This window comes from Acidobacteriota bacterium, from assembly GCA_026707545.1.
Taxonomy (GTDB): Bacteria; Acidobacteriota; Thermoanaerobaculia; order Multivoradales; family Multivoraceae; genus Multivorans.
Genome location: JAPOWR010000005.1, coordinates 56,786 through 114,456 on the forward strand (window position 1 = coordinate 56,786; position 57,671 = coordinate 114,456).

General features: G+C 69.2%; 48 protein-coding genes and 2 tRNA genes (2 of these 50 running past the window's edge). 35 read left to right on the forward strand and 15 right to left on the reverse strand.

All coding sequences use genetic code 11. The annotated features are described in order from the left end of the window. The 3 genes in view from OXG83_16320 to OXG83_16330 are tightly spaced (each overlapping or abutting the next) and all read left to right on the forward strand, a layout consistent with a single transcriptional unit that may run on beyond the window. On the forward strand, positions 1 to 813 hold the 3' portion of the coding sequence (locus OXG83_16320; GenBank protein MCY3966592.1) for a dipeptidase. 588 nt of this gene lie to the left of the window's left edge; only the last 813 of its 1,401 coding nucleotides appear in the window; the start codon falls outside the window, past its left edge; it ends in the stop codon at positions 811 to 813. After that, the gene (locus tag OXG83_16325; protein ID MCY3966593.1) at positions 810 to 1,385 is read left to right on the forward strand and encodes a class IV adenylate cyclase; all 576 of its coding nucleotides are present in this window, start codon (positions 810 to 812) and stop codon (positions 1,383 to 1,385) included. The genes OXG83_16320 and OXG83_16325 overlap by 4 nt, the downstream gene beginning before the upstream one ends. Next, positions 1,382 to 2,428, forward strand: a complete 1,047-nt coding sequence (locus OXG83_16330) for an NDP-sugar synthase (GenBank protein MCY3966594.1) — start codon at positions 1,382 to 1,384, stop codon at positions 2,426 to 2,428. The genes OXG83_16325 and OXG83_16330 overlap by 4 nt, the downstream gene beginning before the upstream one ends. Before the next feature lie 14 nt (positions 2,429 to 2,442). Here OXG83_16330 and thrC read toward each other — a convergent pair whose 3' ends face one another. Genes thrC through thrA form a run of 4 tightly spaced genes read right to left on the reverse strand, consistent with a single transcriptional unit; the run spans position 2,443 to position 8,441 of the window. Next, positions 2,443 to 3,762 (reverse strand): threonine synthase, encoded by a 1,320-nt coding sequence (gene thrC / locus OXG83_16335; GenBank protein MCY3966595.1) that lies wholly within the window; start codon positions 3,760 to 3,762, stop codon positions 2,443 to 2,445. Positions 3,763 to 3,764: 2 nt separating this feature from the next. Further along, entirely contained in the window at positions 3,765 to 4,760 is a 996-nt protein-coding gene (locus tag OXG83_16340) for a homoserine kinase (GenBank protein ID MCY3966596.1), read from the reverse strand. Positions 4,761 to 4,768: 8 nt separating this feature from the next. Continuing rightward, positions 4,769 to 5,854 (reverse strand): aspartate-semialdehyde dehydrogenase, encoded by a 1,086-nt coding sequence (gene asd, locus OXG83_16345; GenBank protein ID MCY3966597.1) that lies wholly within the window; start codon positions 5,852 to 5,854, stop codon positions 4,769 to 4,771. Between the two features lie 43 nt (positions 5,855 to 5,897). After that, complete coding sequence (gene thrA / locus OXG83_16350) at positions 5,898 to 8,441, reverse strand: bifunctional aspartate kinase/homoserine dehydrogenase I (protein MCY3966598.1); 2,544 nt, start codon at positions 8,439 to 8,441, stop codon at positions 5,898 to 5,900. A gap of 474 nt (positions 8,442 to 8,915) precedes the next feature. On the opposite strand from thrA, the gene ruvB reads away from it, so the two are divergent. After that, positions 8,916 to 9,947, forward strand: a complete 1,032-nt coding sequence (gene ruvB, locus OXG83_16355) for a Holliday junction branch migration DNA helicase RuvB (GenBank protein MCY3966599.1) — start codon at positions 8,916 to 8,918, stop codon at positions 9,945 to 9,947. A gap of 374 nt (positions 9,948 to 10,321) precedes the next feature. Here the strand turns inward: ruvB and ruvA are convergent, their stop codons facing one another. Together ruvA and OXG83_16365 are read right to left on the reverse strand one after the other, a co-directional pair. Further along, complete coding sequence (gene ruvA, locus OXG83_16360; GenBank protein ID MCY3966600.1) at positions 10,322 to 10,939, reverse strand: Holliday junction branch migration protein RuvA; 618 nt, start codon at positions 10,937 to 10,939, stop codon at positions 10,322 to 10,324. Between the two features lie 25 nt (positions 10,940 to 10,964). Continuing rightward, positions 10,965 to 12,917 (reverse strand): SurA N-terminal domain-containing protein, encoded by a 1,953-nt coding sequence (locus OXG83_16365; GenBank protein MCY3966601.1) that lies wholly within the window; start codon positions 12,915 to 12,917, stop codon positions 10,965 to 10,967. Positions 12,918 to 12,980: 63 nt separating this feature from the next. Between OXG83_16365 and OXG83_16370 the strand changes: the two genes are divergently transcribed. From OXG83_16370 to OXG83_16415, 10 genes are read left to right on the forward strand one after another with little or no spacing between them, the layout of a single operon-like run. Further along, on the forward strand, positions 12,981 to 13,997 hold the full coding sequence (locus tag OXG83_16370; protein ID MCY3966602.1) for a rod shape-determining protein: 1,017 nt from the start codon (positions 12,981 to 12,983) through the stop codon (positions 13,995 to 13,997). Positions 13,998 to 14,035: 38 nt separating this feature from the next. Next, the gene (locus OXG83_16375; protein MCY3966603.1) at positions 14,036 to 14,878 is read left to right on the forward strand and encodes a rod shape-determining protein MreC; all 843 of its coding nucleotides are present in this window, start codon (positions 14,036 to 14,038) and stop codon (positions 14,876 to 14,878) included. Then, complete coding sequence (mreD, locus tag OXG83_16380; GenBank protein ID MCY3966604.1) at positions 14,862 to 15,380, forward strand: rod shape-determining protein MreD; 519 nt, start codon at positions 14,862 to 14,864, stop codon at positions 15,378 to 15,380. The genes OXG83_16375 and mreD overlap by 17 nt, the downstream gene beginning before the upstream one ends. Positions 15,381 to 15,393: 13 nt before the next feature. Next, positions 15,394 to 17,196 (forward strand): penicillin-binding protein 2, encoded by a 1,803-nt coding sequence (mrdA, locus tag OXG83_16385; GenBank protein MCY3966605.1) that lies wholly within the window; start codon positions 15,394 to 15,396, stop codon positions 17,194 to 17,196. Continuing rightward, the gene (gene rodA, locus OXG83_16390; protein MCY3966606.1) at positions 17,177 to 18,292 is read left to right on the forward strand and encodes a rod shape-determining protein RodA; all 1,116 of its coding nucleotides are present in this window, start codon (positions 17,177 to 17,179) and stop codon (positions 18,290 to 18,292) included. Before mrdA ends, rodA begins: the two co-directional genes overlap by 20 nt. 43 nt (positions 18,293 to 18,335) lie before the next feature. Beyond that, positions 18,336 to 19,754: an Rne/Rng family ribonuclease gene (locus OXG83_16395; protein MCY3966607.1), complete on the forward strand. Its 1,419-nt coding sequence runs from the start codon at positions 18,336 to 18,338 to the stop codon at positions 19,752 to 19,754. 44 nt (positions 19,755 to 19,798) lie between these two features. After that, on the forward strand, positions 19,799 to 21,973 hold the full coding sequence (locus OXG83_16400; protein MCY3966608.1) for a hypothetical protein: 2,175 nt from the start codon (positions 19,799 to 19,801) through the stop codon (positions 21,971 to 21,973). Positions 21,974 to 21,987: 14 nt separating this feature from the next. Further along, a complete protein-coding gene (locus tag OXG83_16405; GenBank protein ID MCY3966609.1) occupies positions 21,988 to 22,785 on the forward strand; it encodes an ABC transporter permease in 798 nt (265 codons plus the stop codon). Position 22,786: 1 nt separating this feature from the next. Further along, positions 22,787 to 24,166, forward strand: coding sequence for an ABC transporter ATP-binding protein (locus OXG83_16410; GenBank protein MCY3966610.1), 1,380 nt, complete (start codon positions 22,787 to 22,789; stop codon positions 24,164 to 24,166). Continuing rightward, the gene (locus OXG83_16415) at positions 24,163 to 24,477 is read left to right on the forward strand and encodes a DUF3467 domain-containing protein (GenBank protein MCY3966611.1); all 315 of its coding nucleotides are present in this window, start codon (positions 24,163 to 24,165) and stop codon (positions 24,475 to 24,477) included. Before OXG83_16410 ends, OXG83_16415 begins: the two co-directional genes overlap by 4 nt. Here OXG83_16415 and OXG83_16420 read toward each other — a convergent pair. The 4 genes from OXG83_16420 to OXG83_16435 form a co-directional block, all read right to left on the reverse strand. Beyond that, entirely contained in the window at positions 24,470 to 26,242 is a 1,773-nt protein-coding gene (locus tag OXG83_16420; protein ID MCY3966612.1) for a long-chain fatty acid--CoA ligase, read from the reverse strand. The genes OXG83_16415 and OXG83_16420 overlap by 8 nt on opposite strands. A 22-nt stretch (positions 26,243 to 26,264) precedes the next feature. Then, complete coding sequence (locus OXG83_16425; protein ID MCY3966613.1) at positions 26,265 to 26,942, reverse strand: YggS family pyridoxal phosphate-dependent enzyme; 678 nt, start codon at positions 26,940 to 26,942, stop codon at positions 26,265 to 26,267. A 41-nt stretch (positions 26,943 to 26,983) separates the two neighbouring features. Then, positions 26,984 to 27,724 carry a hypothetical protein gene (locus tag OXG83_16430; GenBank protein MCY3966614.1) on the reverse strand — a complete coding sequence of 247 codons (741 nt, stop codon included), beginning with the start codon at positions 27,722 to 27,724 and terminating at the stop codon, positions 26,984 to 26,986. 27 nt (positions 27,725 to 27,751) lie between these two features. Next, a tRNA-Ile gene (locus tag OXG83_16435) sits at positions 27,752 to 27,824 on the reverse strand. A gap of 132 nt (positions 27,825 to 27,956) precedes the next feature. Between OXG83_16435 and OXG83_16440 the strand changes: the two genes are divergently transcribed. From OXG83_16440 to OXG83_16480, 9 genes are all read left to right on the forward strand, one after another. Then, the gene (locus OXG83_16440; protein MCY3966615.1) at positions 27,957 to 28,748 is read left to right on the forward strand and encodes a hypothetical protein; all 792 of its coding nucleotides are present in this window, start codon (positions 27,957 to 27,959) and stop codon (positions 28,746 to 28,748) included. 175 nt (positions 28,749 to 28,923) lie between these two features. Further along, positions 28,924 to 29,133, forward strand: a complete 210-nt coding sequence (gene rpsU / locus OXG83_16445) for a 30S ribosomal protein S21 (GenBank protein ID MCY3966616.1) — start codon at positions 28,924 to 28,926, stop codon at positions 29,131 to 29,133. A gap of 42 nt (positions 29,134 to 29,175) precedes the next feature. Beyond that, positions 29,176 to 31,659 (forward strand): Smr/MutS family protein, encoded by a 2,484-nt coding sequence (locus OXG83_16450; protein ID MCY3966617.1) that lies wholly within the window; start codon positions 29,176 to 29,178, stop codon positions 31,657 to 31,659. A gap of 25 nt (positions 31,660 to 31,684) precedes the next feature. After that, positions 31,685 to 33,481 carry a DNA primase gene (dnaG, locus tag OXG83_16455; protein MCY3966618.1) on the forward strand — a complete coding sequence of 599 codons (1,797 nt, stop codon included), beginning with the start codon at positions 31,685 to 31,687 and terminating at the stop codon, positions 33,479 to 33,481. Positions 33,482 to 33,490: 9 nt separating this feature from the next. Further along, entirely contained in the window at positions 33,491 to 35,215 is a 1,725-nt protein-coding gene (gene rpoD / locus OXG83_16460; GenBank protein MCY3966619.1) for an RNA polymerase sigma factor RpoD, read from the forward strand. A 94-nt stretch (positions 35,216 to 35,309) separates the two neighbouring features. Then, positions 35,310 to 35,384, forward strand: a tRNA-Asn gene (locus OXG83_16465). Between the two features lie 64 nt (positions 35,385 to 35,448). Continuing rightward, entirely contained in the window at positions 35,449 to 37,038 is a 1,590-nt protein-coding gene (gene pckA / locus OXG83_16470; protein MCY3966620.1) for a phosphoenolpyruvate carboxykinase (ATP), read from the forward strand. A 10-nt stretch (positions 37,039 to 37,048) separates the two neighbouring features. Further along, the gene (gene acs / locus OXG83_16475; protein ID MCY3966621.1) at positions 37,049 to 38,992 is read left to right on the forward strand and encodes an acetate--CoA ligase; all 1,944 of its coding nucleotides are present in this window, start codon (positions 37,049 to 37,051) and stop codon (positions 38,990 to 38,992) included. A gap of 75 nt (positions 38,993 to 39,067) precedes the next feature. Then, entirely contained in the window at positions 39,068 to 40,177 is a 1,110-nt protein-coding gene (locus OXG83_16480) for an AI-2E family transporter (protein MCY3966622.1), read from the forward strand. A gap of 9 nt (positions 40,178 to 40,186) precedes the next feature. Here OXG83_16480 and OXG83_16485 read toward each other — a convergent pair whose 3' ends face one another. Next, positions 40,187 to 40,933 carry a 3-oxo-5-alpha-steroid 4-dehydrogenase gene (locus tag OXG83_16485; protein MCY3966623.1) on the reverse strand — a complete coding sequence of 249 codons (747 nt, stop codon included), beginning with the start codon at positions 40,931 to 40,933 and terminating at the stop codon, positions 40,187 to 40,189. A gap of 79 nt (positions 40,934 to 41,012) precedes the next feature. Here OXG83_16485 and OXG83_16490 point away from each other — a divergent pair, with 79 nt between their 5' ends. The 9 genes from OXG83_16490 (at position 41,013) to OXG83_16530 (ending at position 48,616) form a co-directional block, all read left to right on the forward strand. Next, complete coding sequence (locus OXG83_16490; protein MCY3966624.1) at positions 41,013 to 41,474, forward strand: SUF system Fe-S cluster assembly regulator; 462 nt, start codon at positions 41,013 to 41,015, stop codon at positions 41,472 to 41,474. Further along, the gene (gene sufB, locus OXG83_16495) at positions 41,474 to 42,922 is read left to right on the forward strand and encodes a Fe-S cluster assembly protein SufB (protein MCY3966625.1); all 1,449 of its coding nucleotides are present in this window, start codon (positions 41,474 to 41,476) and stop codon (positions 42,920 to 42,922) included. The genes OXG83_16490 and sufB overlap by 1 nt, the downstream gene beginning before the upstream one ends. A 68-nt stretch (positions 42,923 to 42,990) precedes the next feature. Further along, the gene (sufC, locus tag OXG83_16500; protein MCY3966626.1) at positions 42,991 to 43,746 is read left to right on the forward strand and encodes a Fe-S cluster assembly ATPase SufC; all 756 of its coding nucleotides are present in this window, start codon (positions 42,991 to 42,993) and stop codon (positions 43,744 to 43,746) included. A 4-nt stretch (positions 43,747 to 43,750) separates the two neighbouring features. Continuing rightward, complete coding sequence (gene sufD / locus OXG83_16505; GenBank protein ID MCY3966627.1) at positions 43,751 to 45,115, forward strand: Fe-S cluster assembly protein SufD; 1,365 nt, start codon at positions 43,751 to 43,753, stop codon at positions 45,113 to 45,115. Between the two features lie 4 nt (positions 45,116 to 45,119). Beyond that, positions 45,120 to 46,403 (forward strand): cysteine desulfurase, encoded by a 1,284-nt coding sequence (locus OXG83_16510; protein MCY3966628.1) that lies wholly within the window; start codon positions 45,120 to 45,122, stop codon positions 46,401 to 46,403. A gap of 26 nt (positions 46,404 to 46,429) precedes the next feature. Further along, positions 46,430 to 46,882 carry an SUF system NifU family Fe-S cluster assembly protein gene (locus OXG83_16515; protein MCY3966629.1) on the forward strand — a complete coding sequence of 151 codons (453 nt, stop codon included), beginning with the start codon at positions 46,430 to 46,432 and terminating at the stop codon, positions 46,880 to 46,882. A 29-nt stretch (positions 46,883 to 46,911) separates the two neighbouring features. Continuing rightward, complete coding sequence (locus OXG83_16520) at positions 46,912 to 47,253, forward strand: SUF system Fe-S cluster assembly protein (protein MCY3966630.1); 342 nt, start codon at positions 46,912 to 46,914, stop codon at positions 47,251 to 47,253. Beyond that, entirely contained in the window at positions 47,253 to 47,765 is a 513-nt protein-coding gene (locus OXG83_16525; GenBank protein MCY3966631.1) for a sulfur transferase domain-containing protein, read from the forward strand. Before OXG83_16520 ends, OXG83_16525 begins: the two co-directional genes overlap by 1 nt. A 77-nt stretch (positions 47,766 to 47,842) precedes the next feature. Next, on the forward strand, positions 47,843 to 48,616 hold the full coding sequence (locus OXG83_16530) for a hypothetical protein (GenBank protein MCY3966632.1): 774 nt from the start codon (positions 47,843 to 47,845) through the stop codon (positions 48,614 to 48,616). A gap of 23 nt (positions 48,617 to 48,639) precedes the next feature. Here the strand turns inward: OXG83_16530 and OXG83_16535 are convergent, their stop codons facing one another. Then, positions 48,640 to 49,074, reverse strand: a complete 435-nt coding sequence (locus OXG83_16535; GenBank protein MCY3966633.1) for a type II toxin-antitoxin system VapC family toxin — start codon at positions 49,072 to 49,074, stop codon at positions 48,640 to 48,642. Then, positions 49,071 to 49,304, reverse strand: a complete 234-nt coding sequence (locus OXG83_16540) for a hypothetical protein (GenBank protein MCY3966634.1) — start codon at positions 49,302 to 49,304, stop codon at positions 49,071 to 49,073. Before OXG83_16540 ends, OXG83_16535 begins: the two co-directional genes overlap by 4 nt. A 227-nt stretch (positions 49,305 to 49,531) precedes the next feature. Here OXG83_16540 and tkt point away from each other — a divergent pair, with 227 nt between their 5' ends. Continuing rightward, positions 49,532 to 51,574 carry a transketolase gene (gene tkt / locus OXG83_16545; protein ID MCY3966635.1) on the forward strand — a complete coding sequence of 681 codons (2,043 nt, stop codon included), beginning with the start codon at positions 49,532 to 49,534 and terminating at the stop codon, positions 51,572 to 51,574. A gap of 116 nt (positions 51,575 to 51,690) precedes the next feature. Continuing rightward, positions 51,691 to 52,773 carry an alpha/beta hydrolase gene (locus OXG83_16550; protein ID MCY3966636.1) on the forward strand — a complete coding sequence of 361 codons (1,083 nt, stop codon included), beginning with the start codon at positions 51,691 to 51,693 and terminating at the stop codon, positions 52,771 to 52,773. A gap of 114 nt (positions 52,774 to 52,887) precedes the next feature. On the opposite strand, the gene OXG83_16555 is transcribed toward OXG83_16550, so the two are convergent. Then, positions 52,888 to 54,924, reverse strand: coding sequence for a PQQ-binding-like beta-propeller repeat protein (locus OXG83_16555; GenBank protein MCY3966637.1), 2,037 nt, complete (start codon positions 54,922 to 54,924; stop codon positions 52,888 to 52,890). Positions 54,925 to 55,026: 102 nt separating this feature from the next. Between OXG83_16555 and OXG83_16560 the strand changes: the two genes are divergently transcribed. After that, positions 55,027 to 56,427, forward strand: coding sequence for a sulfatase-like hydrolase/transferase (locus tag OXG83_16560; protein MCY3966638.1), 1,401 nt, complete (start codon positions 55,027 to 55,029; stop codon positions 56,425 to 56,427). Between the two features lie 41 nt (positions 56,428 to 56,468). Here the strand turns inward: OXG83_16560 and OXG83_16565 are convergent, their stop codons facing one another. After that, on the reverse strand, positions 56,469 to 57,671 hold the 3' portion of the coding sequence (locus OXG83_16565) for a serine hydrolase (GenBank protein MCY3966639.1). The gene runs 174 nt beyond the window's last position; 1,203 of the gene's 1,377 nt are visible here — the last part of the coding sequence; the start codon falls outside the window, past its right edge; the stop codon is at positions 56,469 to 56,471.

Sequence of the window (57,671 nt, forward strand, 5' to 3'; positions counted from 1 at the left end):
GTTCTCTACGGCCTGAAGGGGCTGCTCTACACCGAGGTCCGGGTCCGGGGAGCGGCCCGGGATCTCCACTCCGGCACGTTCGGCGGCGCGGTGGCGAATCCGCTCAACGCCCTGGCGACGATGCTGGCCGGGCTGCGCGACCCGGAGGACGGCCGGATTCTCATCCCCGGTTTCTACGACGACGTGCGGCCACTGGCCGCGGGCGAGCGCTCGGCGTTCGCCGCGCTGCCGTTCGACGAGACGAAGTACGGCGACGAGATCGGCGCCACCGCCTTGTGGGGCGAGGCCGGCTACACGACCCTGGAAAGGGTCTGGGCCCGGCCGACGTGCGATGTCAACGGGATCTGGGGCGGCTATCAGGGCCCGGGCGCCAAGACGGTGATCGCCAACCGCGCCGGCGCCAAGGTCTCCATGCGCCTGGTTCCCGACCAGGAACCGGATCGGATCTTCAGGGCCCTCGCCGAGCACCTGCGAGCGTCGGCTCCCCCCGGCATCGAGGTGGAGGTGGATCACCTGAACGGAGCCCCGCCGGTACTCGTCGACCTCGAAGGGCCGCTGGTCGATGCGGCTCTCGTGGGCGTGGGGGAGGCCTGGGGCCGCGCTCCGGTCCGGGTTCGGGAAGGAGGTTCGATTCCGATCGTCTCGACGCTGTCGGAGGTGCTGGCCGCGCCGGTTCTGCTGATCGGATTCGGCCTCTCCGACGACCGGCTGCACGCGCCGAACGAGAAGATGGACCTCGTCAACTTCTACCAGGGCATTCGCACGATCGTTCGCGTACTCGACCGGGTGGGTTCCGTCGATCCGGGAGCTTGAACGAGCGCGAGATCAAGATCCCCGTGAGCGACCTGGACGCTGTCCGGGAGCGGCTGGTCGCGGCGGGCGCCGCTTCTCACCGCCCGGCTTCGCTGGAAAGGAACCTGGTGTTCGATCGAGTCGACCAGCCGGTGGACCAGAGGCTGCGGTCCCGCGGCGAGTTGCTTCGTCTGCGCACCGACGGCGCCGGCAGCCGGCTGACGTTCAAGTCGGCGCCGCGCTTTGAGGGCGGCGTCAAGGAGCGACTGGAACACGAGGTCTCGGTCGATGACCCGGAGGCCGCCCGGCTCGTGCTGCAGTCCCTGGGATTCGCGGTCGCCGCCCGGTACGAGAAGGTCCGTGAGACGTGGCGGCTGCTCGGTTGCGAGGTGGCGCTCGACCGGACCCCCATGGGCGGCTTCGTCGAAGTGGAGGAGATGGCCGGCGATGTGCCGGCGGACAGGATCGAGCAGGTCTGTCGGCGCTGCGGTCTCGATGCCGGGCGGGCGGTGCCGGAGGACTACCTGGCGCTCTACCGGACCTATCGCGAGGGCCGGGGGGATCTGCCGCGGGACATGGTCTTCACGCAGTGAGGCGCGAGGGCCGGCGGGTGCGGGCGCTCGTTCTCTGCGCCGGACGGGGCGAACGGCTCCGGCCGCTGACCGGCGGGCTCGCCAAGCCGCTGCTACCGGTCGCCGGCCGAGCGGTGGCGATGCGCACGATCGAGATCCTCCACCGCGCCGGGTGCGAAACCGCGGTCAACCTGCACCACCTTTCGGAGTCCGTGCGGCGGGGACTCATCTCGGAAGCCGGCGAACGCGGAATCGACCTGACCTTCGCCCTCGAGCGGGATCTGCTGGGGACCCTGGGAGCGGTCGTCAACCTTCGGGACTTCCTGGCCGAGGGCGACGACATCGTGCTCGTGAACGGCGACTCGCTCTGCCGCTGGCCGCTACGCGAGGTGCTTGGCCGGCACCGCAGGAGCGGAGCCGACGTCACCCTGCAGATTGGCCGTGGAGCTCCTGATGAGGGCCTGGGCGGCGGAGTGGAGGTCGATCGGCGCGGCCTCGTCGTCGGGCTCCGCGACCTGCGCTTCGGCCCGGTTCGCGGACGGAGCCGGACCTTCCAGGGGCTGCACGTCCTGTCGCGCCGGGTCCTGGACGCCGTTCCGTCTCCAGCGCCCTCGAACGACATCGTCGAAGGCCTCTACCAGCCTCTCCTGTGCGCGGGGTCCCGGATCGTCGGCTTCGGCTGCCGTCGACGTTGGCACGACCTGGGCACGCCGCGTCGCTATCTGGACGGAGCCCTCGACTGGGGACGGACCGCCGGCCGCGGTCGGCGGCGCGGGCGCTTCGTTGCCCCGGGGGTCAAGGTCGGCAGGGGCGCGGCCGTGAAGCACAGCGTGGTTGAGAGCGGCTGTCGCCTGGGCGCCGGCGCGCTGGTGGAGCGGAGTCTGCTGATGCCCGGTGCCCGGATCGGCGATGGAGCCCTGCTCCGCGACACGATCGTGGCGCCGGGAGTTCAGTTGCCGCCGGGGCTCGAAGTGCACGGCCGGCTCGTCACGCCGGCCGATTGGGGCCGAACCGGGGACAGGCGATCCGAGGAGAGGGACGGGCTCGTCTACACGGCGCTCTAGCGCGGCACAAGCTCCTAGCCCAACAGCACCTCCCGCAGCGCCGCGTCCTCGGCCGGTATCTCGATGATCCGCTCGGGGAGGTTCGCGCAGCGTTCGAGCGCGGGCGGTACCGGCGGCGCCACACTGACGGCGTCCCGGATCACGTCCGCGAACTTCGCCGGGTGCGCCGTCCCCAGCACTACCCCGGTGCCGCCGCCCCGGGCTTCGAGTTCGTCCTTCAGGCCGAGGTAGCCGACCGCCGTGTGGGGGTCCAGCAGGTAGCCGCGGTCCTCGTACACCTCGCGCATCGCGGTTCGCGTGGTCCGATCGTCGAAGGAGTGGCCCGCCAGGTCGCGCCGCAGGTCCGAGAGGGGGTCGAGCCGGTCGGAGTACAGGTGCCGGATGCGGGCGAAGTTGCTGGGATCGCCGACGTCCATCGCGTTCGAGATCGTCGCCACCGAGGCGCGCGCCAGGTACTCGCCGCTGGCGAGGTACGCGGGGACGACGTCGTTCACGTTCGTCGCCGCGACGAACCGCGAGACGGGAAGACCGATGCGCTTGGCGATCAGGCCGGCGGTCAGGTTGCCGAAGTTGCCGCTCGGCGTGGAGAAGATGAGCGGGCCGTCGGCCTGGCCGGCAGGTGCCGGCGGGAGCTGCGCCCAGGCGTGGAAGTAGTAGAAGACCTGCGGCAGCAGCCGGCCGACGTTGATCGAGTTGGCGGATGCGAGAGGCCGCCGCCGTCGCAGTCCACGGTCGGCGAACGCTGCCCGGGCCATGCGCTGACAGTCGTCGAAGGTCCCCGCGACGGCCACGGCGGTCACGTTGCCGTGCAGGGTGGTGAACAGGCGCCGCTGGGCCTCGGTCACCAGACCCCGGGGGTAGAGGACGCAGACCCTGAACCCGGCAACACCGCTGAAAGCGTCCGCCACGGCGCTTCCGGTGTCCCCGCTGGTGGCCACGATCACGGTGGTGTCCGGACCCCCGGCATCGGCGAAGCGCGACATGAGCCGGGCCATGACCCGGGCCGCGATGTCCTTGAACGCCAGCGTCGGTCCGTGGAACAGCTCCAGGCAGAAGATGCCCGGTTCGATCGGGACGAGGGGGATGGGGAAGTCGAGGGCGTCTTCGAGCAGCGAGGCCAGGTCTTCCTCCGGCACTTCCGAGCCGAACAGGCGGCTGCCGAGGATGCTCGAGATGCCGGTCAGGGGCATCAGTCTCAGCAGGGCCAACTGCTCGGCCGTCAGCGGCTCCAGGTGCTCCGGAACGTACAGGCCGCCGTCCGGAGCCGGACCCTCGAGCAGGGCGCGGCCCAGGGACGCCGCCGGCGCTTGGCCGCCGGTGCTGACGAAGCGCAAGGTCAGGCTCCGTCCGTGTCGCCGTCGCCTTCGATCACGCGTGCGCCCGGGGCCGGCAGCGGCGACACGAGCCGGTCGCAGTCGACTCCCAGGGCGTGCTCGAGGGCGGACGCCATCGCCGCGGCGACCGCTCTGGCGCGGCCAGCGCCGTCGCAGAAGGCGAACACGGCGGGACCGCTGCCCGAAAGGCTGCAGCCGAGAGCTCCGGACTCCGTGGCCGCCTGCTTGGCCTCGTAGAAGCCGGGTACGTTCGGCCCCCGCACGGGCTCGGCGACCACGTCGACCAGGGATCGGGAAAGGAGCTCCAGGTCGCTGCGGTAGAGGGACGCCACCAGAGCCGCGGCGTTGCCCCACTGGGTCACCGCGCGCTCGAGCGGCAGATGGCGGTCGAGTCTCGACCGTGACTCCCGGGTGTTCACATGGGTGTGGGGCCGCGCGAGGGCGCAGGTGAGACCCTCGGGCACCGGTAACTCGACGACGTCCGGCTCCGGCTTGAGCGAACGGACCAGGACCAGGCCTCCGAACAACGCCGGAGCCAGGTTGTCCGCGTGGGCGCCGCCGCTCGCCAGGATCTCTCCGGCGAGCGCGTAGCGCAGCAGAGCCGCCGGCGGCAGGTCGAGTCCCAGCAGGGCATCGACCGCGACGACTGCCGCCACGGCGCTGGCGGCACTCGAGCCGAGGCCGCTCTCGAGCGGCATGCGTTTCTCGATCTCCAGGTCGACGGCGGCATCCGGAGCCTCCGCCTGGAGCAGCGCCTGGGCCGCTACCGCCGCGGTGTTCCTGCTCGTCTCGTGTGGCAGCCGGCCGTCGTCGCCGGTGATCGCCGTGATCCTGACCGGACCGCAAGCTCCGGCGCCGCCGTCCCGGACCCCCTCCGTCGCTGTGACCACGTCACCCGGTCCGGACGGGGAGCCGTCGGCCTCCGACTGCAGGGCGAAGCCCAGGATGTCGAAGCCGCAGGCGATGTTCGAGACCGACGCCGGGGCGAACGCCCTCACCGAACGGCTCATCCGCCGGTTTGCCGGGCGCATCGGGCGACCGCGAGTTCCGCGGCCAGCACGGCGCCGCCGGCGGCGCCCCGCAACGTGTTGTGCGACAGGGCGACGAACCGGAAGTCGAGCACGGGGCACTCGCGCAACCGGCCGATCGGGACCGTCATGCCCCGCCCCAGGTCGCGGTGAATCCGCGTTTGGGGCGGCTCGTCATCGCCAAGATAGACCGTAGGCAGTTCCGGCGCCGAGGGCAGGCCGAGCTCCTGCGGTTCACCGCGGAAACCGTGCCATGCCTCCCGCACCTCGTCCGGTTCGGGCTCGCTCTTCAGGCTGACCGAGATGCAGAGCGTGTGGCCGTCGACGACGGGTACGCGGTTGCACTGGGCCGAGACCACGATCCGGGCTGGATCGATCGCGCCTCCGTCGACACGACCGAGGATCTTCCCGGTCTCGATCTCCAGTTTCTCCTCCTCGCTGGCAATCCAGGGAATCACGTTGTCAATCATCTCGTAGCTCGAGATTCCGGGCAGTCCGGCACCTGAGACGGCCTGCAGCGTGACCACCGAGAGGCGGTCGATGCCGAACGCGTCGTGCAGCGGCTTGAGCGCCAGCACCAGGCCGATCGTCGAGCAGTTGGGGTTGGCGACGATGCCGCTCGGGAGCAGGGCGCCATCCGTGGGCGGCGCCAGCAGGTCCAGGTGGTCCGGGTTGACCTCGGGCACCAGCAGCGGGACGTCCTCGTCCATGCGGTGGGCGCTCGCGTTCGTGACCACGAGGCAGCGCCTGGCGAAGACGGGTTCGACTTGCCGGGCCACGCTGGAGTCCAGGGCGGAGAAGACCAGGTCGAAGTCGCCGCCGTCGAGCTCGTCGCAGGTCTGCACGGTCATCGCGGCGATCCGTTCGTCGACCGGCTGGGTCTGGATCCAGGTCACGGCGTCGCGATAGCTCTTCCCGGCCGAGCGCTCGGAAGCCGCCAGGGCCACGATCTCGAACCACGGGTGTCCGGCGAGCAGGGTGACGAACCGCTGGCCCACCGTGCCGGTCGCGCCCAGGACCGCCGCGCGCAGGGGTCGACTCGGGTTCAGGCCAAAAGGACTCATGACGGGCTCCCAGATTGCCGCGGGCCGCCGGAGGAGGGAGCGCTCATGGGGCGGAGCCCCTCTCGGCCCAGGCCCGGAGTATGTCAGCGAAGACACCGCCCGCGGTCAGGTCGGTGCCGGCGCCCGGACCCTGGACGACCAGGGGGCGTTCCCGGTAGCGCTGGCTGCGGAACACGAACATGTTGTCCGAAGCCGGCATGCCCGCCACCGGGTGGTCGGCCGGTACGGCTCGCAGTCCGACCCGGGCGGTGGCCGCTTCGCCGGACAGGTCGAGTTCGGCCAGGTAGGCGAGCTCCAGCCCAGCCGACGCGGCGTCGGCGAAACGGTGCTTCATCTCGCCGTCGGCTACTGCCAGCCGTTCCCACCAGGCGTCGAGCGGCAGGTCGGCCAGCTCGGGCCGGTCGAGCATGGGTTCGACCTGGATGTCGTCCAGATCGAGATCGCAGCCGCAGAGCCGCGCCAGGATGAGCAGCTTTCGGGCGACGTCCAGGCCGCCGAGATCGTCTCGCGGATCCGGTTCCGTGTAGCCCAGGCGGTGCGCCTCGCGGACCGCTTCGCTCCACACCTCACCGGCGCCCAGCTTGCCGGTCAGATAGGCGAGTGTGCCCGAGAACACGCCGGATACCGTGTCGATGCGGTCGCCCGCGCCGAGCAGCATGTCCGCGGTGTGGAGCACCGGCAGGCCCGCGCCGACGGTCGCCTCGTGGAAGACGTTCTGCGCTCCGTTCGGCCGGAAGGCGCGAAAGTCGGTGATCGGGCCCGCGAAGGGCAGCTTGTTCGCGCTGGCGACCGCGGCGCCGGCGGACAGCGCGCCGTGGTAGACGGCGGCCATGGAGCCGCTGGCGGTCACGTCGACCAGCACCGTGCGGCCGCCGCCGGCCGCCGTCTCGGCGAGGTGGTCGAGCAGGCGGTTCAGGTCGGCTGCTTCGCCGCTGCGCTCGAGCACGGACCGCCAACCTTCGGGATCGCTCGCGGCGCCGGCGTCGAGGCTCCTGCCGCGGCGGGTCTGAAGGTGCATGTAGCGAGAGCTGGCCAGGCCCCGCAACTGCAGGTCGATCCCCTGTCGGGAGAGGGACTCGCGCTCGGCCGCCAGTTGCCGCAGGAGCGCCGAGCCGACCCCGCCGACACCGAGGACGTAGACCGCGAGCCGTCCCGAAGCGGCCCGGTGGAAGAACTCCCGGTGGATCCAGCGGACCGCCCGGCCCTCGTCGGCCCTGGCCACGACCATCGAGATGTTCCGTTCGGACGACCCCTGGGCCACGGCCCTCACATTCACGCCGCGCCGGCCCAGGATGCCGAACACGCGTCCGGCAATGCCGGGCCGATCCCGCATGCCGTCGCCGACCACGGCAACGATCGACTGGTCCCGCTCGACCCTGATGGGCCGCACCGATCCGGCCGCGATCTCCGCCTGGAACTCGGCGTCTACCGCCTTCGTGGCCGCTTCGGAGACGCCGGGCTCGACCGCGAAGCAGATCGAGTGCTCGCTCGAGGCCTGGGAGATCAGGATCGCGCTGGCGCCGCTCGCCGCCAGGGCGTCGAACAGCCGCGCGGCGACTCCCGGGGTGCCGACCAGGTTATCGCCGACCAGGAGCATCAGGTGGACGTCGTCGATCGAGGAGATGCCGGTGACCGCGGTTCCCCGGGCCCTTTCCCTGGCGAGTCCGTCGTCGTCGATCAGCGTGCCGGGATGCTCGGGATCGAGGGTGTTGCGGACGAGCAGAGGAATGCCACGGCGCCGCGCCGGCGTCACGGTCGGCGGATAGACGACCCTGGCGCCGAAGTGGGAGAGTTCGAGCATCTCCTCGTAGCTCAGCCGCGGGATCGGCAACGCGTCCTCCACGCGCCGGGGGTCGGCCGTCATCACGCCTGGAACGTCGGTCCAGATCTCGATCCGCTCGGCCTCGAGCGCGGCGCCAACGAGGGCAGCGGTGAGGTCGGAGCCGCTGCGTCCCAGGGTCGTCGTCTCACCCTCCGGACTACTTCCCAGGAAACCGGTGATCACCTGCAGCGGGGCGTCGCGCCCCAGTGCGGCGAAGTGGGAGGCGATCGCCCGGAGAGTCGGTTCCAGATCGACCGTCGCCCCCTGGAACGAGCGATCGGTCAAGACCATGGGACGTGCGTCGCAGGCCTCGGCGGGCAGCCCCTCGGCGCGCAGCGCCGCGGCCAGGAGCTGGGTCGACAGGAGTTCCCCGTGGCAGACGACCCGGTCGATCAGGGCGTTGTCCGATCGGCCCTCGCCAGCACCGCTCGCCTCGCAGTCGCTCAGTGCCGATGCAAGGTCGTCGCACAGGGCTTCGACCCTGGCCGCGACCGCCGGCCGTTCGTCGTCGGCCGCCACCTCGGCCGCGATGTCCAGATGATGGACGCGAAGCGCCTCCGCCTCGCGCGCCGCCTCAGCCCGATCGCGGCCCTCGAGCCAGGCCGAGGCAAGCCCGAGCAGCCGGTCGGTGACCCCGCCCAGGGCGGACACCACCACCGCGCCGTTCGCGGCCGAGCCCTCGAGCCGCCGCCGCACGATGCGGGCCGCGACCTGCAGCCGGCCTGCATCGGCCACGGAGGAGCCGCCGAACTTGAGGACCTTCATGATGCGTCGGAGGTGGAGTCACGTCGTCGGTAGGGCGCGAAAGGCGCATTAGCGTACACGCCAACGCGAGCGGGCGCTATGGCGTGAGTTCGCCGAAGCGAGTCGTCGGACGCACCCGCCCTTGGGTCCGGAGGGGTCAGCTCCCAGGGTGACGTGAGCGCTTGAGAGGAGATGTGAGGGGATGGCGCTCACTCCGCTTCACTCGCTCCGGTTGGGCGTCGGTGCCTGTGCTGTCGTTGGCCGTCGCTCGTTCAGAGGCACCTGGGAGCCGACCCCTCCGGACCCGACCGGGCTGGACGTCGTTGCCGTGAGGCGAGGCATCGACCTGCAACGCCCGCAGCTGTGACATGTGATCCGCACGTACAGAAGCCCGCCTCACCAGGGCCGCTCTCTGGGTGCGACCCTGTGGTCCGCATCCGCCGTAGGCGGAATCCGCGCGGGCTGAGTGTGCAGGGGCCGCGATAGCATTCGACCATGGCCGGGACCGGCGCCACCGACGGTGAAGAGAGCGTTCTCTCAGCCGTCGGGGACGCGGAGGATCGCCGTCTCGAACCGTCGCTTCGGCCTCAGCGGCTGAGCGAGTATCTGGGCCAGGAGAAGATCGTCGAGCTGCTCGACATCTACATGCAGGCCGCGCGCCGGCGCGGCGAAGCTCTGGACCATGTGCTGCTGTTCGGGCCTCCCGGGCTGGGCAAGACGACCCTCGCGCACATCATCGCGAGGGAGATGGGTTCGGCGCTGCGATCCACGTCCGGTCCGGTCCTGGAGCGGGCGGGCGACCTGGCGGCAATCCTGACCAACCTCGAACCCGGAGATGTCCTCTTCATCGACGAGATCCACCGTCTCGGTCCCACCGTCGAGGAGATCCTCTACCCGGCGCTGGAGGACTTCCAACTCGATCTGGTGATCGGCTCCGGACCGATGGCCAGGACGGTACGTATCGATCTGCCCCGCTTCACGCTGGTTGGGGCCACGACCCGCGCCGGCCTGATCACGCCGCCGCTGCAAGGGAGGTTCGGCATCGTCCACCGGCTCGACTTCTACGGTCCAGACGTCCTCAGCGTGATCATCCAGCGCTCGGCCGAGCTGCTCGAGGTGCCCGTCGATCTCGGCGGCGCCGACGAGATCGCACGGCGCAGCCGCGGCACGCCAAGGATCGCGAACCGGCTGCTGCGCCGGGTGCGGGACTACGCGCAGATCGAAGCCGACGGTCGGATCGACCGCGACACCGCAAACGAGGCTCTCCTTCAGCAGGAGGTCGACGAGCAGGGCCTGGACAAGATCGACCGCAGGATCATGAAACTGCTGATCGAACAGTACGGGGGCGGCCCGGCGGGCCTGAAGGCACTCGCGGCGTCGGTCGGTGAAGACGAGGGGACGATCGAGGACTTCTACGAGCCGTACCTGGTTCAGAAGGGATTCCTCCAGCGCACCCGCCGCGGCCGCGTAGCCACCAAGCGAGCCTACGAGCACCTGGACCTGCAAGTCCGGGGCACCCTGTTCTGAAACAGACACAGCGTCCGCCGACGCGGATTCCGCCTGCGGCGGATGCGGACCAGAAGGTCCGCGCACCCAGAGATCGGTCCCGGTGGGGCGGATTTCTCTACATGCGGATCACATGAGACCGCTGCGGGCTTTGCAGGTCGGTGCCCTCGCCTCACGGCAACGACGTCCAGCCCGGTCGGGGCTGGAGGGGTCAGCTCCCAGGTGCCTCTGAACGAGCGACGGCCACCGACAGCACATGAACCGACGCCCAACCGGAGCGAGTGAAGCGGAGTGAGCGCCACCCCCTCCCATCTCCAATCGAGCGCTCACGTCACCCTGGGAGCCGACCCCTCCGGACCCAGGACGGGCGGGTGCGTCCGGCGCGTCCGAGGCGTTCAGAGCCGGGAGAGCTGGCGCAGGCTCTGGCGGAGGAGTTCCTGGAACTCGACGTCGCGGTGCTCGGTGAGGACGCGGGACACAGCCCGACGGGCTTCGTTCGGGCGGTAGCCGAGGTTGAGCAGGGCGCTGATGACCTGCTCCTGGTCGTCCTCCAGTTCCGGTTCCGTCTCGGCCGGCGGCGGCTCGGCGCCGGACTCGGCTAGCAGCAGCTTCGCCTTTTCCTTCAGTTCCAGGACCATTCGCTCGGCGGTCTTGCGGCCGATCCCCGGGATCCGGGTCAGGGCGGCGACGTTGCCGCCGGCGATGGCCGTCAGCAGGTCGGCGGTCGAACCGCCGGAGAGAACGACCTGGGCCAGCCGGGGTCCGACACCGCTGACGCCGAGGCAGTGTTCGAACAGGGTGCGCTCCGCCTCGGTCCAGAAGCCGAACAATTCGATCGCGTCGGCGCGCACGTGGGTGTGGATGTGGAGACCGAACTCGGCGTCGGCTTCCAGCTTGTCCAGCTCGAACCAGGTCGAGAGGGGGATGCGTACGGAGTACCCGACGCCGCCCACGTCGAGCACCAGGAGTTCGGGACCCAGGGACTGACGACGCCCGCGCAGGTAGCCGATCAAGCGGGAGTCGCGGGCCGTGCGGCGGTCAGGTTCCGGCCGCCTCGGTCTCTCCGAGACCGAAGTTCTCGATGAAGTCCTTCGTGTAGCTGACGCCGAGCTCTTCTCGCAGGCGTCCGAGCACGGATTGCAGCATGCTCAAGGTGCGTTCGGCCAGGAGCTCGTTCCGGGTCGACGCCGGATCGAACTGCAGCGGGTCGAAGGACTGCCGTTCCGTGACCTCGAACAGCACGCCGCCGAACGGCGTGTCGACCGGGCCGCCGAACTGGCCCGCGGAGAGACCGAAGACCTCCCGGGAGAGGTCGGGCGCGGCGCCCAGGGCTCCGATCGGCTGCCGCAGGCCGAAGCTGCCGCTCTCCTCCACCGTCGCGTCGAACTCGTTCGCCGCGTCGTCCAGGCTCAGTCCCCCGTCCAGCCGCTGCTTCGTCTCGGTGAGCGCGGCGGTCAGCAGTTCGTCCTCCTTCTGACGGCGCAGCGCGTCGCGTACGTCGACCTCGACCTCCGCGAACTCGGCATCGCGCGGTGGCAGGGCCTCCAATAGCGAGAGGAGAGCCCAACCGGCCGCGATCCGGACCGGCTGCGACCACGCGCCGGATTCCAGGCCGAACGCCTCCGAGGAGAAGTTGAAGTTGCGGCCGACGCCGGGAACGGCGTCGGCCTCGGCGAACGGCTCGGTGACCTCGAAGCTGAGACCCTCGGCGGCGGCCAGTTCACGGGCCTCCGTTTCGCCCTCGAAGGGCTGGTCCGCCAGCCTCCCGGCGAGAGCGTCGATGCGGCTCCGGCCCTCCTCCTCCGCCCTGGTGGCCAGGAGCTGGACGCGGATCAGGTTGCTCACCTCCTCCAGGGTCTGCCGCCCACCTTCCCTGCGGTCGTGAACCAGGATCAGGTGGTGTCCGGTGCGGGGTCCGAGCTGGTTCTCGATCGGACCGACCAGCTCGCCGCTGGCGGCACCGAAGGCCGCGTCCTCGAAAGCCGCTGTCATCGCGCCCCGGCCGAAGTAACCGAGGTCGCCGCCGTTCTCCCTGTTCGCCTCGTCGTCCGAGTGTTCGGCGGCCAGCGCGGCGAAGTCCTCGCCCGCCTCGATGCGCCGGCGCAGGTCGTTCAACTCCGCGCGGGCCTGCTCGCCGCTGCGACTCGCGGTCTCGAGCAGGAGGATGTGGCTGGCCCTCACCTGTTCCGGCACTTCGAACTGCGCCGTGTTGTCGTCGTAGTACCGCCGGACCTCTTCGTCCGTCACTTCGAGTTCGGCCCGGACCGTGTTCGTGTTGACCAGGAGGTAGCCGACCCGTCTGCGCTCCGGCAGCCGGAAGTCGTCCCTGTTCTCGTCGAAGAAGGCGGCGGCCTCCTCGGCGGAAGGTTCGGCATCCGCCCCATAGCGGCTGGCGGGAACCTGGATGTAGCGGATGGCCGCCCGCTCGGCGGCGTCGCGAGCCCGCCGTTCGACTTCGGCGTCGGAGACGTGGGCGACCTCGGTCAGGGCCGCCTGCAGCTTGCCCACCAGGAGGGACGTACGCAGCTCGGCCTCGAACTCGTCCACCGTGTAGCGGGCCCTGCGCAGGGCATCCTGGTACTGGCGGGCGCCGACGAAGTTGCCGGCGGCGTCGGTCAGGGCGGGTATCGAGAGGATCTCCTCCTGCAGCTCGTCGTCGCTGACCGTCAGTCCCAGCCGTTCGGCCTCCCGGGTGAGGAGGCGGTCGTTGATCAGGGCTTCGAGCGTCTGCACGGGCAACTGCAGTTGATCGGCGAGGTCCGCCGTGTACGCGTCGCCGTAGATCTCCCGGTAGCGGTTCTCGGCGTTCCGGTAGGCGCGCTCGAACTCGCTGAAGGTGATGTCCTCCCGGCCGACCTTGGCTGCGACCTGGTTGATCTGGGTGCCGTCGAGCGCCTGAAAGTCCGTGAAGACCAGCAGGACGAACACTCCGGCGAGTCCGATCGCCAGCGGGTAGAAGCTCTTGATGTTCTTTCGGATGACGTTCAGCATGGCGGTGGCTCCACTGCCGCGTGCGCAAGCGGTGACGATGGTAACAGGATAAGGTTCGCCCCGATGCGCTTCCTGCATTGGTTCTCCAGCGATCTGGCAATCGACCTGGGGACCGCGAACACGCTCGTGTTCACCCAGGCGAACGGCATCGTCGTGCGCGAGCCGTCGGTCGTGGTCGTGAACAACCAGAGCAACCGCATCGAGGCGGTCGGCGCCGAGGCCAAGGAGATGCTGGGCCGCACGCCCGGGATCCTGGTGCTCGTGCGGCCGATGAAGGACGGCGTGATCGCCGACTTCGAGATGACCGAGCAGATGCTCAAGTACTTCATTCGCAAGGCCCATCACGGCTGGCGTTTCGCCCGCCCGCGGATCGTGATCGGCGTGCCGTCCGAGATCACTCCCGTGGAGAAGCGCGCGGTGCGGGAGTCGGCCATGAGCGCCGGCGCCTCGGAGGTCTTCCTGGTCGAGCAGGCCATGATGGCCGCGATCGGCGCCGGTCTGCCGATCACCGAACCGACCGGCAACATGATCGTGGACATCGGAGGCGGCACGACCGATGTCGCCGTCATCTCGCTCGCCGGGACGGTGTACAGCCGGTCGTTGCGGGTGGCGGGCAACGCGATGGACGACGCGATCGCCCAGCACCTGAAGAAGGAGCACAATCTCCTGATCGGCGAGCGGACGGCAGAGGGAATCAAGGTCGAGATCGGCTCCGCGTTTCCCCTCCAGAAGAAGATGCACATGAACATCACGGGGCGCGACCTCGTGAAGGGCGTGCCGCGCAGTCTGAAGGTCTCCGACGGAGAGATCCGCGAAGCGCTGGCCGAGCCGGTGTCCGCGATCGTCAATTCGGTGCTTCAGGCCCTCGAACGGATGCCGCCTGAGCTTTCAGCCGACGTGATGGACAAGGGCATCGTGCTGTCCGGCGGCGGAGCTCTGCTCCACGCTCTCGACCAGCGCCTGCGCGAGGCGACGGGACTGCCGGTCTTCGCCGCCGAGGATCCGCTTGCGTCCGTCGTTCTCGGCACCGGCCGGGCACTGCGGGACATCGATCTGCTGCGAAGGGTCTCCGTTCGCTAGCGCAGGCTCCTAGGCACGAAGAGCTAAGGTCTTCCTGGATGAGCGAGCGCCGGGTCGCGATCGTGTTCGGCGGCGTCGTGGTCTTCCTGCTGGCGTTGCTCACGGCTCAGGAGCCGCAGAGGGCGGGGGACCTGGCGCTCTGGGTCGAGGGCCCGGTCAAGCAGTTCGTCGCCGCCGTTGCCGAGACCGTGGACCGCGTCCGCCGGGGTCGGGTTGCCCGGGCCGAGATGGAGCGCCAGAACGTGGAGTTGCGGGCGCGCGTCCGCGAACTCGAGGCGGCCTACGCAGCCAGCGTGGGCGCCCGTCTGGAGAGCGACCTGGTCTCGAAGCAACTGCGCTACGAGCCGCCCGCGGATGCGGATCTCCTGTTGGCGGATGTCGCTTACGTCGATCACCACTCCTTCAGGCGGACCGCGATCCTGCGCCTCCCGGCTGGCGCCAGGCGGGAGGACTGGTCGCGGAAAACCGTGACGACGGCTGAGGGCCTGCTGGGACGGGTCGTCTCGGCCGGCGGTGGCTATGCCCGGGTGCTGCTGGTCACGGACCGGGACTCCTCGGTCGGCGCCATGGTCGAGCGTACGCGTCGCCAGGGCATCGTCCGCGGTACGAGGGAGGATCCCGGCGTGCTCTCGCTCGTATTCCTGCCGCTGCAGGTCGACGTGCGCCCCGGGGACCTCGTGGTCACCGCGGGCATCGACGGCGTCTTCCCGCGCGGCATCCCGATCGGCACGATCACTTCGGTCGAGTCCGACGGCGACCTGTTCCACGCCATCAAGGTGGTTCCGAGCGTCGATCTGGGATCGCTCACGCATGCGTACATCTGGCGCCACGACCCGGTGCCCGAGGTGTACATGGACGGCGGGGATGGCGTCAGCCGGTAGGTTCGCCGGTGCTCTGGCGGCGGTCGCTCTCGTCGAGGTCCTGCTGGGTGAAGTGGTGCCGGCCGCGGCGAATGTCGTTGAACTGTTCGTGCTGCTGGTCGTCCTCACAAGCCTCAGGGGGAATTCGCTTCACGGTCTGACCGGCGGTCTCGCGGCCGGTCTGGTCCAGGACACTCTCACGGCCTCGCTCTTCGGTCTGCACAGCCTGGCCTGCTGTGTCGTCGGCTACGCGGTCGCGAGAGCGTCGCAGCGGATCCTGACGAACCAGCGCATCGTGGCGGGACTCCTGATCGCGGCGGGCGTGATGGTGCATCAGGTTCTGGTGATCGGCCTGCTCACCGTTCTCGACATTGCCGACGTCGACCCCGACTTGCTCGTCGTCCTCTCACGGGCTCTCCTGACGAGCGCGGTGGGCCTGGCGTACCTGTGGCTGGCCCGGCGACTGCGAGAGTGGGCCCTCAGGCGGCGTACACTGGCAGCGAGACGACTTCGTTCGAAGTAGCCCGGAGGCAACGGTGAACCTGGAAAGCCCTGGCCACGAACACAGTGCGGATCGCGTGCTGCTGCTGATGGCGACCCGCCTGAGGTGGCTCGTCGGGTCTCTGGCGGTCGGTTTCGCCGTCGTTCTCGGTTCGTACTGGTACTACCAGGTCGTTCGCGGGGAGCACTACGGCCGGCTGGCGGAGAACAACCGCCTGCGGATCCTGCGGCTGGACGCGCCTCGCGGGTTGATCTACGACCACTCCGGTCAAGTCCTGGTTGAGAACACACCGACTTTCCGCCTGTTGATCGTGCGGAACCGGAGCGCCGATCTGGAGGCGAGCCTGGCGTTTGCGGCCGACATTCTCGGCCACGACGACAGCAGGGAGCTGGAGCGTTCGCTCGAGCGCTACCGCGGCGTCGGTTCGGACGTCCCCGTGCTGCTGGCTGAGGAACTGGAACTGAACCAGGTCGCACGCTTCGAGGTGTCGGTCCTGGAGCATCCGGAGTTCGAGGTCTCCGCTTCGAGGCGCCGCCTCTACCGGTACAGCGACCAGACCGCGCATCTCCTCGGGTATCTCAGCGAACCCACGGCGGCCGAGCAGGATCGGGATCCCACCCTGGTCGCGGCCGACATGATCGGCCGCAGCGGCGTGGAACGCCTGCGGGACCGCGCACTGCGCGGCACGGCGGGCGAACGCACGGTGGTCGTCGACAGCCGGGGTCGGTTGGTGTCCGACGAGGATGTCGACCGGCTCGACGCGGTGGCCGGCGAGTCCGTCCAGCTGACCGTCGACCTCCGACTACAGCAGGAAGCGCAAAGCCTGCTGGTGGACAAGGTCGGCGCGATCGTGGCTCTCGATCCCAGGGACGGCGCGGTGCGGGCCATGGCCTCCTCGCCTTCCTTCGATCCGAACGGCTTCGCCGGTCGGCTCAACCAGGAGGATTGGGAGCGGATCGTCGGCGCGCCGAACAGACCTCTGCAGAATCGGGCCATCCAGAACACCTACCCGCCGGGATCGGTGTTCAAAATCGTCATGGCGGTGGCGGGTCTGGCGGAGGGCCTGATCGATGCGGAGGAACGGATCTGGTGCGGGGGCGCGACACGGATCTACGACCGCCGCTGGCGCTGCTGGCAATCGAGAGGTCACGGTCGCCTGAATCTTCGCGGCGCCCTTCAGAACTCCTGCGACATCTATTTCTACCGGCAGGGCATGAAGATAGGGATCGAGACGATCGCCCGCTACGCCCGCCGGTTGGGGCTCGGTGAGCCGACGGGTATCGAGTTGCCCGGCGAGCGGGAAGGACTGGTGCCCGATTCCGAGTGGAGCCTGACGAGCCGGGGGCTGCCCTGGTATCCCGGTGAAACGATTTCGGTGGCGATCGGCCAGGGACCGCTGCTGACCACACCGCTTCAGGTGGCGGTGATGACGGCGGCGGTCGCGAACGGGGGCTTTCTGGTGCGGCCCTTCGTGTTGGCGGGTGGAGCGCGGCGGCCGGAGCCGATCGGCCTCGATGACGAGGTCGTGGCCTTCGTCGCGGACGCGCTGGCCAATGTCGTGGAGGCGGGCACCGGCCGCAGCGCCAGGAACCCGGTCGTGACGGTCGCGGGGAAGACCGGCACCGCGCAGGTCATCGCTCAGGAGACCTGGACGCGATCCGAGGACCTGCCGTTCGAGCACGGGGACCACGCCTGGTTCACGTCCTACGCTCCGGTCGCTGCGCCGGAACTGGTCGTCGTCGTGTTCGTGGAACACGGAGGCCGGGGTTCCGAGGTCGCGGCGCCCCTGGCCAGGCGGATGCACGAGAGCTACTTCGGTGCTTCTCCCCAGACCTGATCCCTGGCTCCAGGTCCGGCGGCTGCGGGCCGTCTCGTGGCAACTCGCCGGCGCGGCGCTGGCCCTGTCGACGGTGGGTCTGGTGGTGATCTCGAGCGCCTCGGCCGAACTGCCGGCCGACTACGTCTCGCGCCAGTCGCTGTGGATCGCTCTGGGCGTGGTGGTCATGCTCGTAGCCGCCCTCGTCGACTACAACGTCCTGCTTCGGTACGCCATCTGGATCTACGTCGTGGCCGTGTTGGTGCTGGCGGCAGTGACGTTCTTCGGCCACGAAGCCGGTGGTGCGCGCAGTTGGATCGGGATCGGCGGTCTCGGCGGCCAGCCGTCGGATTTCTGCAAGATCGCGACGGTTCTGCTGCTGGCGCGGCGGCTGGCGGAATCCCAGGCTCCCGTTCCTCCCCGCGGCGGCCTGTGGGTCACGGCAGCCATCTGTGCGCTTCCGGTGCTCCTGATCGCGCGCCAGCCCGACATGGGGGGCGCCCTGATGTTCGTGCCCGCGCTCGCCGCGATGGCGGTCGTCACCGGCGTCAGTCTGCGTTCGGCGCTCGTCGCGTTCGGCGCGGCTTTGGCGCTCGTGGCCGCCCTGTGGGTGTTCGCTCTGCCGGACTACCAGAAGACGCGTGTCCTGAGTTATATGCAGCCCCAGGCGGATCCCCTGGGATCGGGTTACCAGGTGCGTCAGAGCCGGATCGCGGTCGGATCGGGGCAGGCCCTGGGCAAGGGCTATGGCGAAGGGACGCAGTCGAACCTGCGCTTCCTGCCGACGCCGCACACGGACTTCGTGTTCGCGGTGCTGGCCGAGGAATACGGATTCGCCGGCGTCACGCTCGTCATGGCGCTGTTCCTCCTCTACCTGGGTAACGGTGTCCGCATCGCGCTGTCGGCCCGGGATCCGGCAGGTCTGCTGCTGGTGGTCGGCCTTCTGGCCTTTCTCACCGGCTACGTTCTCTACAATACGGCGATGGTGGTCGGATTGCTGCCGATCACGGGCATACCGCTGCCCTTCCTGAGCTACGGCGGTTCCTTCATGCTCTTCTGCTGCGCGGCCACGGGGCTGATGATCGGCCTCGACCTGCGGCGGTTCGTCAACGTCTGATCAGTCCGGTACCCGCTGCGGACAAGTCGGTCTTCCACGTCGTATGGACACAGAGCTTCTGGTGGAGAGCGATCCGCTCCAGACGCGGGTCGCCGTCGTCGAGTCCGGCCGGTTGGCGGAACTGCTGATCGAGCGCCGCGGGCGCCGCGGTCAGGTCGGGAACCTGTACAAGGGCCGGGTGCGCCGCGTGCTCCCCGGCATGAGAGCGGCGTTCGTCGACCTGGGACTCGCTCGTGACGGCTACCTGTGGATCGAGGACTGTTTGCCGCGTCGCGGCCAGGACCTGATCGTTCAGGTCACCAAGGATGGACTCGCGGGCAAGGGAGCGCGGATCACCACCCAGATCACGCTGCCCGGCCGCTACCTGGTGCTGACGCCGACCGCGGACCGTGTCGGCGTCTCGAAGCGCATCGTCGACGACGAAGAACGGGATCGCCTGAAGCGACTGGCATCGGCCGTATGCGACGACGACAGCCCCGCGCTTGGGTGCATCGTGCGGACCGCGGCGACCGGCGCGGCCGAGGAACAGATCCGGGCGGACTACGCGGCGCTCCTGGCGGTCTGGCGGCGGCTCGAGGAGCGGGCGGCGGCCGTGCCCGCGCCGGCCCTGCTCCAGCGGGAGGACGAGCTGGACCTTCGTGTGATCCGCGACCTGTTCTCGGTCGATTTCGGGGCGCTGCTGGTCGACGGAGCCGACGCCTACCGGCGAATCGCGGAGTACCTCGAGCGGGTGCAGCCGGAGCTCGTCGACCGCGTCGAGCGGACCCGGAGAGGCCTGTTCGAGCGCTACCGGATCGACGACCAGGTAGAAGCCGCGTTGCGCGACCGCGCACCGCTTCCGTCCGGCGGCTACCTGGTGATCAACCAGACCGAGGCGCTGGTCGCGATCGACGTGAACACCGGCCGGGACGTGGGCTCCGCGGACTTCGAAGAGACGATTCTCAGGACGAACCTGGAGGCGGTCGTGGAGGCGGTGCGCCAAATCCGGCTGCGCGACCTGTCCGGCATCCTGGTGATCGATCTGATCGACATGGAGCGCGAGGACCACCGCGAGCGGGTGTTCGTCCGCCTTGAAACGGAGCTGAAGCGAGACCGCGCCAGACACAGGGTGCTCGACATCTCGGAGTTCGGCCTGGTCCAGCTGACCCGGCGGCGCAGCCACGCGAATCTGGAGACGTTGCTGACCAGGGACTGCCCCTACTGTCAGGGGGCGGGCCGGATCAAGTCGGTTGCCACGATCTGTCTGGAGTTGCGGCGGAGCTGCCTGGCCCGGGCCAGGGCCGGGGTCCGTCAGTTGGCGGTGCGGGTCCACCCCGAGGTCCTGGAGGGTCTGCGCGGCACCGAGTCGGCGGTGCTCGACGGCCTGCAGGGGGCGTTCGAAGCACCGGTCATCGTTCAGGCGGACCCGGAGTTGCATCGCGAGCACTTCGTCCTGGCCGAACTGGTGGGGGAGCGGGCCTGAACTCCGAGGCGGACGGGCCGGAACTCCGGTTCGAGTTCGACGGCGTGACCGGCGCCGTCGACCCGGGGGCCGCGGGCGACCTGGATGCCGACTTCGAAGCGGCTCTTCGCCGCCTCCTCGATCCGGCGAACGCCGGCCGCAGTCTGCACTGGGGCCGGAGCTACCTGTACGAAGGCTCGTGGCAGCGGCGCCGGGACGGGGGCGAAGTCGCCGTCGTCGTCAAGCAGTTCCGTCACGACGACCTGCGGGCGAGGCTTCGCCGACGCCGCCGGGGCAGTCGGGCGCGGCTGAGCTTCCATGCCGCGCGCCGGCTCCGGGGTCTCGGCATCCCGACGCCGGAGCCGCTGCTCTACGCGGAGTCGACGGCCGTGGAGGGTCCCGCCTGGTTCGTGTGCCGGCGGGTGCCGGAGGCCGTGGAACTGCGGTACGTGCTCAGGGCTCTGAACACCGGCGAAGGCAAGGTGCGTTTCCCCGGGATCGACGGAGCGGTCCTGCTGCGGCGGGTCGGCGCTCTGGCCGCGGAACTGCACCGGCACGGCGTTTGGTTCCGGGATCTGACCTCCGGCAACGTGCTGCTGTCGGGACCGACCACGGATGCCGAGCTGTACCTCGTGGATCTGAACCGCGCCCGCTTCCGGGGACGGCTGTCGGTGAGCCAGCGCCTGCGGGATCTCAGCAGGATGCCCGTGTTGCGCCCGGCGGATCGCGCCGAATACCTCCGCGGCTACCGCCCCGCCGGGCTGCCGCGGTTTCAGCAGCTCTGGTTCGACCTCTACCACCACGGTTTCCGTCTCAGGATCCGGTCCAAGCACGGTGCCCGGCGGGGTCTGCGCCGCGTGGCCGACCTGCTCCTGCCGCGCCGGCGCGCGCACCCTCACGTCCCCGGCGCGGACACGGCCGCGAAGGCTCAGGAACGGGCCGTGTGGGATCCGCTCACCGACCAGCCCCACCAGCACGCAACCCGCCGTCAGCGCCTCGGGATCCGTCTGCGCGACGCGGCCCATCATGCCCGTCCGCTGCTTCGCGCCGCCGGACCGCTGCTCGGATCGATCCTCGAGGCGAAGCGCGTTCGGCGCCGGGTCGATCGACTCGCGGAGAGGATCCCGTTCCATGGCCTCGGTGTGGCGGTCGGTCCTGATTCGGCGCCGGTTGGCGACCTGGTCGAGGCGATCGACGATCTCGGCGTCGACAGCGTGTTGCTGCGCTTCCATCTCTGGCGGGATCTCCACGGCGACCTGCTGGAGTTGGCGGAGATCCTCGCCCGGGCGGAAAGGAGGCCGGTCGACCTGGTGTTCCAGTTGAGCCAGGACCGGTCGCTCGTGCGGGACGGCGAACTCTGGCGACGGCGCGTGGAGGAGGCCGTCGCCGCGCTGATGCCGTTCGGGCAGAGCTTCCTCATCGGCCAGGCGCCCAACCGGAGCAAGTGGGGCGTGTGGAGACCTGATGAGTACTGGAGTCTCCTGGCTGCCGGCGCGAGAGCCGTGCGGGCAGCGGAAGGGGACGCCTGCGTTCTCGCTCCCGCGGTCATCGACTTCGAACCGCACGCGACAGCCGGACTGGCGCACTCGGGGCTGCCGGAGCACCGGTTCGACATCCTGGCGAGTCAGCTCTACGTCGACCGGCGGGGGGCGCCGGAGAACCGCCAGCTCGGCTTCGACCTCGCCGGCAAGCTGGCCCTGCTGCGAGCCCTGGCCCGCAGGGCGCCCGACTGCGCGTCGGATCGAAGCTGGGTCACCGAGTTCAACTGGCCGCTCCGGGAAGGGCCCCACGCACCGGCCGGCCGCGATGTCGCCGTCGACGAGGACACCCAGGCCAGCTACCTCGTCCGCTACTGCCTCGAGGCACTGGGAACCGGCCTTGCCGAGCGTGTCTTCTGGTGGCAGTTGGCGGCGGCCGGCTACGGGCTGATCGATCCCCGTGGCGGTGCCCTGCGCCGGCGGCCGGCTTACCTTGCCCTCCGTCAGCTCCAGGGCGCGTTCGCGGGCGCCGGGGTCGAACGTCTGAGGTTGCCGCCGGGAGTGCGCGGCTACCGGGCGCTCCGGCCCGGTCGGGAGATCCAGGCGCTGTGGACGACCGACCGCCGTGGCCGCTCCTTCCGTCCCCCCGTCCGCGTGCGCAGGGCATGGGACCGCGACGGCGAGGAGTCGGATTCCGCCGACGTTCCGCTCGGCCCGGCTCCGGTCTACTTCGAGTGCGAGCGCCGCCAAAGCCGGACGTAAGATGACTTCGGGCGATGATCGAAGTGGCTCGATGTCTGATTCGCTACCGCGGCCTGGTCTGGACGCTGGTGTTGCGGGAGCTTCGCGCGCGCTACCGGGGCAGCGTGCTGGGCTTCCTCTGGTCCCTGATCAACCCGCTGCTGCTGCTTGCCGTGTACTCGTTCGTCTTCAGCCAGATCCTGCCTCGCGACGTGGTCTCGGTGGAGCCCTACGGCGTCTTTCTGGTGACGGGCCTCTTTCCCTGGATCTGGGTGTCCACCTCCCTTCTGGAGGGCTGCTCGTCCCTGACCGGCAACAGTGCGCTGATCCGCAAGGCGGTGTTTCCGGTCGAGGTGCTGCCCGCGGTGGCGGTGGTGGCGAACCTCGTGCACTTCCTGCTCGCGCTTCCGATCGTGGCCGTGGCGCTGATCCTGAGCCGGCTGCTCGGCTATCCGGTCGCCGGCTGGACCTTCGTGCTGTTGCCGGCCGTCCTGTTGATCGAGGTGGTCGTGGTGGCGGGCCTCGTCTTCGCGCTGTCCGCGGTGAACGTCCACTTCAAGGACGTTCGGGACCTGCTCGGCAACGTCCTCGTGCTGGCCTTCTTCATGGCGCCGATCATCTACACGCTGAGCGACATCCCTCCCCGGTTGGCCCAGCTGGTGCAGTTGAACCCGTTCACGTCCTTCACGGTGGCGATCCAGGATCTTCTCTTCTTCGGGCGCCTGCCGGTGACCGGGGACTGGCTCGTCATGGCGGTGATCGCCGTCGTGTCGTGGGCCGTGGGCGCCAGCCTGTTCGCCCGCCTGAGCGACACCCTGGCCGAGGCGGTCTGAGTTGCCCGCGCCGGCAGTCGTCCTCCGCGGCGTGGGCAAACGCTACCGGCGCGAGGCCGGCGGCTACCGCCTGCGGACGCTGAAGAGCGCGCTGCTCGAAGGCAGCCTGACGAGTGGGCTGGGCGCGGCCGACGCGGTCGATGCGCTCGAAGACGTCAGCTTCGAGGTCGCTGCCGGCGAGGCGGTCGGCGTGATCGGCGGCAACGGTTCGGGCAAGTCGACGCTGATCAAGCTGGTCGCCGGCCTGTTGCGCCCGACGGCCGGCGAGCTCGCTGTGAACGGCCGGGTGGCGGCCCTGATCGAGCTCGGCGCGGGTTTTCATCCCGAGATCTCGGGTCGGGAGAACATCTTCATCAACGGCGCCCTGCTCGGGCTGAGCCGGCGCCGGCTCGAAGAGCGCTACGAGGACATCGTGGAGTTCGCGGGCCTTTCCGACTTCATCGAAGAGCCGATCAAGAACTACTCCTCGGGCATGTACGTCCGCCTCGGCTTCTCGGTCGCGATTCACACCGACCCCGAGATCCTCCTGGTCGACGAGGTGCTGGCGGTCGGCGACGAGGAGTTCGTCCACCGCTGCATCGCCCGGATCGAGGAGCACCTTGCCGGGGGCGGCACGCTGCTCTTCGTGAGCCACTCGATGGGCCTGGTCGAGGAACTCTGCGACCGGGCCGTCTGGCTGGATCAGGGGCGTCCCCGGGCGATCGGTTCGCCGCGGCGCGTGATCGACGCGTATCTCGAGGACGTGGCGAAGCGCGAGGGCGAGGCCCATGACCGTCGCCGGGCCCTCGACGTCCAGCAGGAGCAGTCGCCGCCGGAGGAAGAGGAGGCCGCCGCGACGGCGCCTGCCGCGGAGGAGGAGATCCCGCGCTGGGGCTCCGGCCAGGCGAGGATCGTTGGCGCGCGCCTGCTGGCAGGGACCTCGTCCGAGGAGCGCTATCACGTGCACTGCGGGGAGGCGGTGGCTTTCGAGCTCCAGGTGGAGCCGCGAGAAGACCTCGACGACTTCGTCTTCGGAGTCGGGGTCAAGACGCCCCGCGGTGTCGACTGCTGGGGCACGAACACGGATCTCGCCGGCTACGAACCGTTGCTGCTTCGCGGTCCGGTGCGGGTACGCCTGGTCTGCCCGGAACTGCGGCTGGCGCCTGGCGAGTACACGGTCGATCTCGCGGTTCACGCGCGCGACGGTAGAGCGTACGATTACCGTCGCGGAGCGTTCAGGTTCACGGTGGCCGAGAGTTCCGCGCTCCGAAGCATCGGTCTCTACCTGCCCGACCATGAGTGGCAGGTCGAGGCGCTCCCCGGCGGCGGCGCCGACGGGGCGGCTGCCTTACCAGCGGCGATCGACTGGCTTGCACCCAGTGACTCACGGAGGATGGAATGAGCGAGCGACCCAAGGAAGAGCAGGGCGATCTGGATTCGTCCTCGTCGATCAACGTCAAGATCGGCGACGCCGAACTGAAGGGGGCGTACTCCAACCTGCTGCGCATCACCCATACCCGCGAGGAGTTCATCCTCGACTTCATCAACGTGGTGCCGCCCCAGGGGATCGTCAGCGCCCGGATCGTGACCAGCCCGGGGCATCTCAAGCGGATCATCCGCGCCCTCGGGACGAACCTGCGGCGCTACGAGGAAGTCCACGGCGTGATCGAGGAGGCCCCCGATCCGACGGAACAGTCCGGCCGCGTCAACTGACGCGCTGGCTCTTGAGGTACATCGACGCGATCACGTCGCGGTAGCGTTCGCTGACGATCTTCCGGCGCACCTTCAGGGTGGGCGTGATCTCACCCTCCTCGATCGTCAGCTCGCGCTCCAGCAGCCGGAAGCGGCGCACCCGTTCATGGGCCGGCAGGAGTGCGTTTGCCCGGTCGAGCAACCCCTGGACGATCTCCTGCAGGCGCGGGTCCTCGCGGAGCTCGGCCGGGTCCATGCCGGCGAACGGCGCCGGCGGCTCGGCGTAGTTCGGCACGACGAGGGCGTTGAGGTACGGGTAGCCGTCGCCGACCACGACCACCTGCGCCACTGCTGGATGCGTGATCAGCATCTGCTCGATCGGCTGGGGCGCGACGTTCTTGCCGCCGCTCGTCACCAGCAGGTCCTTCTTGCGGTCGGTGATGTAGAGGTAGCCGTCGTCGTCGAGACGGCCGATGTCGCCGGTGTGGAACCACCCGTCCTGATCGATCGCCTCCGCCGTCGCGTCGGGTTTCTTCCAGTAGCCCTCCATCAGGCCTTCGGTGCGGGCCAGGATCTCGCCGTCGTCGTCGATCCTGAGTTCGACCCCGGGCGCCGCCATGCCGACCGACCCGCGGCGCGTGGCGCCGGGGTACTCGACGGCCAGCACCGGCGCGGTTTCGGTCAGGCCGTAGCCCTGGTAGAGGCGGATGCCGATCGCGTCGAAGAACGCGGCGACTTCGTCGGCGATCGCGGCGCCGCCGGAGATGGCGAACCGCAGCCGACCGCCGAAGCGTTCCTTGATCTTGCTGAACACCAGACGGTCGGCGACCAGGCCCCGGAGCCGGGCGCCGCCGCGTTCGGCCCGCCGCCGGCCGACCCCGAGCGCCCAGTCGATCAGCCGGCGCCGGAGCCGCGGCTGGCTCGCGAAGGTGCCCTGGATGCGGACGTAGGCGCTCTCGTAGAGCCTGGGCACCGAGCACAGGACGGTCGGTCGAACGACCGGCATCAGGCCGGCGACGCGCTCGATCGCCGGGGAGTAGTGGATCGACACCCCGAGGTAGAAGAACAGATAGTCGACGGTGCGCTCGAAGACGTGCGAAAGCGGCAGGAAGGAGAGGGCCTGGTCCTCTTCGCCCAGCTCGAAGAGTTTCTCGCAGGCGAGGAGGTTCGAGACGAAGTTCCAGTGCGACAGCACGACGCCCTTCGGGTCGCCGGTGGTGCCCGAGGTGTAGATGATGCTGGCCGTATCGCTCCTGTCCACCCGGCCGCGGAAGGCCTCGAGGTCCGTGTCCGCGGCCAGCGCCGGATCGCCGATCAGCGCATCGAGGGTCGTGCCGCCCTCGGCCGCCGCGTCGGCGTCCATCGCGACCAGCCGCAGGCCCTGCCGCTCCGTCCCGCCTTCGCCCTGGCCGTCGGGGGCGAGACCGGCCAGCAGGTCCCGTTTGGCCCTGTCGTCGTAGAAGACCCACTCGGCGCCGCTGTCGAGGAGGATGTAGGCGACCTGGGCCGCCGTCAGCGTCGGGTAGATCGGCACCGGCACGGCGCCCAGCAGGTGGCACGCGAAGTCGACCACGTGCCACTCCGGGCGGTTCGTCGCGAACAGTGCGATGCGATCTCCCTTGGCCACGCCGCGCGACTCGAGCGCCAGGGCCGTGCGGCGGACGCTGTCCGTGAAGTCCGCGGCGGACAGCGACTCCATCCGCCGGTGGCGGCGGATCGTGAGCAGGCCCTCGCGGTGGCCGTAGCGCTCTGCCGAGAGCAGGAGGAGATCGGAAAGGGTTTCCAAGGACGTAGACGCTAGCACTCCGCTAGCGCGGCGGGCGCGGTCCGAACAGCGCCGATCCGATCCGAACGTGGGTGGCGCCCTCGAGGACGGCCGCCTCGAAGTCCGCGCTCATCCCCATCGACAGCCATCCTTCGCGCTCTCCGAACAGACCGTCGCGGCCCAGTTCGTCGCGCAGGCGCCGCAGGGCCGCGAAGTCGCGCCGGGCATTCCCGGGGTCGCTCCGACGCGGAGGAATCGCCATCAGGCCGCGGATCAGCAGGTGGTCGAGTTGCGCTAGCCCGAGCATCGTCCCGGTGTCCTCGGGCAGGAAGCCGTGCTTGCTCGGCTCGCGCCCGATGTTGACCTCGAGGAGGCAGGTCCGAACACCGCCTTGCCGATCCCGGAGCACCCGATCGAGCCGCCGCGCCACCTTCACCCGGTCGACCGCCTCGAACACGTCGAAGACACGGCAGGCCCGCGGGGCCTTGTTCGTCTGCAGCGGTCCGATCAGGCGCCACTCCACGTCGTCGTGGCCGGCCTCGCGCAGTGCCGCGCGATGCGCTTCGCCCTCCTGGACCTGGTTCTCACCCAGGATCCGCAGGCCGGCGTCGACGGCTTCGAGGATGCGCTCCAGGGGTTGCCGCTTGCAGGCGCCGACCAGGCTGACCTCAAGCTCGCCTCGGCCGGCGCGGCGGCAGGCCTCGGCGACCCGCCCGGTCAGTGCCGCATAGCGTTCTGCCGTCGTGCTCCGCGGCGGCTTGCTCAGTCGGACTCTCCGTCGTCGAGGTAGAGGATCCGCTGGCAGGAGTCACACGGCACGATGGCCCCCTGGGTCTGGATCTGCAGCACGACCTGGGGTCTGATCCGGTAGTTGCAGAACGAGCAGTGCCGGATCGGGGCCCTGGCGCTTTCGATGACGCGGATGACGGCGAGCGGGGCGCCGCCATGGCGATCGAACAGACGCTGATACTGCTTCAGCGCCGCGGGGGGCAGGCGCTCGCGAAAGACCTCGATCCTGCCTTCCAGCACTTGAACCCGTTTCCGCATCGCGGGCTTCTGTTCCTCCCAGGCGGCCAGAGCCTCCTGGTACTGCTGGTCCAGGGACTCGAAGGCTCCCCGGAGTTCGTCGAGCCGCGCGGCCGCCACGTCCTGCTGCTCGAGCGCCAGAAGCGCCCTGTCGTCCGCTTCCCGCATCTGGGCGCGGACCGTGTCGATCTCACTCAGGAGGGCGCCGTACTCGCGCTGCGTCGTGACGCGGGAAATCTGTTCCTGGTAGCGGTCGATGCTGTCCTTTCCGGCCGCCCTCTCCGCTTCGGCGGCCCGGCGTTCCAGTTCCGCCTGCCGCTGCTCCTCTTCCAGCTCCTCGATCTCGCTGCGGCTGGTCTCGTACTGATCGTGAAGTTCCTGCATCGACTCGGGAACCCCGTCGAGCAGGGTGAGGCTGCGTGTGAGTTCTACGCTTGCCTCCTGAAGTTCTACGATCGTGTCAAGGACTCTTTCCATTCAGATTCGTTCCGGAGCTGCGCGGTATGGGTCCACCTGGATTCGAACCAGGGACCTGCCGGTTATGAGCCGGATGCTCTAACCGCTGAGCTATGGACCCTTCGGACCCGAGCGCAGTGCCGCAGTATAGCCCCACCCACCGGCCCACGATCGCGCGGCTACGCCGCCCTGCGGCGGGTCGCCTTGGGGTATACTCGCGGGTACGCAAGTCGCGAGCCAAGGAGGCGCCAGGATGTCGAGAATCACTCCGCTCAGGCGGCCGGATTGGGCGGGCTTTGCCGCCTCGATCGCCGTCATACTTCTACTTGCTTCCGTCACTGCATGCGGTCCTTCCGAGGAGGAGCGCACGGCTACGGCGAGAGCCGAGGCATGGGCCGAACTGGAGGAAGCGCAGGCTGCCCTGAATGCCAAGCGGGGTGAGCTGGAGCAGTTGCGCGCGCAGGCCGCGGCGCCCGGCGAAGACGAAGATGCCGAAGCGCTTGCCGCTCAGGTCGAGGCGCTGGATGAAGAAGTCGGCGGCGACGGGGAGGCCTTGCAGCAGAAGCTGGTCAACTACATCAACGAGGCCGAGTGGGAACTCGGCGGGGAGATGAACGAAGAGCAGCGCCTGGCCTTCGGGATGATGTCCGGCGAGCAGATGTACCTGGCCCAGGAGTACGTCGTCAAGGGCGGCGACTACCGCCGGGCAATCGACATCCTGGAGGCTGCTCAGAGAAACGATCCGGACAACCCCGACCTCGTGGCGAGGATCGCCGAGTACCAGGAAGCCCGCTACGTCACCCCCGAACGGCTTGCCGACGTCAAGCGGGGAATGACCGAGGCCGAGGTCGAAGGCGTCCTGGGCAAGCCCTTCCACAGCTACGTGCGGAGCTTCTCGGAAGAGAACGTGTTCGCCTGGTTCTACCCCAAGGACCCCGAGGAACACGGAGCCGGCGCCGCCGTCGGCGTGTTCTTCAACGAGAGCGACCGCAAGGTCTACCGCACCGACCCGAACGCGGTCGAGGGGAAGGACGAGGAGGAGTAGCGCGCGGCGATTCCCCGCGCGCCGGAGGCAGCGGACGTGCGGCCCCGTCCTTGACGGCGGAGGGTCGGCTGGTGCACAATCCGCCGTTCCCGGGGGTGTCGTGCGTCGGTGCCCCACGGGTGAATCGAGTTCGGCTTCGGGCCTGACTCACCAAGGAGAGGACGGATTCCTGGCTATGCCGGTTGTGCAGGTACGCGACGACGAGAGCTTCGAGAATGCGCTTCGCCGCTTCAAGCGGAAGTGCGAGAAAGAGGGCATTCTGACCGAGCTCAAGAAGCGCCAGCACTTCGAGAAGCCCTCGGTCAAGCGCAAGCGCAAGGTCATGCAGGCGCGCAAGAAGATGCTGCGCAAGCTGGCCGAGGAACGCCGCGCCGGTCTGGCCTGATCCGCACCGCGCACCGGCGCGGAGCGACTGCCGGGCGGGGTCTTGAGTTGCTGCAACAGCGCGACCTCCGAGGCGCTGGAGTTTCCGGCGTTGCTCCGCGTGGTGGCGGGCCTCGCGGTGACCGATGCCGGCGCGCGGGCGGTACGGGCCATTTCTCCGGGCTCCGACCCTTCTGAGATCGAGCTTCGCCGGATCCGCTACGCCGAGATCGCCCGGGAGCTGGCGGAGGCCGGCGCCCTGGTGCCGGTGCTCGATCAGGAGCTTGTGGGCCTGCGGCGCCAGTTGGAGAGCGACGGTCGCGGGCTGGGAGGCTCGGCTCTGCTCGGCCTCGCGTCCGTGATCGAAGCGTGCGAGGAGGTGCTCGATCGGCTGGGGGACCACGAAGAGACGCCGCGGGCCGCGGCGGAGGTCGAATCGCTCCGCGCCCTGGAGGCCGGCGCCGGGGAGGGCGCCGGATCCGGCGAACCCATCGGTTGCGCGGCCCTGGCGGCGCGCCTGCGCCGCGCCCTGGACCGTAGCGGCACGGTGCGGGACGACGCGTCGCCCCGGCTCAGGGCGCTGGTGGGGGATGGACGCCGCACCCAGGCCCTGGTCGAGACACGGATTCAGGCCTACGCGAGGGAGCACGGCCACAAGCTGGCGGACGACTCGACGCCCCTGCGCGGCGGCCGGTTCTCCGTGCTGCTGCCCTCCGGCAGCCGGGGTCGTCTCGCCGGCCTGGTGAGAGGTCGCTCGGCCTCGGGCCGCAGCTTCTACTTCGAACCCTCCGAGGTGGTGGAGGGCAACGACGACCTGGAGCGGATCGCCGCCGACACGGAGATCGAGCGGGCCCGCATCCTTGCCGAGCTGGTTCGCCAGGTGCTGGCACTGACCCCGGCGATCATTGCCAGGATCGACTTCCTCGCCGCGGTCGATGCGTCGCAGGCAGTGGCACGCTTCGCCGCCGTGGTCGGCGCCGGGCTGGCCGGCACCGCACCTCCGGAGCCGAACGCCGAGGCCACGGCGCTCGAGATCCGCGGCGCCCGCCACCCGCTGCTCGATCCGCGGCTCGCCGACCTGAGAGAGGAGACGCTTGGCGCCGCCGGCAACCGGGGCGAGGTGGTGCCGCTCGACCTGGCGCTGGACGAACACCGCACGATGGTCCTGACCGGACCCAATGCCGGTGGCAAGACGGTGGCGCTCAAGACCGTCGGCCTGCTCTGCCTGATGACCCAGGCCGGGCTACCCGTGCCGGCGGCGCGCGACAGCCGGTTTCCGATCTTCGACCACCTCGTCGCGGTGGTGGGCGACGACCAGAGCGTCCTGGACGAACAGTCGACCTTCAGCGCCCGCCTGCTGCGTCTGCGAGAGGTCTGGCGGCACGCCGGACCGCGCACGCTGGTCCTGCTCGATGAGGTTGGCGCCGGAACGAATCCGGAAGAGGGGGCCGCGCTCGGGATCGCTCTGCTCGAAGGGCTGGTCGAGAGCGGCTCGCTGGGGATCCTGACGACTCACCTGACCCAGCTTGCCGCCGCCGCCCTCGAGTCCCAGGCCGCTTCCTGCGCTGCGATGAGCTTCGACCCGGAGAGTGGCATGCCGACCTACCGGCTGGTCATCGGACCGCCGGGAGGCAGCCGCGCCCTGGCTCTGGCGCGGCGGCTCGGCCTGCCGGCGGCCTGGCTGGAGCGCGCCGAGCACTTTCTGGGCTCGGAGCACCAGCAGTTGAGACGGGTGCTGGAGCGCAATGAGCGGCTCCGGGAACGTCTGGTCGCGCGCGAAGGGGAGCTGGACCGGTTGACCGCCGAGACCGAGGCGGAGCGCGGTCGCCTGGAGGTCCGCCAGGCAGCGCTGCGGGCGGCCAGGAAGAAGCTGAGCCACGCGATCGGGCGGGAGGTGGACAGCCTGCGCCGCGCGAACCGCCGGCGCCTGGATGAGGCGCTTGCGGAGTTGGCGGCGCAGCCTCGCCCGGGCAAGCGGGCCTTCGCCCGGGCCGCCGGCCGTCTGCACCGGGAACTCGACCGCGATGCGGCCGCGTCGGCGAGCCGCGTTCCCGGCGGCGCCGGGGAGGAGGATCCGGAACCCGCTGCGCCGCCCGAGCGGCCGGGTCCCCTGGTGCCGGGGGCCCAGGTGCGTCACGACTCGCTCGGCTGGGTCGGGGTGCTCCAGGAAATCGGCGGCGATCGGGCCACGGTCCTGGTGCGGGGCAAGCGGGTGCGGACGGCTGCCGCGGCGCTTCGGATCGTCGCGACGGCGACGCCGGCCGCGTCGTCGCGGGTACGGGTCCGGGCGTCTTCCGCGCCGGCGGTCGAGTCGGAACTGATGCTGATCGGTCAGATGGTCGAACCCGCGCTCGATTCCCTGGACGTCTACCTCGATCGGGCCCTGGCCTCGGGCCGCGAACGGGTGCGGGTAGTGCACGGCCATGGCAGCGGACGCCTGCGCCGGGCCGTGCGTGAGCATTTACGCGGACATCCGGCCGTGGCCGGTTTCGATCCCGCGCCGCCGTCCGCGGGCGGCGACGGCGCGACGGAAGTGCAATTGCGCTAGCGCCGCCGCTGTAGCATGAGCGGTCGTGCAGCGGCGCTCCAGGCTTACCGACGAGGCGCTGGACGCCGTGCGCGAGGCGGTCGACATCGTCGACATCGCCAGCGAGCACACGAAGGTCGAGCGCCGGGGCCAGCGCTTCGTCGCGCTCTGTCCCTTCCACAAGGAGAAGACGCCGTCCCTGTCGCTCGATCCAGAGCGGAAGCTCTACTACTGCTTCGGCTGCGGCGCCGGCGGCGACGCCCTCGGCCTGCACATGGAGCTGACCGGAGACAACTTCGCCACGGCGGTCGAGCATCTGGCCAACCGCTACGGGATCCCGTTGCCGCGGGCGGCGCCGGCTCCCGGCGAGGACGAACGGGCGGACCGGTCCGAGCGCATTCAGGCCGCGCTCGATGCCGCCTACGCGTTCTTTCGCGCCAAACTGCGCACCGAGGCGGTGCCGCAGGACTACCTGCGCCGGCGGAAGGTGCCGCCGGAGTTGATCGCGCGGTTCGGCATCGGCTTCGCGCCGGATGGATGGCAGGCGCTGGTCCAGGATCTCGGCCGGCGCCTGAAGATGCCCGACCTGGAGGCCGCGGGCCTGGTCGCGCGCAGTCCGAAGAACCCGGATCGCCCGTACGACCGGTTCCGGAACCGGCTGATGTTCCCCATCCGGTCGCCGTCCGGCCGTCTGCTGGCGTTCGGCGGCCGCACCCTGGGCGACGACCAGGCGAAGTACGTCAACACGAACGAGACCGACCACTTCCGGAAGGGCACCCTGCTCTACGGTCTGGACGTGGCCCGCCGCGGCATCCGCGAGCAGGGCCGCGTCCTCCTGGTGGAGGGCTACTTCGACGTGATCGGCGCCGTCCTTTCCGGCATCGACTGGGTGGTGGCGAGCATGGGAACCGCGCTCACCGGACAACAGGTGCGCCTGCTGGCCCGGTACACGGACGAAGTGGTCCTGGGCTACGACGGCGACCGGGCCGGCATCGAGGCTGCGCGCAAGGCGGCGTCGCTGATGCTGGAGGCCGGTCTGGTGGTCCGCCGAGCCCGTTTCCCGGCCGGCCAGGATCCGGACTCGCTGCGGCTCGACGAGGGGCCGGAGGCGGTCCGCGGCATCGTCGACGAGGCGCGGGACGCGGTGGAGCTGGAGATCGATGACTTGCCGAGCCGGGGCCAACTCGATCCCCGCCTCAGAGCCCGGGAAGCCGCGCGAGTCCGGGTGCTGATCGACCGGGTCAAGGACCGGATCGCGCGCCAGGGGTACTTCGAGCAGGCAGCCGAGCGGTTGGGCGTCAAGGTGGAGGTGCTGCTGCGCGAGTCGGCAGCCGCGGTAGAGCGTCCGCGGGATGCCGGCGGTGAGCAGGCGCCGGCGGCTCGAAGGCCGCCGACCACATCTTCGATCGAAGAGCAGGTGTTGCGGCTGATCATCGCCGCCCCGTCGCTCGAGGGCATCGACTGGCCGGACGCGGACGCCTTCTTCGATCCGGCTCTGCGCGCCATCTACCGAGCTGTCCGGCAGCAAGTCGAGGCGGGCGTTGACCCCATCGACTCATCGGCCCTGGTCACGGCGCTTGGGCGGCGCTCCGACGCCGGTAACGGGACCGATGTACCTGTTGACCGCATCGCCGGCCTTTTGTTACAACGGTCGTCTGCCTTTCTTGAACCGGAACTCCGAATCAGTCTCGCCGAGCTGGGTCGGCGCTTCGCCAGACAGCGACTCCACCTGCTCGCTCGGGAGATCAACCGCGCCCAGCGCGAGGGTGACACGGAGGCTCTGCACCGCAAGATCGAAGAGAAGCAGAAGCTCAGTCGTGCCCTGTACCGCCCGAGAGATTGAGGGCGTGTCATGGCCCTGAACATCGCAGCCGTCGAGCCCGGTCCGGCCGAGCCGATCGAACACCGACACAGCTCGGTTCGCAACGTCTTCGCCCTCGGCCGCGAGAAGGGCTACCTGCTCCACGACGAACTCCAGGATCGATTGCCGGACGAGCTCCTCGCCGAATCGAGGGAGATGGACGAGGTCAGGGTTCGCCTGGGGGCGCTTGGCGTGGACCTGATCGGTCGGCCGGCCGTGTACCTGAACGCGGTGGAGCCGGACCCCGCACCGCTGCTTTCCGGCGTCGAACGGAAGGAACCGGAGCGGCCCACCTTCGTCAGCCAGGATCGGACGACGGACCCGGTGCGCGTGTATCTGCGCGAGATGGGACGCGTCGAACTCCTCGACCGCGAGGGCGAGGTCGAGATCGCGAAGCGAATCGAACGCGGGGAGTGGATCGTCTTCGAGGCCCTGTGCGACAACCCGGTCGTGCTCAGGGAACTCCTGCGGATCAACGAGCTGGTGCGGCGCGACCGCCGGTTGATGCGCGAGTTGCTGACCGACGGCGGCGCCAACCTGGACGAGAACGCCAACAATCGGATCGCCAGGAATCTGGCCATCTTCCAGGCGATCGACGAGCTCGACCGCAAGGTGCGCCGGCTGCGGCGCCAGGGTGATCGCTGCCGCCGCGGCGGGGAGCGTTTCCTCGAGATCGAGCGCGAGATCGACCGCACCGCGGGCAAGATCACCGAGCAGATCCGCTCGATCGAGCTGACCGCCCAGACACGCGCTCGCCTGGTCGAGATCCTCAAGCAGATCTACGCCGAGATCTCGCGCCACGACCGGGACATCCGCCGCGCGCACATCGCTCTGGATCGGGAGCGCGACAGCGAACTCGGCGCGCTGCACCGGCGTCGAATCGAGAAGTACCGCGCCCGGCTCCGGGCCGCGGAGGAGCGCTACGGGACGACCCTCGGTCAGGTCACCGCGACGCTGAACAAGGTCCGGCACGGCGAGGCGATCTGCGAGCAGGCTCGCTCCGAGATGATCCTGGCCAACCTCCGCCTCGTGGTTTCGATCGCCAAGAAGTACACGAACCGGGGCCTGCAGCTGCTGGACCTGATTCAGGACGGCAACATCGGCCTGATCCGCGCGGTGGAGAAGTTCGAGTACCGCCGCGGCTACAAGTTCTCGACCTACGCCACCTGGTGGATCCGTCAGGCGATCACGAGAGCGATCGCGGACCAGGCGCGGACGATCCGTATCCCGGTCCACATGATCGACACGATCAACAAGCTGACCCGCACCAGCCGGGCGATGGTGCAGGAACTCGGCCGGGAGCCGACCGTGGCGGAGATCGCCGAGCGCATGGACATGGATGTCGTGCAGGTGCGGGAGATCATGAAGATCGCCCTGGAACCGATCTCGCTCGAGACGCCGATCGGCGAGGAAGCCGACTCCCATCTCGGCGACTTCATCGAGGACAAGAACGCGGTCTCGCCGCTGGACGATCTGGTGTCGAAGGGACTGAGCGAACAGACCGCGGAGGTGCTCCAGACGCTCAGCCCGCGGGAGGAACTCGTGCTCCGCATGCGCTTCGGCGTCGGCGACGGCGCTGAGTCGACGCTGGAGGACGTGGGTCGCTCGTTCAACGTGACGCGCGAGCGGATCCGGCAGATCGAGTCGAAGGCACTGCGCAAGCTCCGGCACCCGAGCCGGTCGCGGCGCCTGCGGGCCTACCGCAACCTGCTTTGACGCGCCCCGGGCCGCGGCGATTGACAGGCGGCTCGGACTCCCTCAAGATCACCACCATGTCGCCCGCCGCTGTTGCCTGGAGCCGGCGGATTCTTCCTCGGTAGCTCAACGGTAGAGCGTTCGGCTGTTAACCGAAATGTTGGGGGTTCGAATCCCTCCCGAGGAGCCACGGTTCGCGGCTTCGCCGGTGACGCGGGAATGCCTCTCGCGCCGGGTCGCGTGAGGTAGAAGAGATGGCCGACGTATCCCGGGAGTTCCTGACAGCCTGTCGGGGCACTGTCCATTCACGCCTGAGCGTGGCTCGGCTCTACGAGGAGGCGGTGCGGCGGGGCGAGGCGGCCATCGCCGCCGAGGGGCCGCTGGTGGCCTCGACCGGGGAGCACACCGGCCGGTCGCCGAACGACCGGTTCATCGTGCGCCGAGCGCCTTCGGCGGACGTGGTGGACTGGGGCCCGGTGAACAGGCCTATCGATCCGGAGCACTTCGACCGCCTCCATCGCAAGATGCTGGCCGCCGCCGCCGAACGGGACCTGTTCGTGTTCGATGGTTTCGCCGGCGCCGATCCGGCCTGCCGCCTGAGCGTGAGGGTGATCAGCGAGCGCGCCTGGCACAGCCTGTTCGTCCGCAACATGTTCCTCCGCGCGGCGAACGACGCGGAACTCGAGGACTTCAGGCCCGACTACACCGTCGTCGACATCCCCAGCGTTCTGGCCGACCCGGAGACCGACGGCACGAACAGCACGACCTTCATCGCTCTCGACCTGGAGCGGCATCTGACCCTGATCGGGGGCAGCGAGTACGCCGGCGAGATGAAGAAGTCGATGTTCAGCGTGATGAACTTCCTGATGCCGCAACGCGGTGTGCTGAGCATGCACTGCAGCGCGAACTACGGCGCGGACCCATCGGACTGCGCCCTGTTCTTCGGCCTCTCCGGCACCGGCAAGACGACCCTCTCGGCCGATCCGGAGCGCACCCTGATCGGCGACGACGAGCACGGCTGGTCCGACCACGGCATCTTCAACATCGAGGGCGGCTGCTACGCCAAGGTCATCCGGCTCGATCCTCTGGGAGAACCGGAGATCTACGCCACGACACGGCGCTTCGGCACCGTGCTCGAGAACGTCGTCTTCGATCCCGAGACGCGGGAGCTCGATCTGGACGACGACTCCCGCACCGAGAACACCCGCGCCAGCTATCCACTCAGCCACCTCGAGCACGTCGACGTCGGTGGAAACGCGGGGCATCCGACGTCGGTCGTCTTCCTGACCTGCGACGCGTTCGGCGTACTGCCGCCGATCAGCCGCCTCGACGAGTCGCAGGCGATGTACCACTTCCTCTCGGGCTACACGGCGAAGGTCGCCGGCACCGAGCGCGGGGTCACCGAGCCGGCGGCGACCTTCAGCGCCTGTTTCGGCGCCCCGTTCATGCCGCTGCCGGCGTCGGCCTACGCGCAACTTCTGGGCGAGAAGGTGCGGCGTCACCGCGTCGCCGTCTGGCTCGTCAACACCGGCTGGACCAGGGGGCCGTACGGCCAGGGAAGCCGGATCAAGCTCGCCTACACCCGGCGCATGATCCACGCCGCGCTCGACGGCAGCCTGACGGACGTCCCGACGCTCACCCATCCCGTCTTCGGTCTCGCCTACCCCCGGGCGATCGACGGCGTGCCGAGCGACGTGCTCGATCCGCGGCAGAGCTGGGGCGACCCCCAGGCCTACGATCAGTACGCGCGTCGGCTGGCGCGGATGTTCAACGACAACTTCGAGGGTCTGGGCGGCAGCGCCTCGGAGGCGGTGCAGGCGGCCGCTCCGCGCGTCGCGGTGTAAGGAGAGTCGGATGATTCCCGTCAAGAGTGCGATGTCTTCCAGCGGCCGCGCCCATGTGGACGGGATGGACGCCTACGAGGCCCTGTACCGGCAGTCGATCGAGGATCCGGACGGCTTCTGGTTCGAACAGACGGCTTCGCTCGACTGGTTCACCGCGCCACGGTCGGCCGGCCGCTGGGACTTCGACGCCGTGGACTTCGCCTGGTTCGAGGACGGCGTGCTCAACGCCTGCGCCAACTGCGTCGACCGCCATGCCGCGGCCCGGCCCGACAAGACCGCCCTGATCTGGGTGGAGGACGAACCGGGCCGCTACCACCGCATCAGCTACCGCGAACTGAAGCGCAACGTGTGCCGGATCGCCAATGTACTGACGTCGCTCGGGATCGGGCAGGGAGACCGGGTCTGTATCTACCTGCCGATGATTCCGGAACTGGCCTACACGATGCTCGCCTGCGCCCGGGTCGGCGCGGTGCATTCGGTCGTCTTCGCCGGTTTCTCGGCCGACAGCCTGCGCGAGCGGATCGTCGACGCGGGTTGCCGGCTGCTGGTCACCGCGAACGAGGGCCTGCGGGGCGGCCGGACGATCCCGCTGAAGGCGACCTGCGATCGGGCCGTCGTGGGACTGGACCTGGTCGAGCACATGCTGGTCGCGCGGCGCACCGACGCCGAGGTGCCGATGACGCCGGGGCGCGACCTGTGGCTCCACGAGGAGACGGCGAAGCAGCGGGCGACCGCGCCGGTGGCCCGGCTCGACGCCGAGGCGCCCCTGTTCGTGCTCTACACCAGCGGCTCGACCGGCAAGCCGAAGGGCGTGCTCCACACCACCGGCGGCTATCTGCTTTACGCTTCGATGACGCACCGGCTGATCTTCGACCACCACGACGACGACATCCACTTCTGCGCCGCGGACATCGGCTGGGTCACTGGACACAGCTACATCGTCTACGGCCCGCTCGCGAACGGCGCGACCAGCGTCATGTTCGAGTCGGTGCCGACCTATCCGGACCCGGGCCGCTACTGGCAGGTCGTCGACGACCTGGGGGTGACCCTCTTCTACACCGCCCCGACCGCGCTGCGGGCGATCGCCCGCGAGGGCGACCAGTGGGTCACGGCCTACGACCGCGGTTCGCTGCGGGTTCTCGGTTCGGTCGGCGAACCGATCAACCCCGAGGTCTGGAACTGGTACCACGATGTCGTCGGAAACGGCGACTGTCCGGTCGTCGACACCTGGTGGCAGACGGAGACGGGCGGCATCCTGATCACTCCGCTGCCGGGTGCCACGCCGCTGGTCCCCGGCTCCGCGACGCTTCCCTTCTTCGGCGTCGAGCCGGTCCTCGTGGATGCCGACGGCAACGAACTGGAAGGCAACGACCGGAGCGGCAATCTCTGCCTCAAGCGCTCCTGGCCCGGCCAGGCCCGGACGATCTACGGCGACCACCAGCGCTTCGTGGAGACGTACTTCAGCACCTATCCCGGCATGTACTTCACCGGCGACGGCTGCCGGCGGGACGAGAACGGCTACTACTGGATCACCGGCCGCGTCGACGACGTGCTCAACGTGTCCGGGCACCGGCTGGGAACGGCCGAGATCGAGAGCGCCCTGGTCGCGCACGACGCGGTGGCCGAGGCGGCGGTGGTCGGTTGCCCGCACGAGATCAAGGGCGTCGGCATCTACGCCTACGTGCTGATCACGCCGGAGGCGGAGAGCCGGGAGCAGGCCGGGCTTGTGGCCGAACTCCGGCAGCAGGTGCGCACGGTGATCGGACCGATCGCGACGCCGGACCGCATCCACATCGCCGCCGGTCTGCCGAAGACCCGCTCCGGCAAGATCATGCGTCGCGTGTTGCGCAAGATCGCCGCCGGCGAGTACGACGATCTCGGCGACGTGACGACCCTGGCCGAACCGGCCGTCGTCGACGGCCTGGTCGAGGACCACCGCGCCGCCGCAGGTTGACGCCGTAGGACTCCTCGGCGCGCGTGCAGCGGTCGCCTTCTGGCGGCCGTGACGCGGCTACACTCTGGTCGAGCGATGGCTACGAATCCAAGCGAACCGACCCGCGACTTCGGGGCGCCGATCCGGCTCCTGGTCGTCGCGGCCTGCGTCGTCGTTCTGGTCGCCGGTCTCCGGGCCGCGTCGTCGATCATGATCCCGTTCCTGGTCGCGGTCTTCATCGCCGCGATCAGCCTGCCCGTCCTGACCTGGCTGCAGCAACGCCTGCCGATGATCGTCGCCGTTCTCGGCACGATCCTGATGGATCTGCTGGTCATCGCCCTTGCCGGCTATCTGGTCGGTTCCACCGCGAACCAGGTCGCGGGCGAGATGGGCGAGATCCAGTCCACCCTGACGGAGTGGATCGAAGACGGCGGCGAGTGGCTCGAGGAGCGGGGTGTGCCCGTCGCCAATTGGCGGGCGGGCGACGACTCCCTTTCGCAGGCGCTGGTCTCGCGTTTCGAGCCCGGTTTCCTGGTCGACTTCGTGAACCGGACCTTGCGGACGACGACGGCCGCGCTTTCGTCGTTCCTCGTCATCTCGCTGATCGTCATCTTCACCCTCTTCGAGGCGGCGACCTTCGGTCCCAAGGTGCGCGCGGCCTTCGGCAGCGCCGGCGCCGAGGCGCGCTTCGCCCGCGCCATGCACGAGATCCAGCACTACATGGGGATCAAGACGGTGATCAGTCTGGCCACGGGCCTGCTGATCGGCATCTGGGTCGGAGTGCTTGGCGTCGAGTTCGCGGTGTTCTGGGGACTCGTGGCCTTCGTCCTCAACTTCATTCCCAACCTCGGGTCGATCATCGCGGCGGTGCCGACGACCCTCCTGGCCATGGTCCAGATCGGCGTCGGCCGGGCGCTGCTCGTCGCCCTGGGCTACCTGGTCGTCAACATGGTGATCGGCAACTTCATCGAGCCGCCGCTTCTGGGCCGGAGGCTCGGCCTCTCGACCCTGGTGGTCGTCCTTTCCCTCGTCTTCTGGGGCTGGGTGTGGGGACCGGTCGGGATGCTGCTGTCAGTGCCGCTGACGATGGTGGTCAAGATCCTGCTCGAGAACACGGAGGAGTTCCGCTGGGTTGCCGTGCTGCTCGGCGACAGCCGGGAGGCGGAACGCCTGGCGCCGGCGTCCGGCGGGGACGGGAACGACTGAGACCCGGCCTCAGAGCAGGCCGGGGATGAGCGCCCGGCGGCGCGCGGGATAGCCGGGGAATCTCTCCCGGTACCAGCGGTGACGCCACAGTGCCCTTGGGACCAGGTTGGCCGCCGTCCACAACGCGAACGCCAGGCCCGGCAACGACCAGCTCATCAGGGCGAAACCGACCCACTCGACGATCTCCCCGGCCAGGTTGGGGCACGACACGTAGTCGAAAGCGCCGCCTCGGGGCAGGACGGCACCGCCTGAGGCCCTGGCCCGCAGCGATGACAGGCGGTAGTCGGAAGAGATGTTGAGCACCGCTCCGAGAATGAAGAGCGCGGCGCCGGCTCCGAACCTTGGATCGGAGAACCAGTCCTCCGGATAGTCGGCGAACCGCGCCAGGTGCCAGCCCAGGAACGCGCCGTTGACGAGGTTGAAGGCCGCGCCGGCACAGGCGGTCGCGGCCGGGAACGGGCGCGCCTGACGCTGGACGATCAGTGGCCAGACCAGCGTGCGGTGAAGGTAGTGGGCAAGCCAGAGGCCGACCAGGACGTCGCCGACCCTGTGGCGCTCGCCGGCCGCGAGGTACACCGCCGGAAAGACCAGCATGGCGGGCAGCTCCATCCAGAACCAGCCCCAGCGGGCGTCGACCAGGGGGCCCCGGGGCACGCCGCCCAATCGACCTGTCGTGTCCCGGCCCATCAGGCCGTAGACCAGCACCGGCACGGTCAGCCCGCACCAGATCAGCAGTGTCGGAGTGAACCAGGACATCGCTTCACCGCTACGTTGACACACTGCTTTCCCATGCTAATCTCGGAATCGGGACTATTCGGGTCCCCGTTTCACCGCCATGATCCGACTGACCAAGCAAGCCGACTACGGCATCGTCCTGATGACCCAGCTCGCGTCGACCGGGCAGGCCGCCGCCGCGGAGCTGGCGGTGCAGACCCACCTGCCGGCGCCGATGGTCAGCAAGATCCTCAAGCTGCTCGCCAAGGCCGGCCTGCTGGTGTCTCACCGCGGAGTGCACGGCGGCTACGAACTCGCGCGTTCGGCGGCGGAGATCAGCGTCGCGCACGTGATCTTCGCGCTCGAGGGTCCCATCGCCCTGACCCAGTGCAGCGAACACTCGGAACACGAATGTTCGTACGAGGCGTTTTGTCGCGTCCGCGACAACTGGCAACGGATCGACCGCGCCGTACGCGGAGCGCTCGAGGACATCAAGATCGCCGAGATGGCCCAGGCGGACTTCATGGCCGGCGCGCCCGGCCGGGTCGCCGAGTCCCTGATTCCGCTGGGGAGCAGCACCTGATGCCGACCGCCGCGGACACGATCGGAGCACTCGCCGAACGCGACTACGAGTACGGCTTCGTCACCGACGTCGAGCAGGACACGGCGCCGCCGGGCCTGAGCGAGGAGATCATCGCCTTCATCTCGGCGAAGAAGAACGAGCCGCAGTGGTTGCTCGACTGGCGGCTTGCGGCCTACCGGGGCTGGCAGAAGATGGTCGAGCCGACGTGGGCGAACGTGCGCTACGAGCCGATCGACTATCAGTCGATCTGCTACTACGCGGCGCCGAAGAGCGACGACGACCGGCCCAAGAGCCTCGACGAGATCGATCCCGAGATCCTGGCCACCTACGAGAAGCTCGGCATCCCGCTCAAGGAGCAGGAGATGCTGGCGGGCGTGGCGGTCGACGCGGTGTTCGACAGCGTCTCCGTGGCGACGACGTTCCGCGAGAAGCTGGCGGAACTCGGCGTCATCTTCTGCTCGTTCTCCGAGGCGGTGCAGGACCATCCGGACCTGGTGCGCAAGTACCTGGGAACGGTCGTGCCGCGCCGGGACAACTTCTTCGCCGCCCTGAACTCGGCCGTGTTCTCCGACGGTTCCTTCGTCTACATCCCGAAGGGCGTCCGCTGCCCGATGGAGCTGTCGACCTACTTCCGGATCAACGCAATGAACACGGGCCAGTTCGAGCGTACCCTGATCATCGCGGAGGAAGGCAGCTACGTCAGCTACCTGGAAGGCTGCACCGCGCCGATGCGCGACGAGAACCAGTTGCACGCGGCCGTCGTCGAGCTGATCGCCCACGAAGACGCCCAGATCAAGTACTCGACCGTTCAGAACTGGTACCCGGGCGACAAGGAAGGCGTGGGCGGCATCTACAACTTCGTGACCAAGCGCGGCCTGTGCGAGGGCCGGCGCAGCAAGATCTCCTGGACCCAGGTCGAGACCGGCTCGGCGGTGACCTGGAAGTACCCGAGCTGCATCCTCAGGGGCGACGACTCGGTGGGCGAGTTCTACTCCGTGGCGGTCTCGAACAACCGCCAGCAGGCGGACACCGGGACGAAGATGATCCACGTCGGCAAACGGACCTCGAGCACGATCATCTCGAAGGGGATCTCGGCCGGCGAAGGCCAGAACACGTACCGCGGGTCGGTGCGGATCCTCCGCTCGGCCGAGGACGCCAGGAACTTCTCGCAGTGCGACTCGATGCTGATCGGGGACCGCTGTGGAGCTCACACCTTCCCCTACATCGACGTCGCCAATCCGAGCGCCCAGATGGAGCACGAGGCGTCGACGTCGAAGATCGGCGAAGACCAGATTTTCTACTGCAACCAGAGAGGCATCGACACCGAGGATGCCGTTTCGATGATCGTCAACGGGTTCTGCAAGGAAGTGTTCCGCGAACTCCCGATGGAGTTCGCCGTGGAGGCACAGAAGCTGCTCGAGGTCAGCCTCGAGGGCAGCGTCGGCTGACCCTTTCGGGAGCCGGGGTTGCCGGGACCGCAAGCGGCTGGGAAGACGCCGCACGGAGACATACAGCAATGCTGAGGGTGAGGGACCTTCACGCGAGGGTCGAAGAGCAGGAAATCCTGAAGGGTGTGGACCTGGAGGTGAAAGCCGGCGAGGTCCACGCCGTGATGGGGCCGAACGGCTCGGGCAAGAGCACGCTGGCCCAGGTGCTCGCGGGCAAGGAGGACTACGACGTCACCGCGGGCTCGCTGGAGCTCTTCGGGGAGGATCTGGCGGAGATGGCGCCCGAGGAGCGCGCCCATGCCGGCCTCTTCCTGGCCTTCCAGTACCCGGTCGAGATCCCCGGCGTCGGCAACAGCTACTTCCTCAAGGCCGCGCTCAACGCGATCCGCAAGGCCAGGGGCGAGGACGAGCTCGACGCGATGGACTTCCTCCAGTTGCTGCGCGAACGCGCCGGACTGGTCGACGTGGACGAGGCGCTGCTCAGGCGCCCGGTCAACGAGGGCTTCTCGGGCGGCGAGAAGAAACGGAACGAGATCCTCCAGATGGCCGTGCTCGAGCCGCGGCTGGCCGTGCTCGACGAGACGGACTCCGGGCTCGACATCGACGCGCTGAAGACGGTGGCGGCGGGCGTCAACGCGCTCCGTCGCGAAGATCGGGCGTTCGTCGTGATCACCCACTACCAGCGGTTGCTCAACTACATCGTGCCCGATCACGTCCACGTCCTCCTGGACGGGCGGATCGTGCGTTCCGGCGGCAGCGAGCTGGCGCTCGAACTCGAGGAGAAGGGCTACGCCGGCCTGACCAAGGGTCCGTCCGGAGACTGAGCCGGTGACCGTCTCCAGGGGACCGTCCACCGCTCCGTACCTCGATCTCCATGCCCGCCGCAGCGGCGAGGCGGGGATCCTGCGGGCGCGGCGGCAGGCGGCGATCGAACGGTTCGAGGCCGCGGGCTTCCCGACTGCCCGTGACGAGGAGTGGCGGCAGACGAACCTCGGCTCCCTGCTGCGCGCGACGCCGGTCGCCCCTTCGCCGCCGTCGCTTCGGGGCGGCGAGGCCGCGCCCTTCCTCTACGCTGACTGTCCTCGGATGGTCTTCGTCAACGGTCGCTACGCGGCGGAGGCCTCGTCACCGCCACAACAGGTCAAGGCAGTGGCTCTTGCGGAACTCGGCGCCGGCGACGCCGCGGAGGCGGTCGTGGAGCATCTCGGAGCCAGCGTCGACGGCAGCGCTTCGTGCAGCGCCGACGCGGGAGTGCATCCGTTCGCGGCGCTCAACACCGGCCTGTTCGAGGACGGCGCGGCGATCGTGATCCCGGACGGAGCGATCGTCGAACAGCCGCTGCAAGTGCTTTGGCTCAGCGCGCCGGCGTCGGGCACCCGGGCAGCCGGCGGCAAGGCCCCCGCCGCCGTCGAGGTCAGCTTCCCGCGCCTGCTGGTCGTGGCCGGCGAGAACAGCCAGGCTTCGGTGATCGAGACCTTCGCCGCCGCCGACCCGGGCGCCGGCGGCTACTTCGTCTGCCCGGCTGCGGAGTTCGTCTGCGGCGCGGGCTCGGTGCTCCACCACACCCGCCTGCAAGCCGACGCGACCGACGCCTTTCACCTCGGCTTTCAGCACGCGCACCTCGAACGCTCGGCCTCCTTCGATTCCTCGTCGCTGGCCTTCGGCGGCGGCCTGGTGCGCAACGACACGACCGCCACGCTCGACGGCGAGGGCGCGGACTGCACCCTCGACGGCCTCTACGTCGTCGACGGCTCCCAGTTCGTGGACAACCACATGCGGGTAGAGCACCGGCAGCCGCACACCACGAGCCACCAGCTCTACAAGGGCGTCCTGGACGGCCGGGCGCGCTCGGTGTTCAACGGCCGCATCTACGTGCACCAGGCGGCGCAGAAGACGGACGCCAAGCAGACGAACCGCAACCTGCTGCTGTCGAAGTCGGCGCTTGCCAACAGCAACCCGCAGCTCGAGATCTTCGCAGACGACGTGCGCTGCACCCACGGTTCGACGATCGGCCGGCTGGACGAGGACGCGCTCTTCTACCTGCGGGCGCGCGGCATCGGCCGCGAGCAGGCCCACGGGATGCTCGTCTACGCCTTCGCCCGGGAACTGGTCGAGAAGGCCTCCTACGAGCCGCTCCGGCAGGACCTGGAAGGGCGGCTGCTGGCGAGCCTGAACGGCGGCGGCGACGGGTAGGCCGATGACGGCTCCGGCGCCCTTGGCGGAACGGGAGCGGCTTGCCGCGGCCGAGGCGCTCGACGTCGAACGCCTCCGCGCCTCCTTCCCGATCCTCGACCAGGAGGTTCACGGCCATCCCCTGGTCTACCTCGACAACGCCGCCAGCTCGCAGCGGCCGGAGGCCGTGATCGAGGCGGTCAGCGACTGCTACCGCACCTACTACTCGAACGCCCACCGCGGCGTTCATGCGCTGTCGGAGCGCTCGACCGACGAGTACGAGGCGGCTCGCGGCAAGGTGGCACGGTTCGTTGGAGCGTCGAAGAGCTCCGAACTCGTTTTCACCCGCGGCACGACGGAAAGCCTGAACCTGGTCGCCCAGAGCTACGCGCGGCCGAGGCTGCGTCCCGGCGACGAGGTGCTGCTCACCGAGATGGAGCACCACTCGAACATCGTCCCCTGGCAGCTCGTCTGCGAGCAGACCGGTGCCCGCGTGCGCGCGGCTCCCATCACGGACGACGGCGACCTCGACCTGGCCGCGATGGGCGGACTGATCGGCGAGCGCACCAGGGTGGTCGCGCTGGCCCACGTCTCGAACGCCCTCGGTACCGTGAACGATGTGGCCGCGATCGCCCGTCTGGTTCGCGACCGCTCGGACGCCGCCGTGGTCGTCGACGGGGCGCAGGCCGTGCCTCACATGAAGGTCGACGTCGCTGCCCTCGACTGTGACTTCTACGCCTTTTCCGGCCACAAGATGTACGGTCCGGGCGGGATCGGCGCGCTGTGGGGGCGGGGCGAGCTGCTGGCTTCGATGCCGCCCTATCACGGCGGCGGCGCGATGATCACGCGGGTGACCTTCGAGCGCACCGAGTACACCGTGCCGCCCCACCGCTTCGAGGCGGGCACGCCGAGCATCGCACCGGCGATCGGGCTCGGCGTGGCGATCGAGTTCCTGGAGTCGATCGGCCTCGAGCGGATCGAGCAACACGAGCAGGCACTGCTTTCCCACAGTCTGGAACAGTTGAACGATCTGCCCTGGGTCCGAGTGCTGGGGCAGGCGCCAGAAGGCGGATCGCCGCGCGCAGCCGTCCTCTCGCTGGTCATCGACGGCGCTCATCCCCACGACGCCGCGACCATCCTGGACGAGCAGGGCATCGCGATCCGGGCCGGCCACCACTGCGCGCAGCCGCTGATGGAGCGGCTCGGCGTTCCGGCCACGGTGCGGGCGTCGTTCGGCATGTACAACACCCACGAGGAAGTCGACCGGCTGGTCTCCGGGCTGCACGAAGTGCGCCGGATCTTCGGCTGATCGGCGTAGGCTACGCAGCAACCGCGATGTCCGATCTCCGCGATCTCTACCAGCAGGTCATCCTCGACCACTACCGGGCGCCCCGGAACTTCGGCGCGCTGGAGCCCAACTCGAGCTGCGCCGAGGGCTACAACCCGCTGTGCGGCGACCAGGTCAAGGTCTACCTGCGCATGGACGGCGATCGGGTGGAAGGCCTGACCTTCGAAGGCGTCGGCTGCGCGATCTCGACCGCGTCGGCGTCCCTCATGACCGAGGCCGTCCGCGGCCTCGAGCGGCCGCAGGCGGAGGCGCTGATCGCTTCCTTCCTGGCCCTGATGACCGGCGACGGCAACGGAGGCGGCAGTGTGCCTCTGGGCAAGCTGGAGGTGCTGAGCGGCGTGAAGGACTACCCGGTGCGGATCAAGTGTGCGACCCTGGCGTGGCATGCTCTCCGGGCGGCCCTCGAAGGCGGCGACGCGGAGGCCGTGTCCACCGAGTAGGCTGTACCGGCAACGGGAGGATCTTGAGAATGGACGACACCGCCGCGACCGGAACCCCGGTCGACATGCCGGCCCTCGAGGCGCGGATCGTCGAGGCGCTGAAGACGGTCTACGATCCGGAGATCCCCGTCGACATCTACGAGCTCGGCCTGATCTACGACGTGCGAATCGATCAGGAAGCGCACGTCAAGTTGCAGATGACCCTGACCTCGCCGCACTGCCCGGTCGCCGAGTCGCTCCCGGCCGATGTGGAGCGGACCGTGCGCGACGTCGAGGGTGTGGGCAGCGCCGAGGTCGAGGTGGTCTGGGACCCGACCTGGAATCCGGCGATGATGAGCGAGGCCGCCAAACTGGAACTGGGGTTCTTCTGATGCGGTACCTGTCTCTTTCGACCGCCCTGGCCCTGGTCCTCGCCGCGCCCGCCCTGGCCGCCGAACAAAAGGACCACGGCCTGCGCGGCGCGAAGCACCCGGAACCGGGCGTCCTCTTCGGCGGCCAGCCGACCGAGGATCAGCTCAAGGCGATGGCCGCCGACGGCCTGTCCTTCGTCCTGGACCTGCGCGCCGAGGGCGAGAACCGGGGCTTCGACGAGCAGGCAGCCCTCCAGAGCCTGGACGTTCCCTATCTGAACCTGCCGGTGGATACGGAACGCCTCGAACAACCCGAGACGTTCGAGCGCTTCATCGAGGCGATGGACAAGGTGGACGGCCCGGTGCTCGTCCACTGCGCCTCGGGCAACCGGGTCGGAGCCCTGTACTACGCCTACCTGGTCGCCGGGAAGGGTGTGGAACGGGAAGAGGCCCGCACCCGCGCCAGGGAGAACGGACTGCGAAGCGCCGCGCTCGAGAAGGCCGTCGACCGCTATCTTGATTCAAGGCCCTGAGGATCCCCGGCTCCTGACGGACCGACGTCACCTCCGTCATGTTCTGGAACCGGCTGCGACGAGCACAGGAAGACGAGATGGCTGAGACCCCGGCGACCCTGCCGCGGTTCGGCGCCAGGTTGCGTAGGAACCTGCCGTTCTTCGGGATCGAACTCCTGGTCGTGTTCGTCGGCGTCTACCTGGCGTTTCTCCTTGGCAACCGCCAGGCGACCGAGCGCGAACAGGAAGTCGCGCTGAAGTACCGCGAGGTCCTCATCTGCGACTTCGAGATCCTCGTCTCGTCCCTGCGCAACCAGTTGGAGAGACTGCGGCCGCACAGACAGGTCGTCCGGCAGATCGAGGAGGGCCTGGAACCGGACATTCCGTTGAGCGAGTTCTACTACCTGTACGACGATCGGGTCCTCCAGGCCGCTTTCGACAGCCAGAACTTCGAGTCGTTGGACAGCCGTCTGGTGCAGGCCGTCGTGAAGGGCAGAGTCCTGCTTCTGTCGCTGGAACAACACGTCGGCCGCCTGAACGCGTTCATGGCCACGACTCTGGTGCCGATGCAGCGGGACGGCGACCGTCGCTACTACGACGACGAAGGCAATCTGCTCCCGCACCTGGAGGCGTACCCGCGCCTGGTCGGGGCGGTCACGGACGTGAACGTGAGCCTGCAGCGCGTCCTGCTCGGGGAGGCCCTGTTCAGCCTGCACATCGAAACGATGGGCATCGATTTGAGTGACCTCGTGGGTTTCGATGCGGACGACCCTGACACCCCCAAGGCAGTGAAGGATGCCGTGACTCGCGCGGCGGAGCTCGCCCAATTCGACTTTGAGAACCCGTGCTCTCGTAGCTTTGCCAGCTTGTAGGGACCGTAAGCGGCGACCCTGCTTTAGCTCGCGCCGATGTCCCCGATGTGTCGGATCGAGTCCGCCAGATAGGGGTGGCCTTGCACCCGATCGAGAAAGCGCATGTCCGCGGTGACGACCGGGTACCTTTCCTGCAGCGCCAGAGCAAGGTAGAAACAGTCGTAGGTCGGGTGCTCGAGATCCATGCTGAGTTGAGAGGCGGCGCTGGCGAGTTGGCGCATCGGCACCGGCGTCGCCACGGGCGCCCTCCGTAGCAGCGCCACCGCGCCGGCCAGATCCTCCCGACCTATGTCGCCTCGGCGGCACATCGCCCAGAGGGCGTTCGTCGCTTCCGCGAACAACAGCTCGGGCGCCAACAGGGTGGCGTTTCCCTCGAGCAGGCCAGACGCCTCGCGGGAGAACTCCTCGGAAACCAGCCACTTCACCGCGACGCTGGCATCGACCACCCAGCCGTTCACCGGCTATCCCGATCGCGGTCGGCCCGAATCGTCTCGGTGCTGTCGACGGAGGATCGGAGCCGTCGTCGCATGGCTGCGGCGCGGTCGGCGAAGTCGCTTCCGTCGGCCACGAGAGCGCGACGCAGGATCTCCCGGTGCTCCGCTTCCGCGGACCGGCCGCGGGCCGCAGCCTGGAGCTTCAGAGCGGCAACCACCTGGACCGGTACGTTGCGGACAGTGAGTTGCGGCATGGCGGCCCCTCTTTCTGGTGGTCTCAATGGAGACGCTGTCAAAGAAGGCGATAGTAGATGGCGCTGTCAATGCTGTCAACAAGTCCTGGTCGGCCAGCTTCCCGTGAAGGTAACCCGGTGAGGCGGCAGCGCGCCGGACCGGGGCCCGTGTATGCTTGGTGCCGCTTGACCGGCCCCTCGCCACGCCTTCGTCCGCCGCGCCCACGATCCACAGGAACCACGCGTCGATGAGTCAGGTCGAGGCCGCCGGAACGCCCGAGACCGGCGGGCCGCCCCAGCGCCAGCCGCTGGATGTCGCGACGGACACGCTGCGCTTCCTCGCCGTCGACATGGTCGAGCGGGCGAACAGCGGCCATCCCGGCGCGCCGATGGGTCAGGCGGCGATGGCGGCTCTGCTGTGGACGAAGTACCTGCGCTTCGCTCCCAGGGATCCCCAGTGGCCGAACCGGGACCGGTTCGTCCTCTCCTGCGGCCACGCCTCGGCCCTGATCTACGGCCTGTTGCACCTGGCCGGCTACGACCTGAGTCTCGACGAGATCCGGAGCTTCCGCCAGTACGGCTCCTTGACTCCGGGACACCCGGAGCACGGCCTGACGCCCGGCGTCGAGGTGACGACCGGCCCGCTCGGCCAGGGCATCTCGGCCGCCGTCGGCATGGCGATTGCCGAGCAGCTCCTGGCGGTGCGTTTCAACCGTCCGGGCCACGTTCTGTTCAACCACCGGACCTGGGTGCTTGCCAGCGACGGCGACCTGATGGAAGGCGTCGCCTCCGAGGCCTGCTCGATGGCCGGGCACCTGGGCCTCGGCAAGCTGAACGTGCTCTACGACGCGAACCGGATCACGATCGACGGTCCGACGGACCTGAGCTTCAGCGAGGACGTGCTCGGGCGGTACAAGGCGTACGGCTGGCACACGTTGTCGGTGGAGGACGGCAACGACATCGAAGCTCTCGACGCCGCGTTCGAGGCGGCGCTCGCGGAGACCGACCGCCCGAGCCTGATCCAGGTTCGCACCCACATCGGCTACGGCAGCCCGAACAAGCAGGACAGTGCGTCGTCGCACGGAGCGCCACTCGGCGCTGACGAAGTGGTGGCGACCAAGGAAGCCCTGGGGTGGCCGCTCGAGCCCGAGTTCCTCGTGCCAGAAGCGGCCCGCGAGGCCTTCGCACCGGCTGCCGACTTCGGGTCCGAGGCGGCGGCCGAGTGGCAGAGACTGCTGGAGTCCTACCGGCGCGAGTACCCGGAGGCGGCGGCCGAGCTCGACCGCCGTCTCGCCGTTGGCCTGCCGGACGGCTGGCGCGCTGCGCTGCCGCGCTTCGATCCCGACAGTGGCCCGATCGCTACGCGTTCCGCATCCGGGGTCACCCTCAACGCGCTGAAGGACCTGGTGCCGGAGCTCGCCGGCGGCTCGGCCGACCTGACCGGATCGAACAACACGCTGCTCGAAGGCGAGGGCGACTACGCGGCAGGTGCACCCACCCGCCACTTCCGCTTCGGCGTGCGCGAGCACGCGATGGCCGCGGCGATGAACGGTCTGGCGCTGTCCGGCCTGTTCCGTCCCTACGGCGGCACCTTCCTCTGCTTCCTCGACTACCTCAAGCCGAGTCTCCGCCTGGCCGCGCTGATGGAGCTCCGGGCGATCTACGTCTTTACGCACGACTCCGTCTTCCTGGGCGAGGACGGACCGACCCACCAGCCGATCGAGCACCTCGCGCACCTGCGCGCGGTGCCGAGGCTCGTCGTCGTCCGGCCCGCGGACGCGAACGAGACCGCCGCGGCCTGGGCTCTCGCGCTCGAGACGCCGGGCCCCTGCGCCCTCGTCCTCACCCGGCAGAAACTGCCGGTGCTCGAAGCCACTGTCGACGGTGCGCTCGAGGGCGTCGCGCGGGGCGCCTACGTTGTGGCGGACGGCGGAGCCGAACCCGACCTGATCCTGATCGCCACCGGCTCCGAGGTCGCGCCAACGTTGGAGGCCGCGTCCGAGCTCGAAGCGGAAGGCCACGCCGTCCGCGTCGTCAGCATGCCCTCCTGGGAGGCTTTCGCCGGGCAGCCGCGGGAGTACCGCGACCACGTGCTGCCGCCCGGCGTCAGCCGCCGGCTGGCCGTCGAGGCCGCGGCGACCCTGGGCTGGGAACGCTGGACCGGTTCGGAAGGCGACGTCCTCGGCCTTGACCGCTTCGGCGCCTCCGCCCCGTACGGGGCTCTGGTCGAGAACCTCGGCATCAACGCCGCGGCGATCGCGGCCCGGGCCCGGCTGCTGCTGGGGGGTTAGGAAGGTCGCCGGCCGTTGGCCGGCGGCTGTGTTTCTGGGGCTGGTCCGCTTGCCGCCGCAGGCGGCTAGAAGTGCGCGCCGGCCGTCAGGCCGGCTCCATTCATCTCCGCTGTACCATGAACCCGAAGATGCCGCACTCCTTCGTCACCTCCGCTCTCGCCATCGCGCTGCTTCCGGCGCCGGCACCCGCTCAGACGGACACCCCGGCACCACTCGTCGCCGCGCTGGACGCCGACGGCGACGGCACCCTGGCGTCATCCGAACTCCCCTCCCAGGCCCGGCGCGTTCTCCTCTTCGCGCTCGACGCCGACGACGACGGCGTCCTCTCAGCGGAGGAACTCGACACGATCGGCCGTGGCGGCGCCGGCCGCGGACGCAAGACCCGCCGGGGCCCCGACAACTGGGACTTCGCCGAGGAGGCCACCAACGGAATCCGCATCGTCCGTAACCTCGAGTACGCCGACGGTGAGGCCTACGCCGGCGGCCGCGGCAAGCTCGACCTCTACATTCCGGCCGGCGATGGCCCGCATCCCGTCATCGTCTTCTTCCACGGGGGCGGGCTCTACAACGGAGACAAGTACAGCCTCGTCGACCTGGGACCGCGGTTCGCGTCGCTCGGCTATCTCGTCGCGGCGCCGAACTACCGGCTGTCGCCCGAGTACGCCTACCCCGCCTACATCGAGGACGCGGCCGCGGCGTTCCGGTGGGTCTGGGACCAGATCGTGAACTACGGTGGCGACCGGGACCGCATCGCCGTCTCGGGAGGCTCCGCGGGCGGCCACATCGCGGCTCTCTTGTCGGTCGACGCGCGCTACCTCCGGGCCCAGGATCTGGATCTCGGCAACATCCGCGCGTCGCTGCCGATCACCGGCCTGATGAACGCCGAGCGCGCCGGCCGCGAGCGTCACCTCCTGACGTGGCGTGCTGACCCGGAACTCGTCCGGGAAGCCTCGCCGATCCGCTACGTCGCGCCCGGCCTGCCGCCGATGCTGATCACCGTCGCCGACGGCGACACCGAGAACCGCCGTACGCAGAACGTGGAGATGTTCGAGGCGATGGAGGCGGCGGGCGCCGAAGTCGAGTTCGAGTGGCTGGTCGACCGCACCCACAACTCGATCCGGCCGAACATGGCGAAGGAAGGCGATGCGACCGTCGAGCTGCTGCTCGACTTTCTACGCCGCCACGGCATGGCGCCGTGACCTGTAGGGCGGTCGTCGGCGTGCGAGTGGGTAAATCTGCCGCACTTTTGCCCGGACGCAATAGATTACTGCCGAGACAGGCGGCCTGGGAGGTGCCGGCGCACCCAGGGGCGGCTACTCCGGCAGGCTGAACGCGATGTACTCGCCCCCGGACGGCCCGCCGGTTCGCCCGCCGCCGGCGGCGATCACGACGTACTGCTTGCCGTCCACGCTGTAGACGGCCGGCGTCGAGTAGCCGGCTGCCGACAGCTTCGCTTCCCAGAGGATCTCGCCGTTCTGCGTGTCGTAGGCGCGGAACATCTCGTCGGGCGTCGCGGCGATGAAGATGAGGCCTGAGGCCGTCACGACCGGCCCGCCGTAGTTCACGGCCCCGAAGCCGAGGCCGGGGTGGGTGGGGTAGTCGCCGAAGGGCACCTTCCAGGCGATCTCGCCGGACGCGAGGTCGATCGAGTTCAGCGTGCCCCAGGGCGGCGAGTTGCCGGGCAGGTTCTCGTGGTCGCGAAGGTAGACGTAGCCTCCGAGCGCGTAGGCGAGCTCCCCTCTTGGCTCGTCCTCCTCGGGCTCCGGCGACAGGATGTAGGCCTCGATCGCGCCCAGCTCGATCCGGTTGAGGTGCGCGAAACCCTCCATCCGGCCGCTGCCTTCGCGGATGATCCGGCGCATCTCGCCGCGCGACAGGCGGTCGCCGACGCCGAGCAGGGGGCCGCCCATGTCGGTGCCTTCGAGCTTCTGCCCGTGGCAACGGCCGCAGTGGAGCGCGTAGGTGCCGTAGCGGCTGAAGCCGACCGGCACCTCGGTCAGTTCCAGGATGCCGGCGACGTCGTTCGCGTTGACGATCAGGTGGTTCGTGTTCGGGTCGAACGCCGAGCCGCCCCACTCGCCGCCGCCGTCGTACCAGGGCATGAAGAGCACGGTGCCGACCTTCGGCGGCGCCCAGGGCCGCAGGTCCCAGTCCTTGATCCGCTCCTCGACGAACGCGCGCGCCTCCGGAGTGCGGTTCGTGATCTCGAAGTCCTGGCGGCTGATGACGACGGCGGACATCGGCTGTGTCGGCGCCGTCACCTCGCCCGGCAGGGTGCTCGGAATCGGCGTCTCGATCTCGTGGATCTCGTACATCGACTCGCCGGTCTCCCGGTCGAACACGTAGAGCTGCCCCGTCTTCGTGGTCATCGCCACGGCGTCGATCACCCGGCCCTCGCGCTCGAGCTGGACCAGGGTCGGCGGCGACGGATTGTCCTTGTCCCACAGGTCGTGGCGGACGACCTGGAAGTGCCACATCAGTTCGCCGGTGCGCGCGTCCACGGCGACCAGGGCGTCCGAGAACAGGTTGTCGCCGAGGCGGTTCGCGCCGTAGAAGTCGGGGGTCGCCGAACCGGTCGGCGCGAACAGGATCCCGCGTTCTTCATCCAGCGCCATGCCGGTCCAGACGTTGGCGCCGCCGGCCCGCTCGAGCGATCCTTCCGCCCAGGTCTCGGAACCGAAGTCGCCGGGCTTTGGAATCGTGTCGAACTGCCAGACCAGGCTGCCGTCCACGGCGCTGAAGGCCCGAATCGACCCGGGGAAGGCGTTCGCGTCCTCGTTGGTCGAGAAGCCGAAGATCAGCTTGTCCTCGAACACGACTCCCGGAACGGAAACGAAGAAGTATCCGTTTCTGTCCCCGTCCGGCGTCAGGTCGAGGCCGCCTCCGTCGCCGAAGCTCTCGACCGGCGTGCCGTCGTCCGCGCTCAGTGCGATCAGATCCTTGCCGTGGGTGAAGAAGAGGCGCCTGTCCGAGCCGTCTTCCCACCACATGAGTCCCCGTTGGGCATTGCCGGGCAGGCCCAGGTCGGAGCGCCAGATCTCCTCGCCCGTCGCGGCGTTCAGGGCGAACGCGTCGAGCTTCGGCGACAGCGCGTAGAGCACTCCGTCGATGACCAGCGGGCTCGTGTACATCGTGGCGCCGCGGCCCCGCGGCTCGCCCGAGTCGTACACCCAGGCCACTTCGAGCTCGCTCACGTTGTCCCGGTCGATCTCGGTCAGCGGGCTGTAGTGCCGGCGGCCCGAGTCGCCGAGGTAGACGGGCCAGTCTTCGTCGGTGGGACCGCAGGCGATGATCAGAAACGCCGCCAGGAGGGGCACCGTCAAGGCCAGAGAACGTCTGCTGGATCGCATGGCGGGCAATCGTACTTGCTCAGCGGAGACTCCTTCCTCGACGGAATCGCATGTATCCTGAGCGAACCAGATCCAAACGCGGTTCGAAAGGGGAACGATTCGATGAAGAGGCTCACTCCCTTCCTCCTGACCTTCCTGCTGGCGTCGTCGGCCGCTGCCGAGGATCCGCCGAACATCGTCCTCCTGTTCGCCGACGACCTCGGCTACGGCGCGATCTCGGCGTACGGCGGCGCGAGCATCCCGACCCCGCACATCGACTCGATCGGCGAGCAGGGAGTCCGCTTCGTCTCCGGCTACATGACCGCGCCGGTGTGCAACCCGTCGCGCAACGGACTGATCACCGGCCGCTACCAGCAGCGCTGGGGCAAGGAGTTGAACTCGCAAACCGTGCCGCCGATCGGCGCCGCCCGGGGGACGCTCGGCATCCACCACCGCACGATCGGCGACGCGCTGAAGACCGCCGGCTACACGAACGCCGCGATCGGCAAGTGGCAGCTCGGCATGCGGCGGCTCCTGCATCCCCTCGACCGCGGCTTCGACTACTTCTACGGCATGCCGTCCGGCATGAACTACGTCGACCCGAGCTGGCCGGGCGCGCACGCGCTGGAGATGAAGCCGGTGACCCGCGGGAACCCGGACCGCATCGTCGCCATGTTCAAGGGCCGCGAGGAGGACGAGCTGAAGGAGTACCAGACCACCCAACTCGCCCGCGAAGGGACCCGGTTCATCGACCGCAACAGGGACGAACCCTTCTTCCTCTACCTCGCCTTCTACGCACCGCACGGCCCGATGCAGGTGATGGACGAGCACTACCAGCGGTTCCCGGACTTCGACGATCAGTACCGGCGCGTCTACGCGGGCATGGTCAGTGCGCTCGACGATGCCGTCGGCATGGTCTTGGCGAAGCTCGAGGAGCACGGCCTCGCGGACAACACGCTCGTCATCTTCACCGCGGACAACGGCGCGATGAGCACCGCGGACACCGAACGGGTCCACAACAGCCCCCTGATCGGCCACAAGCGGAACCTCTACGAGGGCGGCATCCGGGTGCCCTTCCTGATGCGCTTTCCCGGCCGCATCTCGGCCGGCACCGTCTACGAGCACCCAATCAGCTCGCTCGACCTCTTCGCCACTTCGGCCAGCCTGGCGGGCGTCCCGAACGTCGAGAGCTACCGGCTCGACGGGGTCGACCTGATCCCCTACCTGTCAGGCGAGACGGAGGGCACGCCGCACGAGTACCTGTTCTGGCGCTCCGGGCCCAACGCGGCCGTCCGTCACGGCTCCTGGAAGCTGCTGATGGCCGGCGACCGGGTTCGCCTGTACGACGTCGACGAGGATCCCGGTGAGTCCGAGGACCTGTCCGCCGACAATCCGGAGGTCGTCGCGAAGCTGAAGGAGGCGTTCACCCGCTGGAGCGAGGAGATGGAGGATGGTCGCGTCTCACCGCCGGCCCGGCGAGTGACGACCGACTACAACGGCGACACGATCGAGTGGCACATCTGAGACGGCTGCAGGCGAGCCGTTCCCACATGATGAGACGTCCTCTACGGGTCTGTGCCGGCCCGTTGGCCGCGCTGCACCTGGCCCCAGCGTTCGAGTCGCAGGTGCGTGGCCAGGCCCGTCCCGGAGTCGACCTCGAAGATCGCGATCTGCTCCTTGTCCCGGGTGCCGGCGAAGCGGTGCTCGCCGATCGGCACGGTCTCCCTGCCGGCGATCAGCAGCTTGCCGTCCCTCACCGCGACGGGTAGCGGACTCCGCCCGAAGTCGTAGATGCCGGCGTAGCGCTTCAACTCGTCTTCGGCCAGGTCCGCGGCGAGATGGTCTGGCTCCGCCACTCCGAGCACGGCCCTCGCGATGCGGGCCTCGAGCGGGCCGGGTTCGGCGCAGTTGCAGTTGGCGAGAACCGTGACGATCAGGTCGTCGTCCGGATACCAGGAGAGCTGGCTGAGGAAACCGTTGATGCCGCCGCCATGCTCGATCTTCGGCCGGCCGGCCATCTCGCCGACGAACAGGCCGAGGCCGTAGCCGATCTCGTCGCCGCGGGGCAGCCGTCGCCTGGTCGTCATCGCCTCGAGCCCGTCCGGTCCGACCACGTCGCCGGCGCCGAGCGCCACGATCCAGCGCACCAGGTCGAGGGCGCTGGAGCCCAGTGCTCCGGCGGCGAACGGCAGGTGCATGGAGAGCGGCTCGTCGTTCAGCAGGACGCCGTCCTCGACCCGGTAGCCCTCGGCGCGGTTCGGCACGATCGGGTCGTTGTAGAGGTAGTGCGACTCCCGCATGCCGAGCGGCCGGAAGAAGGTCTCCTCGAGGTACTCCGCGTACGACTTGCCGCTCGCCTTCTCGACCAGCAGGCCCGCCAGGTAGTAGCCGGAGTTGTTGTACTGGTAGCGGTCACCCGGCTCGAACTCGTACGCCACGGTCGAGAACAGTTCGATCATCTGCTCGTGCGAGAGGTCGAGGCGGCCCTGCTCCCAGAACGCCGGCATCTCGGTGTAGCCCTTGATGCCGCTCGTGTGATCGAGCAACTGGCCTACCGTGATGTGGAACTCGCCGACCGGGTAGTCGGGGAAGTACTTCGTCATCGGATCGTCGAGGGCGACCTTGCCTTGCAGGGCGAGCTTCATCACCGCGGCGGCGGTGAACTGCTTGGTCACGGAGCCGATCCGGTAGACGGTGTGCTCGGTTGCCGGCACCTGGTTCTCGACGTCGGCGAAGCCGTAGCCGCTGGCCAGGATCAACTCGCCGCG

Coding starts and splice junctions, on each gene's coding strand:
- asd (MCY3966597.1), bottom strand. CDS start 5,854: ATGAGTCCTTTTGGCCTGAACCCGAGTCGACCCCTGCGCGCGGCGGTC.
- thrA (MCY3966598.1), bottom strand. CDS start 8,441: ATGAAGGTCCTCAAGTTCGGCGGCTCCTCCGTGGCCGATGCAGGCCGG.
- ruvB (MCY3966599.1), top strand. CDS start 8,916: ATGGCCGGGACCGGCGCCACCGACGGTGAAGAGAGCGTTCTCTCAGCC.
- OXG83_16365 (MCY3966601.1), bottom strand. CDS start 12,917: ATGCTGAACGTCATCCGAAAGAACATCAAGAGCTTCTACCCGCTGGCG.
- OXG83_16370 (MCY3966602.1), top strand. CDS start 12,981: ATGCGCTTCCTGCATTGGTTCTCCAGCGATCTGGCAATCGACCTGGGG.
- OXG83_16375 (MCY3966603.1), top strand. CDS start 14,036: ATGAGCGAGCGCCGGGTCGCGATCGTGTTCGGCGGCGTCGTGGTCTTC.
- mreD (MCY3966604.1), top strand. CDS start 14,862: ATGGCGTCAGCCGGTAGGTTCGCCGGTGCTCTGGCGGCGGTCGCTCTC.
- OXG83_16395 (MCY3966607.1), top strand. CDS start 18,336: ATGGACACAGAGCTTCTGGTGGAGAGCGATCCGCTCCAGACGCGGGTC.
- OXG83_16405 (MCY3966609.1), top strand. CDS start 21,988: ATGATCGAAGTGGCTCGATGTCTGATTCGCTACCGCGGCCTGGTCTGG.
- OXG83_16415 (MCY3966611.1), top strand. CDS start 24,163: ATGAGCGAGCGACCCAAGGAAGAGCAGGGCGATCTGGATTCGTCCTCG.
- OXG83_16430 (MCY3966614.1), bottom strand. CDS start 27,724: ATGGAAAGAGTCCTTGACACGATCGTAGAACTTCAGGAGGCAAGCGTA.
- OXG83_16440 (MCY3966615.1), top strand. CDS start 27,957: ATGTCGAGAATCACTCCGCTCAGGCGGCCGGATTGGGCGGGCTTTGCC.
- rpsU (MCY3966616.1), top strand. CDS start 28,924: ATGCCGGTTGTGCAGGTACGCGACGACGAGAGCTTCGAGAATGCGCTT.
- rpoD (MCY3966619.1), top strand. CDS start 33,491: ATGGCCCTGAACATCGCAGCCGTCGAGCCCGGTCCGGCCGAGCCGATC.
- pckA (MCY3966620.1), top strand. CDS start 35,449: ATGGCCGACGTATCCCGGGAGTTCCTGACAGCCTGTCGGGGCACTGTC.
- acs (MCY3966621.1), top strand. CDS start 37,049: ATGATTCCCGTCAAGAGTGCGATGTCTTCCAGCGGCCGCGCCCATGTG.
- OXG83_16480 (MCY3966622.1), top strand. CDS start 39,068: ATGGCTACGAATCCAAGCGAACCGACCCGCGACTTCGGGGCGCCGATC.
- OXG83_16485 (MCY3966623.1), bottom strand. CDS start 40,933: ATGTCCTGGTTCACTCCGACACTGCTGATCTGGTGCGGGCTGACCGTG.
- OXG83_16490 (MCY3966624.1), top strand. CDS start 41,013: ATGATCCGACTGACCAAGCAAGCCGACTACGGCATCGTCCTGATGACC.
- sufB (MCY3966625.1), top strand. CDS start 41,474: ATGCCGACCGCCGCGGACACGATCGGAGCACTCGCCGAACGCGACTAC.
- sufC (MCY3966626.1), top strand. CDS start 42,991: ATGCTGAGGGTGAGGGACCTTCACGCGAGGGTCGAAGAGCAGGAAATC.
- OXG83_16510 (MCY3966628.1), top strand. CDS start 45,120: ATGACGGCTCCGGCGCCCTTGGCGGAACGGGAGCGGCTTGCCGCGGCC.
- OXG83_16515 (MCY3966629.1), top strand. CDS start 46,430: ATGTCCGATCTCCGCGATCTCTACCAGCAGGTCATCCTCGACCACTAC.
- OXG83_16520 (MCY3966630.1), top strand. CDS start 46,912: ATGGACGACACCGCCGCGACCGGAACCCCGGTCGACATGCCGGCCCTC.
- OXG83_16525 (MCY3966631.1), top strand. CDS start 47,253: ATGCGGTACCTGTCTCTTTCGACCGCCCTGGCCCTGGTCCTCGCCGCG.
- OXG83_16530 (MCY3966632.1), top strand. CDS start 47,843: ATGGCTGAGACCCCGGCGACCCTGCCGCGGTTCGGCGCCAGGTTGCGT.
- OXG83_16540 (MCY3966634.1), bottom strand. CDS start 49,304: ATGCCGCAACTCACTGTCCGCAACGTACCGGTCCAGGTGGTTGCCGCT.
- tkt (MCY3966635.1), top strand. CDS start 49,532: ATGAGTCAGGTCGAGGCCGCCGGAACGCCCGAGACCGGCGGGCCGCCC.
- OXG83_16550 (MCY3966636.1), top strand. CDS start 51,691: ATGAACCCGAAGATGCCGCACTCCTTCGTCACCTCCGCTCTCGCCATC.
- OXG83_16555 (MCY3966637.1), bottom strand. CDS start 54,924: ATGCGATCCAGCAGACGTTCTCTGGCCTTGACGGTGCCCCTCCTGGCG.
- OXG83_16560 (MCY3966638.1), top strand. CDS start 55,027: ATGAAGAGGCTCACTCCCTTCCTCCTGACCTTCCTGCTGGCGTCGTCG.